Origin of the sequence: Mesorhizobium sp. M0293 (genome assembly GCF_040321735.1) — a bacterium.
Lineage (GTDB): Bacteria > Pseudomonadota > Alphaproteobacteria > Rhizobiales > Rhizobiaceae > Mesorhizobium.
In genome coordinates this window covers 54,494-106,381 of sequence record NZ_JAMYSA010000008.1, presented here as the reverse complement: position 1 = coordinate 106,381, position 51,888 = coordinate 54,494, and the positions used below count along the sequence as shown (strand labels likewise).

General features: G+C 62.9%; 48 protein-coding genes (1 of these 48 running past the window's edge). 30 read left to right on the top strand and 18 right to left on the bottom strand.

The features are described 5' to 3' along the window. The 5 genes from NKJ06_RS05695 to NKJ06_RS05675 form a co-directional block, all read left to right on the top strand. Nucleotides 1-821, top strand: an 821-nt coding sequence (locus tag NKJ06_RS05695) for a LysR substrate-binding domain-containing protein (protein ID WP_352809334.1), incomplete at its 5' end; no start/stop codon positions are given. Nucleotides 822-911: 90 nt separating this feature from the next. After that, entirely contained in the window at nucleotides 912-2,006 is a 1,095-nt protein-coding gene (locus NKJ06_RS05690; protein WP_352626805.1) for an ABC transporter ATP-binding protein, read from the top strand. Nucleotides 2,007-2,075: 69 nt separating this feature from the next. Continuing rightward, nucleotides 2,076-3,206 carry an ABC transporter substrate-binding protein gene (locus NKJ06_RS05685; protein ID WP_352626807.1) on the top strand — a complete coding sequence of 377 codons (1,131 nt, stop codon included), beginning with the start codon at nucleotides 2,076-2,078 and terminating at the stop codon, nucleotides 3,204-3,206. Nucleotides 3,207-3,231: 25 nt separating this feature from the next. Continuing rightward, nucleotides 3,232-4,065, top strand: a complete 834-nt coding sequence (locus tag NKJ06_RS05680) for an ABC transporter permease (RefSeq protein WP_352626809.1) — start codon at nucleotides 3,232-3,234, stop codon at nucleotides 4,063-4,065. Beyond that, on the top strand, nucleotides 4,065-4,871 hold the full coding sequence (locus NKJ06_RS05675) for an ABC transporter permease (protein WP_352626811.1): 807 nt from the start codon (nucleotides 4,065-4,067) through the stop codon (nucleotides 4,869-4,871). Before NKJ06_RS05680 ends, NKJ06_RS05675 begins: the two co-directional genes overlap by 1 nt. A 90-nt stretch (nucleotides 4,872-4,961) precedes the next feature. Here NKJ06_RS05675 and NKJ06_RS05670 read toward each other — a convergent pair whose 3' ends face one another. Next, nucleotides 4,962-6,029, bottom strand: coding sequence for a glycosyltransferase family 2 protein (locus NKJ06_RS05670; protein WP_352626813.1), 1,068 nt, complete (start codon nucleotides 6,027-6,029; stop codon nucleotides 4,962-4,964). Nucleotides 6,030-6,612: 583 nt separating this feature from the next. On the opposite strand from NKJ06_RS05670, the gene NKJ06_RS05665 reads away from it, so the two are divergent. The 14 genes from NKJ06_RS05665 to NKJ06_RS05600 all read left to right on the top strand — a co-directional run bounded on the left by NKJ06_RS05665 (nucleotide 6,613) and on the right by NKJ06_RS05600 (nucleotide 22,272). Further along, on the top strand, nucleotides 6,613-7,020 hold the full coding sequence (locus tag NKJ06_RS05665; RefSeq protein WP_352626814.1) for a DUF3168 domain-containing protein: 408 nt from the start codon (nucleotides 6,613-6,615) through the stop codon (nucleotides 7,018-7,020). A gap of 173 nt (nucleotides 7,021-7,193) precedes the next feature. Then, a complete protein-coding gene (locus tag NKJ06_RS05660) occupies nucleotides 7,194-7,493 on the top strand; it encodes a hypothetical protein (RefSeq protein WP_352626816.1) in 300 nt (99 codons plus the stop codon). A 91-nt stretch (nucleotides 7,494-7,584) separates the two neighbouring features. Then, nucleotides 7,585-8,250 carry a response regulator transcription factor gene (locus NKJ06_RS05655; protein ID WP_023812809.1) on the top strand — a complete coding sequence of 222 codons (666 nt, stop codon included), beginning with the start codon at nucleotides 7,585-7,587 and terminating at the stop codon, nucleotides 8,248-8,250. Then, complete coding sequence (locus NKJ06_RS05650) at nucleotides 8,234-9,667, top strand: ATP-binding protein (RefSeq protein ID WP_352626819.1); 1,434 nt, start codon at nucleotides 8,234-8,236, stop codon at nucleotides 9,665-9,667. The genes NKJ06_RS05655 and NKJ06_RS05650 overlap by 17 nt, the downstream gene beginning before the upstream one ends. Before the next feature lie 186 nt (nucleotides 9,668-9,853). Continuing rightward, entirely contained in the window at nucleotides 9,854-10,291 is a 438-nt protein-coding gene (locus tag NKJ06_RS05645) for an RT0821/Lpp0805 family surface protein (RefSeq protein WP_352626821.1), read from the top strand. A gap of 96 nt (nucleotides 10,292-10,387) precedes the next feature. Further along, nucleotides 10,388-11,521 (top strand): c-type cytochrome biogenesis protein CcmI, encoded by a 1,134-nt coding sequence (gene ccmI / locus NKJ06_RS05640; protein ID WP_352626823.1) that lies wholly within the window; start codon nucleotides 10,388-10,390, stop codon nucleotides 11,519-11,521. Nucleotides 11,522-11,529: 8 nt separating this feature from the next. Then, nucleotides 11,530-11,973 (top strand): cytochrome c maturation protein CcmE, encoded by a 444-nt coding sequence (gene ccmE / locus NKJ06_RS05635; RefSeq protein WP_352626825.1) that lies wholly within the window; start codon nucleotides 11,530-11,532, stop codon nucleotides 11,971-11,973. Nucleotides 11,974-12,011: 38 nt separating this feature from the next. After that, the gene (locus NKJ06_RS05630; RefSeq protein ID WP_352626827.1) at nucleotides 12,012-14,003 is read left to right on the top strand and encodes a heme lyase CcmF/NrfE family subunit; all 1,992 of its coding nucleotides are present in this window, start codon (nucleotides 12,012-12,014) and stop codon (nucleotides 14,001-14,003) included. Next, a complete protein-coding gene (locus tag NKJ06_RS05625; RefSeq protein ID WP_352626829.1) occupies nucleotides 14,000-14,467 on the top strand; it encodes a cytochrome c-type biogenesis protein in 468 nt (155 codons plus the stop codon). Before NKJ06_RS05630 ends, NKJ06_RS05625 begins: the two co-directional genes overlap by 4 nt. Before the next feature lie 128 nt (nucleotides 14,468-14,595). Further along, on the top strand, nucleotides 14,596-16,146 hold the full coding sequence (locus NKJ06_RS05620; protein ID WP_352626831.1) for a Do family serine endopeptidase: 1,551 nt from the start codon (nucleotides 14,596-14,598) through the stop codon (nucleotides 16,144-16,146). Nucleotides 16,147-16,491: 345 nt separating this feature from the next. Continuing rightward, nucleotides 16,492-17,166, top strand: a complete 675-nt coding sequence (locus NKJ06_RS05615) for a response regulator transcription factor (protein ID WP_352626833.1) — start codon at nucleotides 16,492-16,494, stop codon at nucleotides 17,164-17,166. 7 nt (nucleotides 17,167-17,173) lie between these two features. Beyond that, on the top strand, nucleotides 17,174-18,649 hold the full coding sequence (locus NKJ06_RS05610; RefSeq protein ID WP_352626834.1) for a sensor histidine kinase: 1,476 nt from the start codon (nucleotides 17,174-17,176) through the stop codon (nucleotides 18,647-18,649). Further along, complete coding sequence (locus NKJ06_RS05605; RefSeq protein ID WP_352626836.1) at nucleotides 18,649-21,639, top strand: bifunctional [glutamine synthetase] adenylyltransferase/[glutamine synthetase]-adenylyl-L-tyrosine phosphorylase; 2,991 nt, start codon at nucleotides 18,649-18,651, stop codon at nucleotides 21,637-21,639. The genes NKJ06_RS05610 and NKJ06_RS05605 overlap by 1 nt, the downstream gene beginning before the upstream one ends. A 153-nt stretch (nucleotides 21,640-21,792) precedes the next feature. Beyond that, nucleotides 21,793-22,272 carry an EF-hand domain-containing protein gene (locus NKJ06_RS05600; RefSeq protein WP_352626837.1) on the top strand — a complete coding sequence of 160 codons (480 nt, stop codon included), beginning with the start codon at nucleotides 21,793-21,795 and terminating at the stop codon, nucleotides 22,270-22,272. A gap of 38 nt (nucleotides 22,273-22,310) precedes the next feature. Here NKJ06_RS05600 and NKJ06_RS05595 read toward each other — a convergent pair whose 3' ends face one another. Next, a complete protein-coding gene (locus tag NKJ06_RS05595) occupies nucleotides 22,311-24,632 on the bottom strand; it encodes a PAS domain-containing sensor histidine kinase (protein WP_352626839.1) in 2,322 nt (773 codons plus the stop codon). A 222-nt stretch (nucleotides 24,633-24,854) separates the two neighbouring features. Between NKJ06_RS05595 and NKJ06_RS05590 the strand changes: the two genes are divergently transcribed. Continuing rightward, complete coding sequence (locus tag NKJ06_RS05590) at nucleotides 24,855-25,151, top strand: type II toxin-antitoxin system RelE/ParE family toxin (RefSeq protein WP_352626840.1); 297 nt, start codon at nucleotides 24,855-24,857, stop codon at nucleotides 25,149-25,151. A gap of 1 nt (nucleotide 25,152) precedes the next feature. Continuing rightward, nucleotides 25,153-25,458 carry an addiction module antidote protein gene (locus NKJ06_RS05585; RefSeq protein WP_352626842.1) on the top strand — a complete coding sequence of 102 codons (306 nt, stop codon included), beginning with the start codon at nucleotides 25,153-25,155 and terminating at the stop codon, nucleotides 25,456-25,458. 24 nt (nucleotides 25,459-25,482) lie between these two features. Here the strand turns inward: NKJ06_RS05585 and pepN are convergent, their stop codons facing one another. Continuing rightward, nucleotides 25,483-28,128 (bottom strand): aminopeptidase N, encoded by a 2,646-nt coding sequence (pepN, locus tag NKJ06_RS05580; protein WP_352626843.1) that lies wholly within the window; start codon nucleotides 28,126-28,128, stop codon nucleotides 25,483-25,485. A gap of 156 nt (nucleotides 28,129-28,284) precedes the next feature. Between pepN and NKJ06_RS05575 the strand changes: the two genes are divergently transcribed. Together NKJ06_RS05575 and NKJ06_RS05570 are read left to right on the top strand one after the other, a co-directional pair. After that, nucleotides 28,285-30,591, top strand: coding sequence for a xanthine dehydrogenase family protein molybdopterin-binding subunit (locus NKJ06_RS05575; protein WP_352626845.1), 2,307 nt, complete (start codon nucleotides 28,285-28,287; stop codon nucleotides 30,589-30,591). A gap of 71 nt (nucleotides 30,592-30,662) precedes the next feature. Further along, nucleotides 30,663-31,565 (top strand): DMT family transporter, encoded by a 903-nt coding sequence (locus NKJ06_RS05570; protein ID WP_352627307.1) that lies wholly within the window; start codon nucleotides 30,663-30,665, stop codon nucleotides 31,563-31,565. On the opposite strand, the gene NKJ06_RS05565 is transcribed toward NKJ06_RS05570, so the two are convergent. The 3 genes from NKJ06_RS05565 to NKJ06_RS05555 all read right to left on the bottom strand — a co-directional run bounded on the left by NKJ06_RS05565 (nucleotide 31,566) and on the right by NKJ06_RS05555 (nucleotide 34,073). Beyond that, entirely contained in the window at nucleotides 31,566-32,378 is an 813-nt protein-coding gene (locus tag NKJ06_RS05565) for a helix-turn-helix domain-containing protein (RefSeq protein WP_352626847.1), read from the bottom strand. A 134-nt stretch (nucleotides 32,379-32,512) separates the two neighbouring features. After that, complete coding sequence (locus NKJ06_RS05560; RefSeq protein WP_352626848.1) at nucleotides 32,513-33,379, bottom strand: uracil-DNA glycosylase; 867 nt, start codon at nucleotides 33,377-33,379, stop codon at nucleotides 32,513-32,515. A gap of 49 nt (nucleotides 33,380-33,428) precedes the next feature. Further along, entirely contained in the window at nucleotides 33,429-34,073 is a 645-nt protein-coding gene (locus tag NKJ06_RS05555) for a hypothetical protein (protein WP_352626850.1), read from the bottom strand. Between the two features lie 219 nt (nucleotides 34,074-34,292). Between NKJ06_RS05555 and NKJ06_RS05550 the strand changes: the two genes are divergently transcribed. Together NKJ06_RS05550 and NKJ06_RS05545 are read left to right on the top strand one after the other, a co-directional pair. Further along, nucleotides 34,293-35,972, top strand: a complete 1,680-nt coding sequence (locus tag NKJ06_RS05550) for an electron transfer flavoprotein-ubiquinone oxidoreductase (protein ID WP_352626852.1) — start codon at nucleotides 34,293-34,295, stop codon at nucleotides 35,970-35,972. 140 nt (nucleotides 35,973-36,112) lie between these two features. Continuing rightward, the gene (locus NKJ06_RS05545) at nucleotides 36,113-36,712 is read left to right on the top strand and encodes a DUF922 domain-containing Zn-dependent protease (RefSeq protein WP_352626854.1); all 600 of its coding nucleotides are present in this window, start codon (nucleotides 36,113-36,115) and stop codon (nucleotides 36,710-36,712) included. Between the two features lie 4 nt (nucleotides 36,713-36,716). Here the strand turns inward: NKJ06_RS05545 and NKJ06_RS05540 are convergent, their stop codons facing one another. The 5 genes from NKJ06_RS05540 to NKJ06_RS05520 form a co-directional block, all read right to left on the bottom strand. Continuing rightward, the gene (locus tag NKJ06_RS05540) at nucleotides 36,717-37,727 is read right to left on the bottom strand and encodes an endonuclease/exonuclease/phosphatase family protein (protein WP_352626857.1); all 1,011 of its coding nucleotides are present in this window, start codon (nucleotides 37,725-37,727) and stop codon (nucleotides 36,717-36,719) included. A gap of 100 nt (nucleotides 37,728-37,827) precedes the next feature. Beyond that, on the bottom strand, nucleotides 37,828-39,291 hold the full coding sequence (locus NKJ06_RS05535; protein WP_502899385.1) for an AMP nucleosidase: 1,464 nt from the start codon (nucleotides 39,289-39,291) through the stop codon (nucleotides 37,828-37,830). Nucleotides 39,292-39,450: 159 nt separating this feature from the next. Continuing rightward, nucleotides 39,451-39,645 (bottom strand): hypothetical protein, encoded by a 195-nt coding sequence (locus NKJ06_RS05530; protein WP_352626860.1) that lies wholly within the window; start codon nucleotides 39,643-39,645, stop codon nucleotides 39,451-39,453. A gap of 39 nt (nucleotides 39,646-39,684) precedes the next feature. Then, complete coding sequence (locus NKJ06_RS05525) at nucleotides 39,685-39,843, bottom strand: hypothetical protein (RefSeq protein ID WP_023812838.1); 159 nt, start codon at nucleotides 39,841-39,843, stop codon at nucleotides 39,685-39,687. Nucleotides 39,844-40,059: 216 nt separating this feature from the next. Continuing rightward, entirely contained in the window at nucleotides 40,060-40,401 is a 342-nt protein-coding gene (locus NKJ06_RS05520; RefSeq protein WP_352626862.1) for a DUF2147 domain-containing protein, read from the bottom strand. 449 nt (nucleotides 40,402-40,850) lie between these two features. On the opposite strand from NKJ06_RS05520, the gene NKJ06_RS05515 reads away from it, so the two are divergent. Together NKJ06_RS05515 and NKJ06_RS05510 are read left to right on the top strand one after the other, a co-directional pair. Next, nucleotides 40,851-41,117 carry an SEL1-like repeat protein gene (locus NKJ06_RS05515; protein ID WP_123167916.1) on the top strand — a complete coding sequence of 89 codons (267 nt, stop codon included), beginning with the start codon at nucleotides 40,851-40,853 and terminating at the stop codon, nucleotides 41,115-41,117. A 385-nt stretch (nucleotides 41,118-41,502) separates the two neighbouring features. Then, nucleotides 41,503-42,624: an ABC transporter substrate-binding protein gene (locus tag NKJ06_RS05510; RefSeq protein ID WP_352626863.1), complete on the top strand. Its 1,122-nt coding sequence runs from the start codon at nucleotides 41,503-41,505 to the stop codon at nucleotides 42,622-42,624. A gap of 88 nt (nucleotides 42,625-42,712) precedes the next feature. On the opposite strand, the gene NKJ06_RS05505 is transcribed toward NKJ06_RS05510, so the two are convergent. The 3 genes from NKJ06_RS05505 to NKJ06_RS05495 all read right to left on the bottom strand — a co-directional run bounded on the left by NKJ06_RS05505 (nucleotide 42,713) and on the right by NKJ06_RS05495 (nucleotide 47,016). Then, a complete protein-coding gene (locus tag NKJ06_RS05505) occupies nucleotides 42,713-44,695 on the bottom strand; it encodes an acetyl/propionyl/methylcrotonyl-CoA carboxylase subunit alpha (RefSeq protein WP_352626865.1) in 1,983 nt (660 codons plus the stop codon). A 181-nt stretch (nucleotides 44,696-44,876) separates the two neighbouring features. Then, nucleotides 44,877-45,407, bottom strand: a complete 531-nt coding sequence (locus NKJ06_RS05500; RefSeq protein ID WP_352626867.1) for an O-acetyl-ADP-ribose deacetylase — start codon at nucleotides 45,405-45,407, stop codon at nucleotides 44,877-44,879. A gap of 1 nt (nucleotide 45,408) precedes the next feature. After that, nucleotides 45,409-47,016 (bottom strand): carboxyl transferase domain-containing protein, encoded by a 1,608-nt coding sequence (locus NKJ06_RS05495; protein ID WP_352626869.1) that lies wholly within the window; start codon nucleotides 47,014-47,016, stop codon nucleotides 45,409-45,411. Between the two features lie 119 nt (nucleotides 47,017-47,135). Between NKJ06_RS05495 and NKJ06_RS05490 the strand changes: the two genes are divergently transcribed. Together NKJ06_RS05490 and NKJ06_RS05485 are read left to right on the top strand one after the other, a co-directional pair. Next, nucleotides 47,136-47,390 (top strand): type II toxin-antitoxin system HicA family toxin, encoded by a 255-nt coding sequence (locus NKJ06_RS05490; RefSeq protein ID WP_352626870.1) that lies wholly within the window; start codon nucleotides 47,136-47,138, stop codon nucleotides 47,388-47,390. Next, on the top strand, nucleotides 47,387-47,755 hold the full coding sequence (locus tag NKJ06_RS05485; protein ID WP_352626872.1) for a type II toxin-antitoxin system HicB family antitoxin: 369 nt from the start codon (nucleotides 47,387-47,389) through the stop codon (nucleotides 47,753-47,755). Before NKJ06_RS05490 ends, NKJ06_RS05485 begins: the two co-directional genes overlap by 4 nt. Here the strand turns inward: NKJ06_RS05485 and NKJ06_RS05480 are convergent. The 3 genes from NKJ06_RS05480 to NKJ06_RS05470 all read right to left on the bottom strand — a co-directional run bounded on the left by NKJ06_RS05480 (nucleotide 47,752) and on the right by NKJ06_RS05470 (nucleotide 49,989). Then, complete coding sequence (locus tag NKJ06_RS05480) at nucleotides 47,752-48,915, bottom strand: isovaleryl-CoA dehydrogenase (protein WP_352626875.1); 1,164 nt, start codon at nucleotides 48,913-48,915, stop codon at nucleotides 47,752-47,754. The two genes, NKJ06_RS05485 and NKJ06_RS05480, sit on opposite strands and share 4 nt — an antisense overlap. A 65-nt stretch (nucleotides 48,916-48,980) precedes the next feature. After that, entirely contained in the window at nucleotides 48,981-49,631 is a 651-nt protein-coding gene (locus tag NKJ06_RS05475) for a TetR/AcrR family transcriptional regulator (RefSeq protein ID WP_352626877.1), read from the bottom strand. A 73-nt stretch (nucleotides 49,632-49,704) separates the two neighbouring features. Continuing rightward, nucleotides 49,705-49,989 carry an acylphosphatase gene (locus NKJ06_RS05470; protein WP_352626879.1) on the bottom strand — a complete coding sequence of 95 codons (285 nt, stop codon included), beginning with the start codon at nucleotides 49,987-49,989 and terminating at the stop codon, nucleotides 49,705-49,707. A gap of 166 nt (nucleotides 49,990-50,155) precedes the next feature. On the opposite strand from NKJ06_RS05470, the gene NKJ06_RS05465 reads away from it, so the two are divergent. Beyond that, complete coding sequence (locus NKJ06_RS05465; RefSeq protein ID WP_352626881.1) at nucleotides 50,156-51,148, top strand: bifunctional helix-turn-helix transcriptional regulator/GNAT family N-acetyltransferase; 993 nt, start codon at nucleotides 50,156-50,158, stop codon at nucleotides 51,146-51,148. Nucleotides 51,149-51,185: 37 nt separating this feature from the next. Here the strand turns inward: NKJ06_RS05465 and NKJ06_RS05460 are convergent, their stop codons facing one another. Further along, nucleotides 51,186-51,888: the 3' portion of a pyridoxal phosphate-dependent aminotransferase gene (locus NKJ06_RS05460; protein ID WP_352626883.1), read on the bottom strand. It continues 410 nt past the right edge of the window; only the last 703 of its 1,113 coding nucleotides appear in the window; its start codon lies off the right edge, out of view; it ends in the stop codon at nucleotides 51,186-51,188.

Genomic DNA, 51,888 nt, shown 5'->3' with positions numbered 1-51,888 from the left:
GCCACCAGCTTCGGCTGCTGGAGCGCGATCTCGGCTTCGATCTGCTAGAACGAATCGGCAAGGGCGGGGCGCTTCCGCGTCTTGGCCAGCGCTACGCCAGCGACGTGCGCAAGGCGCTGACCGTGCTGGGTGACGCGGTGACGCGCCATGCCGGCACCGGCGTTGGCGGCTCGTTCAGTGTCAGCTGCACGCCGGGCTTCGCTTCGTTGTTCCTGTGCACCCATATCGGCGAATTCCGCCAGATGTACCCCGATGTCGCGCTGCGCATTCTGACGCCGCGACGGCTAGACGATGTCAGCAATGCCGAGGCCGATGCTTTCATAGCGTTTGGCGTCGGCAATTGGCCGAACCGGGCGGTCGAGCTTCTGTGCGAGATCTCCTTCACGCCGCTGTGCAGCCCGACGCTGCTCAACAAGGTTGGTGGATTTTCGAAGCCAGCCGACGTTTTGCGCGCCAATCTCCTACATCTCGGCGATACCGAGGACTGGGCGCGCTGGCTGGCCCTGTCCAAGGTGGAAAACCCGGACACAGAGGGCGGCATCTTCTTTTCCGACATGAATCTCGTCTTCTCGGCCGCGATCGCCGGCCAGGGCATGGCCATGGGCGACGAACTGACCAGCGGCAAGGCATTGGCCGAAGGCAGGCTCGTGCGTCCGTTCGACATCGCGATCAAATCGCCGCGCTCCTACTTCTTGGTCTCCGAACATGCCAAGGCGACGCATCCGGTGCTTGACGCATTTGCAGGATGGCTGCGATCGAAACTCGCGGAGAGCAATGCCAAGGGCATGGCCGACCACGGGCGTCATCGATTGGACAGATGAATGGAATTTGCCGGTCCGGCGAAAACTATTCGGTTGCGGTGAGGCCGCGCGCTGCCCTACGATTTCGACAAGCGTTAGGGAAAGGGCAGTATGCAGCAACCCGGCCGTGCCGCAGAGATCAAGGCAATCGGGATCGGCAAGAGCTTCGGCTCGTTCCGTGCGCTGGACAATCTGTCGCTCGATATCGGCCGTGGCGAGTTCCTGACCCTGCTCGGGCCGTCCGGTTCGGGTAAGACGACCTTCCTGATGATCCTCGCCGGCTTCGTGCAGCCGACCGAGGGCAAGCTGTTCAGCGACGGCGTCGACATCACCGACCGGCCGGCCGAGCAACGCGCCGCCGGCATGGTTTTCCAGGGCTACGCGCTGTTCCCGCATATGAGTGTCGAAGCCAACATCGCCTTCCCACTCAAGGTGCGCAAGAAAGCGGCGGCCGACATCAAGCGCCGTGTCGGCGAGATGATCGAACGCGTCGGCCTCAAGGGCCACGAGAAAAAACTGCCGGCGCAGCTTTCCGGCGGTCAGCAGCAGCGCGTGGCGCTGGCGCGCGCGCTGGTGTTCGAACCGGGCGTGCTGCTGCTCGATGAGCCTTTCTCGGCGCTCGACAAGGGCCTGCGCGGCCAGATGCAGGCCGAGATGAAGCGGCTGCACCAGGAGACCGGCACCACCTTCGTCTTCGTCACCCACGACCAGAGCGAGGCCTTGGCGCTGTCGTCGCGCGTCGCCATCTTCAATCACGGCAAACTGCTGCAGGTCGGCGCGCCCGACGAGGTCTACGACCGGCCGGACAACCGCTTCGTCGCCGAGTTCCTCGGCGAGATCAACATGCTGCCGCTGAAGGGCGTGCGCCCGTCCGGCAATGGCTCGACTGGCCTGTGCGAAGACCGCGCGGTCAGCATGCGCTGCAAGGCCGAGGCGGTGCGCGGCGATGCAATCCTGGCGATCCGGCCCGAATACATGTCGATATCAGGCGAGGCGGCAGCCGGCGAGAACGGCATTGCCGCGACAGCGACCAACTCCACCTATCTCGGCGCGGCAACACGGCTTGACCTGACGACGCGGCAAGGCGCCAAGGTCACGGTCTCGGTGCCCAACGAGGTGGCCGCCGCCGCCCTCAGCAAGGGCAATTCCGTCTGGCTCACCTGGCCGGCGGAAAAGGGTTTCCTCCTTCCGCATGGAGGACAATGACGAACGGTGTGGCGAGATATGCCCACCACCGCTTTCCGGTACTATCAACGACAAAAAAGGGGAACTGACATGACAAGCAATTCAAAGACTGGCGACACCAAGAAACAAGCCATCGAAAGCCTGTCCGCCAAGGCAGGCCGCGGCGAAATCTCGCGCCGGCAGTTCACGCAGCTGGCGGGACTCGTACTGGCCGGCACGCCGATGCTGCTGCGCTCGACCGGTGCTTTCGCGCAGGCCAAGGAACTGGTGCTGGTCAACTGGGGTGGTGACGCCATCACCGCTTATGACGCCGCCTACGGCCAGGCTTTCACCAAGGACACCGGCATCACCGTCAAGATGGACGGCTCGGGCCCGACAGAAGGCGCCATCGCCGCGCAGTTCAAGAGCGGCGCGCCGACCTGGGACCTCGTCGACGTCGACCCGTTCTCGGCCATTACGCTCGGCGCGCAGGGCGCTCTCGAGCCGATCGACTATGCGATCGTCGACAAGAAGAAGATGCGCGAGGGCTTTGGCTGGGAATACGCCGCCTCGACCTATTTCTTCTCCTATGTCATCGCCTATGATTCCGAAAAATACGGCAAGGACGCGCCGACCGGCATGGCCGATTTCTTCGACGTGAAGAAATTCCCCGGCAAGCGCTCGCTCTACAAATGGGGCGTGTCGAGCTGGGAGGCCGCCCTGCTGGCCGACGGCATCGCGCCGGCGTCGCTCTATCCGCTCGATCTCAAGCGCGCGCATGACAAGATCGCCGCCTTCAAGGAAAACGTCGTGGCCTATTGGGGCGGCGGCGCCGAAAGCCAGAGCGTGCTGCTCAATGGCGAGGCCTCGATGGCGATCGTCTGGTCGACGCGTGCCTCGCTGATCGAGCAGGACTCGGGCGGCAAGATCAAGTTCATCTGGGACCAGGGTCTGATCTCGCCCGGTGCGCTCGCCGTGCTCAAGGGCAATCCCGGCGGCAAGGATGCGGCGATGAAGTTCATCGCCAGCGCCCAGGACCCGGAAAAGCAGCTGGTCATGTTCGACAAGCTCGGCCAGGGTCCTGCAAACCCGGCTGCCGACGCGCTGATCCCGGCCGACAAGAAGCGCATCAACCCGGTCGATCCCGAGAACATGAAGAAGCAGATCGCGCTCGACATGGATTGGTACGCCAAGAACTATGGACCGGCGCTCGACGAATACACCAAGATCATCTCGGCCTGACCAGGGCCGGGGTAATCGGGTCGAAATGAGATCCTACCTCTCCGACAGGATGGGCGCGGCGCTGTTGATGGCGCCGCTGCTCCTGTTTCTTGTCCTGGCCTATGCCTGGCCGTTCCTCGGCGTCGTCAAATGGAGCTTTACGCTGCCGACGCCCGGGCTCGGCCAGTATAATGCACTGCTCACCGACGATCTGGTGCAGTCAGTGTTCATCCGCACGCTGCGCATCGCGGCGATCGTCACCGTGGTTTCGGTGGCCGCTGCCTACGCCATCACCGTCGTCTGGGTACGCGGAACCCCGGCACAGCGGCTGATCGCCGAGTTCTGCATTCTCGTACCCTTCTGGATTTCCGTGCTGACCCGCGCCTTCGGCTGGGTGGCGCTGCTTTCCAATCGCGGCCTGATCAACACCTGGCTGCAAGCGATCGGCTTCATCTCCGAACCGCTGGCGCTGGTGCGCAACGAATTCGGCGTCATCGTCGGCATGACGCATTTCCTCATTCCTTTCGCCGTTTTCCCGCTGGCATCGGCCATGCGCAGCCTCGACGACCGCGTGCTGCTGGCAGCGCGCGGGCTCGGCTCCAGCCGCATGCGCACCTTCTGGACGGTGTTCGTGCCGATGACGCGCTCCGGCATCATCGGAGCGGCGATGATCGTGTTCGTCTTCTCGCTCGGCTTCTTCGTCACGCCGGCGATCCTTGGCGGCGGCCGCAGCGTCATGATTGCCGAGCTGATCTATCTCAGGATCTTCCAGAGCCCGGACTGGGGCCTGGGTGCGGCCATCAGCGTGGTCCTGGTGCTGTTCGTCGGCGCGCTGATGGCGCTTTTGTTCCGTTATGTCAGACCGAAGCAGTTGATCTGATGCCGACCTATCGCCCCGGTCCCGTCTCCCTGATCATCGCCGCCTTCGTGGCTTTATTCTTGCTGATGCCGTTGCTCGCCGTCATCCCGGTGTCGCTGACGCCGAGCCGCATGCTGGCGATGCCGTCGGGCGAACTGTCGCTGCGCCACTACCGGGCGCTGGTCGAGGATCCGCGCTGGCTCCAATCGATCCTGCTCAGCATCCGCATCGGTATCGTCAGCAGCGCCTTTTCCACCGTGCTGGCACTGTGCTTCAGCCTCGGCGTGTGGATGTTCCAGCCGCGCTTCACCGCGGCGCTTGTCGGCTTCGTGCTGCTGCCCATGGTGGTGCCGCCGGTGGTCTCGGCGATCACGCTCTACTTCCTGCTCACCTCGATCTCGGGTTTCAGCTCGTTCTTCGGCTACGACACCTGGCTTGGTGTCGCCATGGCGCATTCGGTGATGACGGTGCCGTTCGCCACAGTGCTGATGCTGGTCTCGCTCAGCCAGCTAGACCGGCGCATCGACCTTGCCGCGCGCGGCCTCGGCGCCTCGGTTTGGGAACGCGCCACCCGCATCATCATGCCCAACATCAAATTCGGTATCGTCACCGCGGCACTTCTGTCCTTCGTGCTGTCCTGGGAGGAGATCGGCGTCACGCTGTTCATCACCTCGGTCAACGCCATCACCCTGCCCAGGCTGATGTGGATGGGCCTGCGTGACAACATCGATCCTGCGATTGCTGCACTCTCGGTGATCCTGATCATCATCACCGTGCTGGTGCTGGCGGTGCGAAGCTTCGTGAACCGGACGAACGCGGCGCAGTGAGAAGGCAAAGCGTGGCGTAGGCTCGCTTGAGACCTTCGGGCAAAGCGCTCCTCCCATCCTGCCTGACATCTCGCCCACAAGGGCTTCCGGCTACCCCATCGCGCGGCGGATTGTCCTGGACAGGCGGGCAAGGAATTTTGGTCGGGACGATGCGTCGAGCTTCCATGACAGCACCGCCATGGCCATTTGCCGCGGTAGCATGCCGACCGACAGGAACCAGGCGGCAAGCACGGCGCGGCGGCGCAAGGACGCCGTCATTTCGAGGCTGGCGACGGCGCCCGCCGCCGCAAGCGCCAGCCGGGAATCCTCGGCCACGGGATGCCGGTGCCTGTCCGCGCAGAGCGACGCCAGCCGTTCTTCCAGGTGGACCGGATCATGGCGAACGACGTCTGCCGGCACGACCGTCAGGCCGGCCTGCGATGCCTGGTCCGACAGCGCCGCCATGCGGTGGAAATCGTGCTCTACCCGCCAGCGTGCCCTCTCGGCGAGCTTTTCACCGAAAACCGAATGATTGGCGCCGTGGATCCGGTAGGCGCCGACACATTCATCGATGGACTGGACGTGGCCATAGAGCGGCGCCAGCGTCGCAAGATAGCCGTCGGCGCCCTGGCGGAAATCCGGTTCCGGAATCGGCATGATCGATTCCAGGGTCGTCCGGTCAAAGGCCAGCCCGCTGGTCACGGTCGTCTGGTAGCGCCCCTTGCGCAGCAGTTTCGGCATGACATCACCGCTGTCGAAGGGCAGTTCCGGCGGCGGAAAGACGTCCTTGATGCGTTGCCGGTCATCGACAATGTGCAGTCTGGATTGCACCTGGGCGGTTGCCGCGTCCCAGGTGTCGACGATCCTGGAGACGGCTTCCGGATAAAGATAATCGTCGGCGTCGAGGAAGAGGACGATTCTGCCCGAGCTTGCAGCAAAGCCGGTGTTGAAGGCGGCCGCATGCCCACCATTTTTTCGTCGCGGACAAGCGAGGATCCTGTCGCCGTAGGATTTCATGATGGTCGTGGAATTGTCCTGCGATGCATCGTCGACGACGATGACTTCGACGTCGTCGTGGTCCTGCTCCAGGGCGCTGTCGATGCTACGTTCAAGGAAACGTGCGTAATTGTAGTTCGGAATAATGATGGAAACCGGGGTTTTGTGGTGGGTAGACTGCATCGCATTCGACCTCGCATCTTGCTTTGGTTTCGGCAAACCCCGCTCGTGGGCTGCCTCCCAAGGAAAAGCCCCGCCTTTTTGTCTGGAGACTGGTCACGTCTCTCTTTCGCGACTTCATGCAAAGCCGCCATCGCCTTCGAGGATCGCAGTGGCTGACTGGGGTAAAGGGGTGTCGCCGGCCAGCTAAAGCTCCGGCGCTCCGGGCCATCGACCAGGCTCGACGGAATGGCGTCACGTTCCGTCACAGTGGGACCGCAGCGGACACCTTGAAGGCACGTCCGATACTGGCCTTCAAATGCGGCTGGAACAAGCCCGCTATCCGAAAACTGATGTCCAGAGGCGTGGGCAGATGATGTCAGGCAAAACAAACCTCACCGAGACGCGGCCAATCTTGCCTAGATCCCAACGCCGCGCCGCGCGCCCTGACGACGTTGTTGGCAAAGTCGTATCAGCATTCATCAGTCCGATGACGAATCGCCATCGCCTCTGCGCGGCGAATGACTATATCTGACAAAGTATGCAGAACACGGACAGGCTTCCGAGAGGTAATGGTAGGAAGCACAACGGTTAGGGGAAAAGGACGATGACCGCGCCCGGCGATTTGCAGCAGGCACTGTTTCTGAGGCTGAAAAGCGATGCCTCGCTGTCGAAATTGTTGGGCGGTGCCGGATTGCTCGAACGGGCAACCGACAATGCCGCTTTTCCATACGTGACCTGCGGCCAGACTTCCGCCTTTGACGGGGACACGGGCGCCGAGAACAACGATGATCAGTTGATCACGCTGCACGTCTGGTCGAAAGCCCAGGGGGAAGCCGAAACGTTTGCCATCATGGACGCCATCAAGGCGCGGCTCGCCGATGCGGTGCTGGTGATCGGCCCCCACGGCCAGACACGACTATCGCTCGAATTCACCGAGGCCCGCCATGACGAGGACCTCCTCGTGCATCACGGGCTGCTGCGTTTTCGCGCGCTGACGCAGGAAAATGCCTGACGCGCTTTCAATCTGGTCGAAACGGAGTCTAGATTGGGCTTTCGCGGGATTTGCCGGGTGGGCCGGTAAAATCCCAGGTTGACTGTCTCGCATTGCAGGGGTGTGGCGAGGATGTTTTCAGCGGCGTTCACTGTTCATTTCACGTTCAGCACCGATGCGTTACAACGCCGACCATGAAAACGCTTCGCTCCCACTTCCGAACCGCGACACTGGCGCTCTGTGCAGCCGGGCTGTTTGCGTCGCAGGCGACAGCGATGCCGGCCATCGCGCCCGATCAGGCCAGCCCGATCGTACTGGCCGCGTCCGATTGCTATGCGATCGGCCAGCAGGTGGCCGAACAGAATGGCGGAACGCTGGCCAAGGCCTCGCAATCGACACGCGGCGGCCAGCCGGTCTGCGTCATCGTCGTGCTCGTTCCGGGCAAGGATGGACAACGTCCGCGCCGTTCCGAAATCGTCGTTCCACTGAACTGACCCACTCTTCCATTTTACAGACCTCCGTTTCCCAGGCCGCCGGAATCGGCCTATATCTGACCCTAGTCCTTCAACAGGTATCGAACTCCGCATGCGCGTACTCGTCGTCGAAGATGACAAGGATCTCAATCGGCAGATATCGGATGCGCTGGTCGACGCCGGCTACGTCGTCGACCGCGCCTTCGACGGCGAGGAAGGCCATTTCCTCGGCGACACCGAGCCCTATGACGCCGTCGTGCTCGACATCGGCCTGCCGCAGATGGACGGTATCAGTGTGGTCGAGCGCTGGCGGCGGGGCGGCCGCAAGATGCCGGTGCTGATCCTGACCGCGCGCGACCGCTGGAGCGACAAGGTCTCCGGCATCGATGCCGGCGCCGACGACTATGTCACCAAGCCGTTCCATATCGAGGAGGTGCTGGCGAGGCTACGGGCTCTGATCCGGCGCGCTGCCGGCCACGCCTCGTCCGAACTGACCTGCGGACCGCTGCGCCTCGACACCAAGGCGTCGAAAGCCGATGTCGACGGCGTGCCTTTGAAACTGACATCGCACGAATTCCGCCTGCTTGCCTATCTGATGCACCATATGGGCGAGGTCGTCTCGCGCACCGAACTGGTCGAGCATCTCTACGACCAGGATTTCGACCGCGATTCCAACACTATCGAGGTGTTTGTCGGGCGGCTGCGCAAGAAGATGGGCATCGACATGATCGAAACCGTACGTGGCATGGGCTACCGCATGCGTGAGCCGGAGGCGTAACTCGGAACCGCTCAAACCAACCGCAAGGACGCCGCTTTCGCTGCGTTTGTGGCCGCGTTCGCTGACGTTCCGTGTCATCGCCTTTTCCACGGTCTGGGCGATCGTGACGCTCGTTGTCATCTTCACTCTGATCACCACGCTCTACCGCCAGGCCAGCGAGCGCGGCTTCGACAGCCTGCTTTCGGCGCATCTGTTCAACCTGATCGGCTCCATCGGTATTTCCGACAACGGTACGCTGACCGGCGCGCCCGACCTCGGCGATCTCCGGTTCTCGGAGCCGAATTCGGGCTGGTACTGGTCGGTCGAGCCCGCCTCGGAAGGCGTGCACGGCGATCTTCATTCTTCATCGATGTTGAAAAACATCCCGTCGCCGAGCGTTGCCGATGTCCCGTTCAACGCCAGCTTCCAGCGCAGCTATCCGACCGAAGGCATCGATGGCGAGCAGCTCGAAGTGTTCGAGAGCGAATTCGTTCTCGATTCCAAGAACCGCGCCGCGCGTTTCCGCGTCATGGGCAACCAGAGCGAACTCGAACAGGAAATCGCTACTTTTCAGCGCCGGTTGTTGACCTATCTCAGCCTATTCGGCGTCGGCATGATCGCCATCAACGCGATCGCCATCCTGCTCGGCCTGCAGCCGCTGCGCCGGGTCAGGAATGCGCTTGCCATGGTGCGCGAGGGTACCGCGCAAAGGCTCGACGGCCAGTTCCCTGCCGAGATCGAACCGCTTGCCAACGAAACCAATGCGTTGATCGAAAACAACAGGCGCATCGTCGAGCGGTCGCGAACCCAGGTCGGCAATCTCGCCCATTCGCTGAAGACGCCGCTCGCGGTGCTGCTCAACGAGGGCCGGGCGCTTGGCGGCGCCAAGGGACAGCTGATCGCCGAGCAGGCCGCTTCCATGCAGAAGCAGGTCGAGCACTATCTGCAGCGCGCCCGTGTCGCGGCGCAACGCGACAGCGTCGTCTACCGCACACCGGTGACGCCGCTGGTGCAGCGCATGGTGCGGGTTTTGCAGAAGCTCAATCCGCAGACAAACCTGTCGCTGTCGGTGCCGGCGACCGAAATCGTCTTTGCCGGTGAGCGCGAGGATCTTGAGGAATTGCTCGGCAATCTGCTCGAAAACGCGATGAAATGGGCTAGGAGCGCGGTTCTGGTCTCGGTCGTGCCTTTGACCGGCAAGGACGATCCGGCCGGCCTGTTTGAGATCGGCATAGAGGATGATGGCCCAGGCATTCCCGAGGACAAGGCGCGCGAGGTGCTGAAGCGCGGACGGCGTCTGGACGAGACGAAGCCGGGAACAGGTCTGGGGCTGGCCATTGTCGCCGACCTCGTCAACGAGTATGGAGGCGTCCTGGCGCTCGAACGGTCCGGCATGGGCGGATTGAAGGCGGTGGTGCGATTGCGGAGCCTTCAGTGATGTTCACCAGGGCCAATCGACATAGAGGGACGGAAGATGTTATTGGCGGCATGTCGATTGGTCCCGCAGCGACCAGCGGCCAAATTTCCGACAAATATCAATACTATGGGCACGCCGACTTCTCCGATGACGCGGCCCCCGGGCTCATCCGTAACAGGCTCCAACTCAAGAAAACCGGTTGTTGGCATGAAGATTCGCGTCGCGCTTGTTTCCGCATTGGTGGCCGTTTCCGGCTGCACCACCTTGAGTGGCAAGGGGCCAACCATAGCAGTGACACCGGCCTCGACGCCTCCTTCCAGCGGCAAGGTGACCACGACGATCATTTCGGCGATGGGCGGCGGCCTCATCGGTGGGTCGATCGGCGCCGGCCTCAGCGAGGCTGAAAAGCGCAGTGCGCTCGAGGCTGAATACAAGGCGCTTGAATATACCGCCAGTGGCCAGAAGGTGGCATGGAAGGGCGCCCAGGCTTCGCGCTATGGCGAGGTGGTTCCGGCACAGCCCTATCGCGTCGGTTCGCAGGACTGCCGCCAGTACACGCAGACGGTGTTCACCGGCGGGGCCGGGGTCACGGCACGTGGAACCGCTTGCCGCAACACCGACGGCAGCTGGACGCCGCTGACCTGACCGTCTGCCGGCGGTCGGCGCCTGGCGCCGATTCCGTCAAAGCGTCGCAGGATGCATCTGTTGGCAGGGCAGGGCTCTGCCTTTATTGGAAGAACCATGCTGTTCTGGGTCATAGCCGCAATTCTCACGCTGGGTGCGAGCCTGGCGGTGCTGCTGCCGCTGACCGCCAGCTCGAAGGGCGCGTCGTCGAGCGGCGATCACGATCTCGAAGTCTATCGCGACCAGTTGTCCGAGCTCGACCGCGACGCAGCGCGTGGCTTGATCCAGCCGGCGGAAGCGACTGAGGCCCGCGCCGAGATCGCCCGCCGCATCCTTCGCATCGATAGTTCGGCCGGCACGGCATCCGTTGGCCGAGCGGCGGTCGCGGCAAGGCTGGTGGCAACCGCGGCCGTGCTGGTGGTGCCGCTGGTCAGCTGGGGCCTTTACAGTCAGCTCGGCTCACCCGATTTGCCGTCCCAACCGCTCAGCGAGCGGTTGGCCAAGAATCCGGCCGACAGTTCGGTCGACGAACTGGTGGCGCGGGCTGAAGCCCATCTTGCCGCCAATCCTTCCGATGGCAGGGGCTGGGATGTACTCGCGCCCGTCTATCTGCGCATGCAGCGCTTTTCCGACGCGGCGGCGGCCTATCGCAACGCCATCCGCCTTGACGGCGATAGCGCCGTTCGCCAGGCTGGTCTTGGCGAGGCGATCGCCGGTGCGGCGGGCGGCATTGTCTCGGCCGATGCCCAGGATGCCTTCGAGGCGGCGTTGAAACTCGACCCGGCCAATGCGAAGGCCAGCTTCTACCTGGCCATGGCACTGGCCCAGGAGGGCCGCGCCAAGGAGGCAGCCACGGCCTGGCAGGCAATGCTGGGCAAGCTGCCGCCGGATTCGCCGTGGCGCGGTGCGGTCGAGCAGGCATTGGCCAAGTCCGGCAGCCCCGAAGTTGCCTCAGGCGGGACCACGAATGGTCCCGATTCCGGCGATATCGATGCCGCATCCTCGATGTCGCCGCAGGATCGGGAAGCCATGATCAACACGATGGTCGCTGGTCTCGACGACAAACTGCGACAAAATCCGCGTGATCCGGAAGGATGGATGCGGCTCGTTCGTTCCTATGTCGTGCTGGGAAAGGCCGATCAGGCGCGCGAGGCGCTGGGTCGCGCCATTGCCGTCTTTGGAGCCGACAGTGACGAGGCGAAAAAAATCACCGCCTTTGCCGCCTCGCTTGGCCTGACGGCGACGGAGTAGAGTAAGACATGACGCGCAAGCAGAAACGATTATCGGTGATCGCGGGCGGACTGGCTTTCCTCGGTGCCGCCACCGGGCTGACCTTCTATGCGCTTGGCCAGAAGGTGTCCTATTTCTACATGCCGGCCGACCTGACCACCGCCAGCGTTCAGCCTGGCCAGCGCATCAGGCTAGGCGGACTGGTCGAAAAAGGCACGATCCAACGCGGGCAAGGCGCAAAGGTCGGCTTTTCGGTCACCGACACGCACAAATCGGTCAAGGTCATCTATACCGGCATTCTGCCCGACCTTTTCCGCGAAGAGCAGGGCGTGATCACCGAGGGCGCTTTCGGCCCGGACGGGGTCTTCGTTGCCGACAGCGTGCTCGCCAAGCATGATGAGCGCTATATGCCCAAGGAAGTGGCCGATGGCCTGAAGGCCAAGGGCGTCTGGCAGGAGAGCAAGAGTGAGTAACTCTGGCGGAAGAGCAGGAGTAAACTACGAGCGCAACCATGGTTGAAACCGGTCATTTTGCCTTGGTTCTGGCGTTTGCGCTGTCGCTGGTACAGACGATCGTGCCGCTGTTTGGTGCGCGCCTGAACAACCAGCGCCTGATGGCTGTCGGTGGTCCCGTCGCCGTAACCGGCTTTGCCCTGACGGCGCTGTCTTTCGCAGCACTTGCGAGTGCCTATGCCAGTTCCGATTTCTCGGTGGCGAGTGTTTGGGAAAACTCGCATTCGCTGCAGCCGCTGATCTACAAGATCACCGGAACCTGGGGCAATCACGAAGGCTCGATGCTGCTCTGGGTGCTGATCCTGACCTTCTTCGGTGCCCTCGTCGCCGCTTTCGGCTCCAACCTGCCGGCAACGCTGCGCGCCAATGTGCTTGCCGTGCAAGGCGCTATCGGCGCCGCCTTCTTCCTGTTCATCCTGGCGACATCCAATCCGTTCGTCCGGCTCAATCCGGCGCCGATCGAAGGCCGCGATCTCAACCCGATCCTGCAGGACCTCGGCCTCGCCATTCATCCGCCGTTTCTCTATCTCGGCTATGTCGGCTTCTCGATCTGTTTTTCCTTCTCGGTCGCCGCCCTCATCGAGGGACGCATCGACGCGTCCTGGGCTCGCTGGGTGCGGCCGTGGACGCTGGTCGCCTGGATGTTCCTGACCGGCGGCATCGCCATGGGATCATACTGGGCCTATTACGAACTCGGCTGGGGCGGGTTCTGGTTCTGGGATCCGGTCGAAAACGCCTCCTTCATGCCGTGGCTGGCGGGCACCGCACTGCTCCATTCGGCCATCGTCATGGAAAAGCGCTCGGCGCTGAAGATCTGGACGCTGCTGCTCGCCATCCTGACCTTTTCGCTGTCGCTGCTCGGCACCTTCCTCGTGCGTTCGGGCGTGTTGACCTCGGTCCACGCCTTCGCCACCGATCCGACACGCGGCGTCTTCATCCTGTGCATCCTGACGCTGTTCATCGGTGGCTCGCTGGCGCTGTTTGCGCTGCGCGCCTCCCGGCTGACGGCCGGCGGCCTGTTCCATCCGATTTCGCGCGAAGGGGCGCTTGTCCTCAACAATCTGTTCCTGACCACGGCGACCGCGACCGTGCTCGTCGGCACGCTCTATCCGCTCGCTGTCGAGGCCTTTTCAGCGGACAAGATCTCGGTCGGCGCGCCGTTCTTCAATCTCACCTTCGGACCGTTGATGGTGCCGCTGTTGCTGGTGGTTCCGTTCGGGCCGCTGCTGGCCTGGAAGCGCGGCGATGTCTTCGCCGTCGCGCAGCGCCTGATGGTGGCGTTTGCCGCAGCCCTTCTGGCAACGCTTGTCACAGCTTTGTTCATCGACGGTGCCTCGGTGTTTGCAGCCCTGGGCGTTGGCCTTGCCGTCTGGCTGATCCTTGGCGCGCTCACCGATCTTGCCGTCAAATCCGGCTTTGGCAATGTTGCCGCGGGGATCATGGTCAGGCGCTTGCTCGGCTTGCCGCGCTCGGTCTTCGGCACCGCCTTCGCTCATCTTGGTCTTGGCCTGACCACGCTCGGCATCGTCGGCACGCTTTGCTTCGGGACCGAAAAGATCCTATCGATGCATGCCGGCGAGACCGTCGAACTCTCCGGCCATAAGGTGCGTTTCGTCGGGCTTTATCCAGCCCAGGGGCCGAACTACAGCGAGGATCGCGGCCGCTTCGAACTGATCGGCGTCAGCGGCAGTCCTGTCGGCGAAATCAGCTCCGCCAAGCGGTTTTATCCGGTGCGGCAGATGACGACGACGGAATCCGGCATCAGGACGATCGGCCTCTCCCAGCTCTATATCTCGCTCGGCGACGAGGGCAATGACGGTTCCGTCGTGGTGCGTCTGTGGTGGAAGCCGCTGGTGACGTTGATCTGGGGCGGCGGCCTGGTGATGATGGCGGGCGCGGCGATGTCGCTGATGGACAGGCGCCTGCGCGTCGGTGCGCCGTCGCGGCGGCGCAAGCAGGCGAGCGCGGTGCCGTCCGCGGGCCTGCCATGAGTGCACGGCTTTCGCTGACCTCCATTGTCCTGTTGCTGGCGCTGTTTTTTGCCGGCGCGGCAATGGCGGTGAAGCCTGACGAGATGCTGCCCAATCCGGCGCTCGAGGCACGAGCGCGGGCGCTGTCGGAGGGTCTGCGCTGCATGGTCTGCCAGAACCAGTCGATCGACGAATCCGACGCCGACCTTGCCCGTGACCTGCGCATCCTCGTGCGCCAGCGCCTCGTCGCCGGCGATACCGACCAGCAGGTGATGGATTACGTCGTCTCCCGCTATGGCGAGTTCGTGCTGCTGAAGCCGCGTTTCGATCTGCGCAATGCGTTGCTGTGGGGCACGCCTGTCCTGCTGTTGCTGGTAGGAGGCGTCTTCATTGTGCTGATCACGCGATCGCGCCGCACGCTGGCGACAAAATCCCTGTCCGCCGAAGAGCAGGCATCGTTGGACGCCATATTGCGCCGCGACTGACGCTGCGGTCGCTGCCAAACATTACCAAAGTTTCATGTGTCGGAAATGGCGCTGTAATGTGCGCCTGTCTAATTCTCTCTTCCCGAGGATGCCGATCACGCAGCGTCCATTTGAAAGAGGATACGAGAATGAATATTGCCCCCAATTCATATTCCGTCACCCGTAAGCGTCTGCTGGCTGCCGTCGCTTCTATCGCCGTGGTCGGTGCGATTGGCGTCGGCGCGCTGACCAGCGGAACCAGCCCTGTTCTGGCCGACGCCGTGCGCGTCGAGGCGCCGCAGGTGCCAGGCTTCGCCGATGTCGTCGAGCGCGTTTCTCCCGCCGTCGTCAGCGTCAAGGTCAAAGCAAAGATCAGCCCGGCGGCCGATGACGGCTCTGACCAGTCCGACGATCCGGATGGCATGAACAACATGCCCGACAACCCGCAGCTGCGCCGCTTCTTCAAGGAATTCCGCGGCTTTGGCGATCAGGATGGCCAAGGCGGCAACAGGCGCTTCAGCCACCGTGATCACAACAACGACCAGCCGCGGCCGGTTGCGCAGGGGTCCGGCTTCTTCATCTCCGATGACGGCTATCTCGTCACCAACAACCACGTCGTTTCGGAAGGCTCGGCCTTCACCGTGGTGATGAATGACGGCAAGGAACTCGACGCCAAGCTGATCGGCACCGATCCGCGCACCGATCTTGCCGTGCTCAAGGTCGACGGTGTCGGCAAGTTCACCTATGTCGACTTCGCCGACGATTCCAAGGTTCGTGTCGGCGACTGGGTGGTGGCCGTCGGCAATCCGTTCGGCCTCGGCGGCACAGTCACCGCCGGCATCGTCTCGGCCCGCGGCCGCGACATCGGCGCCGGCCCCTATGACGACTTCATCCAGATCGACGCCTCGGTCAACCGCGGCAATTCGGGTGGCCCGACCTTCAACCTCAACGGTCAGGTCGTCGGCATCAACACCGCGATCTTCTCGCCGTCCGGCGGCAGCGTCGGCATCGCCTTCGACATTCCCGCCTCGACCGCCAAGCAGGTCGTTCAGGACCTTATGAAGAGCGGTTCCGTACAGCGTGGTTGGCTCGGTGTCGAAATCCAACCGGTCACTCCCGACATCGCCGAATCGCTCGGCCTGAAGTCCAACAACGGCGCGCTGGTTTCCAGCGCCCAGGACAACGGTCCCGGCAAGAAGGCCGGGATCACGGCCGGTGACGTAATCACCCAGGTCGACGGCAAGGACGTTGCTTCGCCGAAGGAACTGGCGCGTCTGATCGGTGCCTTTTCGCCGGGCAAATCGGTCGACGTCACGGTGTGGCGCGACGGCAAGAGCCAGGCAGTCAAGGTCGATCTCGGCACGCTGCCCACCAGCGACAAGCAGGCATCTGCCGACCAGCCGCAGCCGCCTGCTCCGGCCAGGCCCGACACTCTGGCCGATCTCGGCCTGACCGTCACCAAGTCCGAAAACGGCAAGGGACTGGTGGTCACCGACGTCGATCCCGACAGCGATGCCGCAGATCGCGGCATCCAGCCGGGCGACGTCATCACATCAGTCAATTCGACCGAAGTGAACGGCACCGACGACGTCACCAAGGCGATGACCGACGCGGTCAAATCCGGCCGCAAGGCAGTGCTGATGCAGATTACCCGCGACGACACCAATCGTTTCGTCGCGCTGCCCGTCGCCAAGGGCTGAAGCTGCTCGACTTTTCCAGTGCGGCCGTTTCAAACACCCCCGAGCCGCCGCACGGGAAAGCATGGAGGAGCGTGCGTTAGTCAGTCATCGTGCTCTCCCCCGGCGGCAGCGGGCCTCCCATCGCCCGCTGCCGCACTATCCCTGGATTTCGTCGGAAAGCTCCGGCATTTCGTCAGAAAGCCTGGAGTGTCGTCTGAAAGCTTTCAGCGGTCTTCGCGCAACGACATCGGAGACAAGGACTTTATCGCGCACGGCTTCGGATCTTGATCGCGATGCGCTTTGGCAAAGGCCACAATGCAGATGTCTGCCACTCAACGTTCCGGCGAAATCGCGTATAACAGTCCTATGAAGATTCTCGTCATAGAAGACGATCGCGAGGCCGCGGATTACTTGCAGAAAGCCTTTACCGAGGCCGGTCACACCGCGCATGTCGCCGGTGATGGCGAAACCGGCTTCGCGCTCGCCGACGCCGGCGACTACGACGTGATGGTCATCGACAGGATGATGCCGCGCCGCGACGGCCTATCGGTTATTGCCGGTCTCAGGTCCAGGGGCAACACGACGCCGGTGCTGATCCTGTCGGCGCTCGGCGAGGTTGATGACCGGGTCACCGGCCTGCGCGCCGGCGGCGACGATTACCTGACCAAGCCCTATGCTTTTTCCGAGCTTCTGGCCCGCGTCGAGGTGCTGAACCGCCGCGCCAGCGCCAAGGAAGCCGAAACCGTCTACCGCGTCGGCGATCTCGAACTCGACAGGCTGTCGCATTCGGTCCGCCGCGCGGCGCGCGAGATCACATTGCAGCCGCGTGAATTCCGCTTGCTCGAATATTTGATGCGGCATGCCGGGCAGGTGGTGACGCGCACCATGCTGCTCGAAAATGTCTGGGACTACCATTTCGATCCGCAGACCAATGTCATCGACGTCCATGTCTCGCGGCTGCGCGGCAAGATCGAGAAGGGCTTCGACAAGCCCATCCTGCATACGGTTCGCGGCGCCGGCTATATGCTGAAGAGCAGCTAGCGGCAGCATGGCTCTTTCCGTGCCAGCCATCATGAAGACGACGGCAGCGCGGCTTTCGGCGCTCTACCTCTTGCTCTTCGCGCTCTGCGCGGTGGCGCTCGTCTTCTACATGACCTCCCTTTCGGCGCGCATGCTGACGGCGCAGACCCAGGACACCATCAATGACGAGGTGCTCGGTCTGGCTCGCGCCTATCAACGTGGCGGCCTGCCGGTGTTGGTCCGTGTGGTCGAGGCGCGCTCGCGCCAGCCCGGCGCAAACCTCTATCTGATCGCCGACGCCAACGGCCAGATTCTGACCGGCAATGTGCAGAGCCTTGAACCGGGCGTTCTCGAAACCGAAGGTTGGACCAGCAGTCCGTTCTCCTACCAGCGCTTTGGCGAAGGAGAGCTCGAACGTCTGCGCAATCTGCCCGCCGAGCAGGGTACCAACCAAACCGAGCAGAACGACGCGCAGGCGCAGGGCGAAACGGGCCACAACGCCATTGCGCTGGTGCTGCGGCTGCCGAACCAGATGATCATGCTGGTTGGTCGCGACCTTGGCGAGCCGGAGCGATTTCGCGCCGTCATTCGCCGCGCGCTGATGCTGGCGCTCGGCATGATGGGGCTTGGCGGGCTGCTGATCTGGTTCTTCGTCGGCCGCGCGGCGCTGAAGCGCATCGACAGTGTGTCGGAGGCCAGCCGCCGCATCATGGGTGGCGACCTGTCCGGCCGGCTCCCGGTGACCGGGACCGGCGACGAGTTCGACCGGCTTTCCGAAAACCTCAATGTGATGCTGGCCAGGATCGCCACGCTCAACGAAGGCTTGAAGCAGGTTTCCGACAACATCGCGCATGATCTGAAGACGCCGCTGACGCGGCTGCGCAACCGGGCAGAAGCGGCGCTTTCGGGCAAGCACAAGACTGCCGACTACCGCCAGGCGCTGGAAGGCACCATTGCCGAATCCGACCAGCTGATAAAAACCTTCAATGCCATCCTGATGATCTCTAGGCTGGAGGCAGGCTACTCCTCGGAAAACACCAACCGAGTCGATCTGGCGGAAGCCGTGCGCGATGTCGTCGAACTCTATGAGCCGGTGGCGGAGGAGGCAGGCGTGTCGCTGGAGGCCGACGTGCGGGAGGCGACCTTCGTCAACGGCAACCGCGAACTGATCGGCCAGGCGTTGTCGAACATCGTCGACAACGCCATCAAATATTCGACCGACGCCGCCGCTCAGCCGGCCGTGCGTGTAGCCCTTGAGCGAACCGGCACGGATGTTCGGCTGTCGGTCGTCGACAATGGCCACGGCATCCCCGACGACAGCGACCGCGCCCGCGCGACGGAACGTTTCGTGCGGCTGGAAAAGAGCCGTTCGCAGCCGGGTTCCGGCCTCGGCCTCAGCCTCGCCAAGGCCGTCATGACATTCCACAATGGCCGGCTTGATCTCTTGCCTGGCAATCCCGGACTATCCGTGATCATGAGTTTCCCGGCACGGGAGGATCACTGATGAGCACGGCTGCGAGGGCGACGGATTGGCTGTTGAAGCCGGCGACCAGCCTGGCTCCGCTGGACGAGGACCGTTCGCGGCAGGAACTGGCCGAGATCGCTTCCGCCGCCCGCGAAGAAGGGCTGACGCGGCTGGCCAAGTTCTTGGCCGGCAAAGGGGAGGGCCAGGATTTCCTCGCAGCTGTCTTCGATCTGTCGCCCTTCCTGCGCGACACGGCGCGTCGCCGGCCGCAGATCCTCGACGGGCTATTCGAGCAGGCGGTCGAGGATCGGCTGAAGGCGATCGGTGCTGCCATCGACCAGGCGCATTTGGCCGAGTCGGTCTCGGAATCCGGCCTGATGATGGAACTGCGTCAATGGAAGGCCGAGGCGCATTTCTTGATCGCGCTGGCCGATCTTGCCGGTGAAGCCGAAACGGCGCTGACGGTGCAGCGGCTGAGCGACCTTGCCGATGCTTGCACCCGTGCGGCCGTCGACTTCCTGCTGCGCGACGCGCATGGCCAGGGCAAGCTCAAACTGCCGGATCTCGACAGCCCATCGAAGAAATCGGGCTGGATCCTGCTCGGCATGGGCAAGCTTGGTGCGCACGAGCTGAATTTCTCCTCCGACATCGATCTCGTGGTTTTCTTCGATCCGGAAGCGCCAGCCGTGATCGATCCGCTCGACGCCACCGAATTGTTTTCCCGCCTGACGCGCCGCCTGGTGCGTATCCTGCAGGATCGCACCGAGCACGGATATGTTTTCCGCACCGACCTGAGGCTGCGCCCCGATCCGGGTTCAACCCCGCTGGCGATCCCAGTCGAGGCCGCGCTACGCTACTACGAGGCGCGTGGCCAGAACTGGGAGCGCGCCGCCATGATCAAGGCACGCCCGGTGGCCGGCGACCTGGCCGCTGGTGCGGCCTTCCTCAAGGAGCTGCAGCCCTATATCTGGCGCAAATACATGGACTATGCAGCGATCGCCGACGTCCATTCGATCAAGCGCCAGATCCACGCCCACAAGGGCCATGGCGAGATCGCCGTGAAGGGCCACAACGTCAAGCTCGGGCGCGGCGGCATCCGCGAGATCGAGTTCTTCGTTCAGACCCAGCAGCTCATCGCCGGAGGACGCTTCCCGGAATTGCGTGGCCGTGAGACCGTGCCGATGCTCGGCCAGCTTGCGGCACGCGGCTGGATCACCGCCGATGCGCGCGACGCGCTGGCTCGTCAATACTGGTTCCTGCGCCGCGTCGAACATGCCGTGCAGATGGTTGCCGACGAGCAGACCCACACGCTGCCGGAAGACGATGAGGGGCTGGAGCGCATCGCGCGCATGCTAAGCTTTGCCGATGCTTCTGCCTTTGCCATGGCGTTCCGCACCTCGCTGCAACAGGTCGAACGCCACTACGCAGCACTTTTCGAAACCGCGCCGGAGCTTTCGACCGGCATCGGCAATCTGGTCTTCACCGGCGATGTCGACGATCCCGATACGTTACAGACCTTGCATGGCCTCGGCTTTCACAGGCCGAGCGACATCTGCCGCGTCATTCGCGGCTGGCATTTCGGCCGCTATCGCGTCACCCAGTCGGCGGAGGCCCGCGAGCGGCTGACGGAACTGACGCCGGCGCTGCTGCGCTCCTTCGGCCAGACGCGCCGGGCGGACGAAGCCCTGATGCGCTTCGACGAGTTTCTCGCCGGCCTGCCCGCCGGCATCCAACTGTTTTCCTTGCTGCAGTCCAATCCGGCCCTGCTGAAGCTTCTGGCGACGATCATGGGTGCGGCACCCCGGCTGGCGGCGATCATCACACGCCGCCCGCATGTCTTCGACGGCTTGCTGGACCCGGCCTTGCTGACCGAATTGCCGGACCGCGCCTATCTGTCGGCGCGGCTTTCAGCCTTTGTCGACGGCGATCGGCTCTATGAGGACGTGCTCGACCGACTGCGCATTTTTGCCTCCGAGCAGAAATTCCTGATCGGCGTGCGGCTGCTGGCCGGCTCGATCGATCCGGCGCGGGCCGGCCGCGCCTTTTCCGATCTGGCGGATCTCACCATCGAGGCGGCGTTGCAGGCGGTGACGGCCGAATTCGCGGCCCGTCACGGCACGATTGCCGGCGGCGTGGTTTCGCTGCTCGGCATGGGCAAGCTCGGCAGCCGCGAGCTGACCGCCGGATCGGATGTCGACCTGATCCTGCTCTACGATCACGCGCCGGATGCGGAAGAGTCCGATGGCGACAAGCCGCTGGCGCCTTCGCATTACTACACCCGCATGACGCAGCGGCTGATCGCGGCCGTGTCCGCGCCGACGGCGGAGGGGGTGCTCTACGAACTCGACCTGCGCTTGCGGCCATCCGGCAACAAGGGGCCGGTGGCCACCCATATCGATGCCTTCAAGAAATACCAGCGCCAGGAAGCCTGGACGTGGGAGCACATGGCGCTGTCGCGGGCGCGCGCCATAGCCGGCGACGCCAACCTGTGCAGCGAGGTCGAGGCGGAAGTGGCGGCGGTGCTCGGCCAGCCGCGCGACGCGGCAAAGGTGATGGCCGAGGCCTCGGACATGCGCGCCATGATCGAAAAGGAAAAGCCGTCGCGCGATCTCTGGGATATCAAGCTGATCCCCGGCGGCCTGATCGATCTCGAATTCATCGCTCAGGTGGCTGTCATCACCGGGCAGGTCGAGGCCGGGCCGCGTGCCCTGGCCGTGCCACGTGCCCCGGCCGTGCCAATTGCTCGTGCCACCGGTACGGCCGAGATCCTGTCGCGCCTGGCGCCGGGCTTTGCCGATGCAGGGATAAGGCAGGACCTTTGCGATGCTTATGCGCTTTATCTGGCACTGACCCAGATGACGCGGCTGTGCCTCACCGGAGCCTTTGAGCGCGACGACGTTCCGCCGGGGCTTTCGGATCTGCTTCTGGCGGTGACCGACCTGCCGGATTTCGGTGTGCTGGAAGCGCACCTCAAAGAGACGTCGCAAAAGGTCAGGAAAGACTTCGACCTTCTGCTTCGTACGGGATGACCGCGACGAGCGGCTATCTCGGCTAGAGCATCGGACCCAAAAGTGGAAACCGGTTTTCGGAAAATCCGATGTTCAAACAAAGAGACAGAGCGGCAACAGGATCGAAGATCCGCCGCTCTGGCATCGGGGGTGACGATGCAACAGGAGAAGACCATGAGAAAGTCAACCAAACTTGCCCTTGCCTTCGTAGCCTTGGCCGGCGCCGTCGGCACCACGGCCTATGCCGAAAACAATGCCAGCGCAAAAATACGTGAGGGCACGATGGTGCGCCTCAACAAGGCGATGAAGGATTCGAACGGCACCATCACCTTCGACCAGTTCTCCGACGCCATGAACGCACGGCTGAAGAAGCTCGTCGCCGACAATGGCGGCAAGCTGACTGTCGCCCAGCTTGCCGACGCGCTGGAGAAGGCGCGCTTCGAGCAGATGGCCAGACGCATTATCGCCCGCTACGACACCAAGGGCGACGGCACGCTGACGTCAGACGACATCACCAGTCGGGAGAAGAAAGTCTTTGCCATGCTCGACAGGAACAATGACGGCAAGGTCGAGAAGAGCGAACTGCCCAAAGGCGGCCGCTTTGATCGCCACCGTCAATGGGGCGGCGACGGCAACGACGGCAGTATGCAGTGAGGCTGCAGGCTCCGGCGGCGTCAGCCGGAGCCTGTTTGCTAGGCAGCGACCTTGATGGCTGGCGCGGCTTTCTTCACCGGAATGCGCACCGACACGATCGTGCCGACGCCTTCGGTCGAACGGATTTTCAGCGCGCCGCCCTGGAGCTCGGCCAGCGAGCGTGAGATGGCAAGGCCAAGGCCGGATCCGGCATGGCTCTTGGAGAACTGGTTTTGCACCTGTTCGAAAGGCCGGCCGAGCTTGCCGAGCGCGTCTTTCGGTATGCCGCAGCCATTGTCCTCGATCGTCAGCACCAGCGCGGCGGACGTGTTGCGGGCTCTGACCGATATGCGGCCACCCTGGCCGGTGAATTTCACCGCATTGGACAAAAGGTTGATGACGATCTGCTTGATCGCACGGCGATCGGCGACCAGCGTCAACGCGTCGGCGATGCGTGTTTCCACGGTGATCGCCTTTTGCGCCGCCTGCAGCGAGACGACGCGAACGGTCTCGCTGATCAGCGGGCCGAGGTCGATCTCTTCCCGGTCCAGCGAGAACTGGCCGGCCTCGATCTTCGACATGTCGAGAATGTCGTTGATGACCCCCAGCAGATATTTGCCGCTGCTGTTGATGTCGGTGGCGTACTCCTCGTAGCGCTCCGACCCGAGCGGACCGAACAGGCCCTGTTCCATCAGTTCGGAGAAGCCGATGATGGCGTTCAGCGGCGTGCGCAACTCATGCGACATGTTGGCCAGAAATTCGGATTTGGCCCGGTTCGCCGCTTCGGCGCGCTCGGTTTCCTTCATGTATTTGCGGTTGAGGTCGACCAGTTCGCGCGAGCGCTCCTCTTCGGCCCGGCGGGCGAGACTGAGATCATGGATCGTCGCCATAAGCCGGCGTTCGCTGTCGACCAGCTTCTCCTGGTGCAGCTTGATCTGGGTAATGTCGGATCCAACCGAAACGATGCCACCGTCCCGGGTCGTCAGTTCGTTGACCTGCAGCCAGCGGCCATCGGCCAGCTGCCGCTCGAAGGTGGCGCCACCTTGCAGTCCGCTGGTGTTGGCAAGCCGCCGCTCGGAAGCAAAGGCTTGCATGCGTTCTTCAAGAGCCGCGCGTGTGACGCCCGGCATCACGTCGCGGTCCGAAAGCCCATTGTCCTGCTGGTACTTGGAATTGCACATGATCAGGCGCTGCGCCGAGTCCCACAGCACGAAGGATTCGTTGATGTTCTCGATCGCGGTCCTGAGGCGAAGGTCGGCCGCCTCGGAACGCAGCGCCAGATGACGCTGTTCGGTGACGTCGACGGCGATGCCGATCAGCTGGATCTCCGGCGCTTCCGGATCGATGACCTGCGCCCGTGCGCGCATCCAGACCCATTGGCCGTCGGCATGCCGCATCCGGAACACCTGGTCGATGTGGTCGATCTCGCGTGCGACGATTCTGTTGGCAAGCTCGAACAGGTCGCCGTCCTCGGGATGGATGATCTGATCGACCTCGCCGAAGGACAGCATCGTGTCGCAGGGCTTGTAGCCGAGCATATCGTACATCGAGCGCGACCAGTACATCTTGCCGCGCACCATGTCCCAGTCCCACAGGCCGCAGCGGCCGCGAACCAGTGCCATGTCGATGCGCTGATGCGCTTCGAGGTAGATGCGGTCAGCCGCCTGTGCGCGCGCTGCCTGGCCGAAATAGGCGTAGAGGATGATAATCAGTACGCCGGCCGTCAGCACGAACAGGGTGACGTTCATCGAAACCGTCTTGCGCCAGGCATCGAAAACCGCGTCCTGCGGCACCAGCGCCGCCGATGCGCCCTTTCCACCATTCGCCAGGCTGACCGCCGCATACCAGTCCCGTCCGTCGATGTTGACTTCCATGACGCCGGCACGATCGCCGAACATGAACAAGGGCTGGCCGCCCTCGACGAGGCCGTCGAGCGAATGGCCCTGCCATGGCATCGAGCGCGGTGTCACCGCGACTATTCTGAAAGCACTGTCGGTGATGACGAGCACATGGCTGCGGCCCATCGCGCCCTGACGGCTGGTGGTCTCCAGCAGATCCTGGATGGCGCCGGGCACCGTGTCCGAAGTGGTGGCGAGCGAACTGGCCAGCTGGCCGGCCGCCAGCGTTAGGATTGCCTTGGCATTGCGTTCGACATCGTCGCGCTCGTTCATCAGCGACAGCACGCGCAGCGCCGCGATGACGATCAGGAAAGTAATGATGAGGACGGGTATCGATCGGCGCAACAGCGGCTCGGCGGCCAGCAGCCGCCGGTAGGCCGGTTCGGCGATGAGCCGCGTATTCCCGGCAAGGCCGTCGCTTCGCGTCTCGCGATGCGCAAAAGCCGTCCCTCCGGGCGCGCCCCACGCGTCCGCCTTCGCCATAAATGGCACTCCCCGAATTTGCCTATGCTGCTTGGTGATCCGGCAAACGCCGCACATCCGAATCGTCAGTAAAGAATCAAAGGTGATTCGCCTTGTCCAGTGGTCCGGCGAAAAAAGATTAAAAATCGACTAAAATAATGCCGAAACGGCCCAATGCCTTCTGGCGCGCGACCGTCTCTCTGGGTTGCTTGACAAGTTGTAGTTTATAAACTACATTTCCCTATGATCGATCTGAAGCAGACCGAAACGTTCCGAAAGTGGTGGACGCGGCTAAGGGATGAGCGCGCCCGAGGTGCGATCTTTGCTCGGCTTGACCGTCTTGCCTATGGGCACCCGGGAGATGTCGAGCCCGTGGGGGAAGGGATAAGCGAGTTGTGCATCCACTACGGCCCCGGCTACCGCGTCTATTTTCAGAAGCGGGGGAGCACGATCATCGTCCTCCTGTGCGGCGGCGATAAAGGCACCCAGAAGAAGGACATCGCGACGGCGAAACGTCTGGCAAAAGAATGGAGTGAATGACATGGCTGAAAAACTGACAACCTTTGATCCGGCCGAAGGCTTGACCTCCGACGAGGCGATTGCGGCATTCATGGCGGAAGCATTTGCTTCCGAAGATTCCGGCTATATCGCGCATGCGCTGGGGGTCGTAGCCCGCGCCAAAGGCATGGCCCAGATAGCGAGCCAGACGGGACTTTCGCGTGAACAGCTTTATCGCTCGTTCAGTGAGAACGGCAATCCAACCCTGAAAACGACGATTGCCGTGATGAAGGCGCTTGGGATCGAGTTGACCGCAAAGCCCCAATCCCATCAGCCGGGACTGGTTTAACGGGTGCTTGAAGAGATTGCGCATTCACGCCAGTGTGCGCTCGACGATATCCCTCAGATCAGCCGACAGGTTTTCGGCGTTGGCGATAGAAAGCAGCGCTTCCCGGGCCTTGGCCTGCCGCAGAGGTTCCAGCGAACGCCACGATCTGAGCGCCGTCGCCAACCTTGCCGCCACTTGCGGGTTGCGCTTTTCGACCTCGAGCACCGTTTGCGAAAAGAACCGGTAGCCTTCGCCGTCAGCACGATGGAAGCCGGTCTGGTTGGCGCTGGAGAAGGTGCCGATCAACGAGCGCACCCGGTTTGGGTTGCCCACCGAGAAGGCCGGATGACTGGTCAGGGCCCGCACAGTGTCGACGGTCTGCGGTCCTGGAACGCTGGCCTGGATCTGGAACCATTTGTCCATGACCAGCGGGTCGGAGCCATAAATCGTCTCGAAAGCCGCCAGCGCCTCGATCGCCTCGGGCGAACCGTGGTGACGATGCGCGAGCACGGCAAGCGCTGCCGCGCGGTCGGTCATGTTGGTCGCGGACTGGAAATGCCCGGCGGCGAGTGCTGCTCCACCCGGCTGCAGCGATAGATAATCGAGCAGGGTGTTGCGCAAGGCGCGTCGTCCGGCGCTTGCCGCGTCGGGGCTGAACGCCGCCTTGTCGGCGAGGCTGAGGTAGAGGACCGAAAAAGCGTCCCGGTTGGCGGTACCGATTGCCAGCGCCAGCGTCTGGCGAGCCGCATAGATGGCATCGGGGTCGATATTCCTGCCGATGTCGCGGGCAATGTCGGCTTCGCCCGGCAATGCCAGCGCCAGTGCACGATAGGCAGGCTCCAGCGTCTCGTCGCCGGCGATGCTGCCGGCGAGCTCGGTCAGCCGCGATGCAAAGGCCGGCTGCTTGCCGCCGAGGATCTCGCGGAAGGCAGCAATCAGGGCATCGGTCAGCAATGTGTTGAAGGCCTGCCAGCGCGAGAAGGCGTCGCTGTCATGGCGGGCGAGGAAGAACTGGTCGTCGGCTTTCTGCTCGACCGAAAGCGTCACCGGCGCCGAAAAGCCGCGGTTGAGCGACACGGCCGGGCGCTCGGCGACGCCTGAAAACCGCACCATGTGGCGGCGCTTGCGGACATGGATGACGCCGTCCTCGACGCTGGCGCCCTCGACGCCGCTATATTCCACGGCCTTGCCGCCGGCGCCGATCAGGCCGAAGGCGAGCGGGATGTGCATCAGCCGCTTGCGGCTTTCGGAGGGTGTCGGCGGCACCGACTGCTCGATTTCGAGCGTGAATTCTTGCGCGGCCGGATTGTGGGTCGAACTGATTGTCAAATTGGGGGTGCCCGCCTGATGATACCAGAGCGCGAACTGCGACAGGTCGCGGCCGGACGCATCCTCGAACACCTTGATGAAATCCTCGATCGTCGCCGCGTCACCGTCGTGCCGCTCGAAATAGAGGTCCATGCCTGCGCGAAAGACGTCGGGCCCGAGAATCGTGCGGATCATGCGCACCACTTCGGAGCCCTTCTCGTAGACCGTCGCCGTGTAGAAATTGTTGATCTCGCGGTAGCGGTGCGGCCGTACCGGATGCGCCAGCGGGCCCTGGTCCTCGGGAAACTGGTGGGCGCGCAAGGTGCGCACTTCGGCGATCCGCTTGACCGCTCGCGAGCGCTGGTCGGCGGAGAATTCGTGGTCGCGGAAGACCGTCAGGCCTTCCTTCAGGCAGAGCTGGAACCAGTCGCGGCAAGTGATTCTGTTGCCTGTCCAATTGTGGAAATACTCGTGCGCAATGATTGCCTCGATATTGGCGAAATCAGCGTCCGTCGCGGTCTCGTGATCGGCCAGCACATATTTGTCGTTGAAGATGTTAAGGCCCTTGTTCTCCATCGCGCCCATGTTGAAGTCGGACACGGCGACGATGTTGAAGACGTCGAGATCGTATTCCCGGCCGAACGCTTCCTCGTCCCATTTCATCGACCGCTTCAGGGCGTTCATCGCGTAGCCGGCCAGCTTCTCCTTGCCGGGCTCGACATAGATGCCGAGCTCGACCGTGCGGCCGGACAGGGTGACGAAACTGTCGGCGAGCTGGCCGAGATGGCCAGCCACCAGCGCGAACAGGTAGGACGGCTTGGGGAAGGGGTCGTGCCATCTGGCATAGTGCCAGCCGTCGCCCAGATCGCCTCTGTCGAGCGGGTTGCCGTTGGACAGAAGCAGCGGCGCCTCGTCACGCAGCGCTTCGATCCGCACCGTGTAGACGGACAGGATGTCGGGCCGATCGAGGAAATAGGTGATGCGGCGAAAGCCTTCGGCCTCGCACTGCGTGCAGTAGACATTGCTCGAGCGGTAGAGGCCCATCAGGGCTTCGTTGCCCGCCGGCGCCAGCTCGGTCTCGATCAACAACTGGAAGCGATTTGCGGCCGGCGGCTTGAGGATGGTCAGCTGGTCTGGGCTCGCCAGCAGATCCGCCGGTTTCACCTTCTTGCCGTCGATCTCGATGCGCTTGAGCGTCAGGCCGTCACCGTCGAGCACCAATGGTGCCGACGCGGATACGCCGTCACGTCGCTCGACGGTAAGGAAGGCGGTGACGCGCGTTGCGTCTGGCGAAAGGCGGAAGGTGAGGTTGGTTTGCGGAATGAGGTAGTCGTTGGGGCGATAGTCTTCGAGCTTGAAGACCTGGCCGGTGTCCGTGCGCATTCCGTGGGTTTTCCTGTCGATTGCGTTGGTGGCGGATTGTGTCCGCTGGTCCAAGAAATTTGAAGTCCGCGCTCTTTACACGAAACGGCCCCTCGACAAAACTAAGGCAATGCCTATTTCAGGCGTTCCTTCTCCCGGCATCATCACGAGGCATCCATGACCGTCGTCACACCGAAATTCGGCATGGGCGCATCCGTGCTGCGGCGCGAGGATGCTGCCTTCATCCAGGGGCAGGGCCGCTATACCGACGACATCCAGCCGGCTGGCGTGCTGCACGGCTATGTCCTGCGCTCGCCGGTCGCCAAGGCCAGCTTCACCATCGGTTCGACCGAGGCGGCGAAGGCGGCACCAGGCGTCCAGCTGGTGCTGACCGGCAAGGACCTTGCCCATCTCGGCGATCTCAAATCCGGCGTCATGCAGGAACAGCCGGACGGCACCAAGGCGCCGACGCGCGACATCCCCATCCTGTGCCGCGACCGGGTCCACTATGTCGGCGATGCCGTTGCCTTCGTCGTCGCCGACAGCCGTGCCTTGGCGCAGGATGCCGCTGAACTGATCGACGTCGACTATGACAGCGAAGATGCGGCCTCTGGTACGGCAACGGCACTTGCCGAAGGCACGCCGCTGGTCTGGCCGGAACTCGGTTCCAACCGCGCCTTCAGCTACCACATGGGCGACAAGAAGAAGACCAACGCGGCTTTCGCCAAAGCCGCCCATGTCACCCGCATCGACTTCGTCAACAACCGGCTGGTGTGCAACTACATGGAACCGCGGTCCGCGATCGGCGAGTGGAACGTAGAGGAGAACCGCTTCGTGCTGACCACGGGGTCGCAGGGCGTGCATTCCATGCAGTACATCCTGGCCGGCCTGTTCAAGATCAAGAAGGCTCAGCTGCGCGTCATCACGCCCGATGTCGGCGGCGGTTTCGGGCCGAAAAGTTTCGTCTACCGCGAGTATCCGCTGGTGCTGGAGGCGGCAAAGCGGCTTGGCCGCCCGGTCAAATGGGCGGGCGATCGCACCGAACACTTCCTCACCGATGCGCAAGGGCGCGACAATTTCGTGACGGCCGAGATGGCGCTGGACAAGGACGGCCGCTTCCTTGGCATGAAGGTGGATCTGCTCGCCAACATCGGCGCCTATATCTCGCAATACGGTCCCTTTATCCCCTATATCGGCGTCACCATGTCGACCGGCGTCTATGACATCCAGGCGCTCGACGTCTCAGTCACCGGCCTCTACACCAACACCTGCCCGGTCGATGCCTATCGCGGCGCCGGCCGGCCGGAAGCAGCGTTCCTGCTGGAAAAGCTTGTCGATGCCTGTGCCCATGATCTCAGCCTGCCTGTCGAGGAGATCCGGCGCCGCAACTTCATCCGGCCTGAGCAGTTTCCCTACCGCACCCAAACCGGCCGCCTCTACGACACCGGTGAATTCGAAGGCCATATGGAGCGTGCCATCGAACGCTCCGAATGGAAAGCGTTCCCGGCGCGGCTGGCGCAGTCGAAAGCCGGCGGCAAGATCCGAGGCCTCGGCATGGCGACCTATATCGAGGCTTGCGCTTTTCCCGGGTCGGAACCGGCCTTTGTCGAACTCAATGGCGACGGCACGGTGACGCTGAAGATCGGCACCCAGACCAACGGGCAGGGGCACGCCACCGCCTATGCGCAGTTCCTGTCGGAAAAGCTCAACCTCGACATCGACAAGATCCATGTCCGCCAGGGCGATACGGACGAGCTGAAGGCCGGCGGCGGCACCGGAGGTTCGCGCTCCATTCCGCTGGGGGGTGTATCAGCTTCCCGCGCGGGCGAGGATCTGGCCCACAAGATCAAGCGCATCGCTGCCGATGAGCTGGAAGCCTCGGCCGGCGACATCGAGCTGTCTGATGGCGCTGCCCGCATCGTCGGCACCGATCGCTCGATCGATTTTTCCACCATCGCCAAGGCCGCCAAGACGCCGGATGATCTCAAAGGGTTCGGCGAGTTCGTGCAGGACGAGTGCACCTACCCGAACGGCACCCATATCTGCGAGGTCGAGATCGACCCCGACACCGGCGCCACCGAGATCGTCCGCTACACCATCGTCGACGATTTTGGCGTCACCGTGAACCCGATCCTGCTTGCCGGCCAGGTGCACGGCGGCGTCGTGCAAGGCATCGGCCAGGCACTGATCGAAGACACGATCTATAGCGAGGACGGACAGCTTTTGACGGCGAGCTACATGGACTACGCCATGCCGCGCGCCGACAATTTCCCGTTCTTCCATTTCGAGACCCGCAACGTGCCTTCGACAACAAATGCGCTCGGCATCAAGGGGGCAGGCGAGGCCGGCACCATCGGCTCGACCCCGGCCGCACTCAACGCGGTCACCGACGCGCTCTGGCGCGCGTATGGCGTCAGGCACATCGACATGCCGGCGACGCCTGCGCGCATCTGGGCAACGATCCGGGAAGCTATGGGAGCGTGACAGCCAGCCCCGGCAACCCATCATCCACAGCCAGCGATCATGCTGGCGGGCACAATACGCTCACCGGCATCATGCTCAAAATCGTGTCGGTGGCGGTCTTCGTTGGCATGCAGACCTGCATCAAAGCCGCGGGCACCGTGCCGGCGGGTCAAATCGTCTTCTTCCGTTCGTTCTTCGCCATCTTCCCGATCATCGCCTTTCTGGCTTTCAGGCGAGAACTTGGCACTGCGTTCACCACCAAGCGTCCATTCAATCACATCGCCCGCGGCCTTGTCGGCGTCTGCGCCATGGGGCTTGGCTTTTTCGCGTTGACCCGGCTGCCGCTGCCGGAGGCGATCACCCTGAACTACGCACAGCCGCTGCTTGTGGTGGTGTTCAGCTCGATCTTTCTCGGTGAAGCCATCCGTGTCTATCGCTGGAGCGCGGTTGCGGTCGGTCTGGTCGGTGTGCTGATCATTTCGTGGCCGGAATTGACGCTGCTCAGTTCCGACCAGGCGCTCGACGACCAGGAGGTGCTTGGCGTCATTGCCGCCCTCGTCGCCGCGGCGATTTCGGCCGTCGCCATGCTTCTGGTGCGCAACCTCGTGCAAAGCGAACGCACCGCCACCATCGTGCTGTGGTTTTCGGTGACGGCGAGCGTCATGTCGCTATTATCGCTGCCGTTCGGCTGGCTGGCACTGACGCCGCTCCAGGCGGCTCTTCTGGTTGCCGCCGGCTTCTGCGGCGGCCTCGGCCAGATCCTTTTGACGGCGGCATATCGCCATGCCGAGGCCTCGGTGGTGGCGCCGTTCGAATACACCTCGATGATCCTCGGCGTCGTCGTCGGTTATCTTGTCTTCGGCGACGTCGCCACGCTGAACATGCTCGTCGGCGGCCTGATCGTCGTCGCCGCCGGAATATTCATCATCTGGCGCGAACGCCAGCTTGGCCTGGAGCGCACCCGCACCCGCAAGGCATCTTTGCCTGAAGGGTGATTACGACAGCTCGGCCCGCTCCTTCGCCAATCGCACGAGCACCGTCCTCGTCTGCTCATCGGCCGGGAAAAACGATTCGATCGCCAGTTCCGACAACGTCACATCGAGCGGCGTGCCGAACACGGTGATGGTGCTGATGAACGATAGCACTTGATCGCCATGCGCCAGCCTGAGCGGGTGCACGATGGCATTCGGCTCGACCGGCGCTGGCCGGCTGCCTTTCAAGCCGGACGGGTAGCTGCGCAGCTCGCGCTCCAGGTCGACCAGCACCGGGTCGCCGCTGGCATCATTCTGGTGTTTGAGGCGCTCGAGCAGATGCGTCCGCCATTCCTGGAGATTGACGATGCGTGGTGCGATGCCGCCGGGATGCAGGCTGAGACGAAGCACGTTGACCGGCGGCGCCAGCAGCGAAGCCTCGCCGACATCGGCAAGGAAGGGAGCGATGGCGGCGTTGGCCGAAACCAGGTTCCAATGGCGGTCGACAGCCAGTGCCGGGAACGGTTCATGCCCCTTGAGCACGATCTCGACCGCCGCCATCGCCGGCGCCAGTGTCGCGTCGCCAAGCGAGCGCTCGCCGAAGCTGGGGGCAAAGCCCGCGGCGAGCAGCAGCTGGTTGCGCTGCCGGAGCGGGATCGACAGCTGCTCAGCCAGATGAAGCACCATGTCGCGCGAGGGCGCGGCCCGGCCACTCTCGACGAAGCTCAGATGTCGCTGCGATATCTCGGCCTCGATGGCGAGATCGAGTTGGCTCATACGGCGGCGCGTGCGCCATTCGCGGATAAGGCTGCCGGCGGAGATTTGGGCTGTTGTCATGGGGGATGACTAGGCCGACGCTGGGCGTATTTCAATTACCTCTGAGGTCATAGTTCTTGCCTGGGCTCGCCTATCAACATTGGCGAAAGCCAAGGTGACGGCCGATCTCCCCCACGAGGGGGGAGATTGGCCAATCACCCAAGCCCACGCAATTTCGCCTTCACCTCGAGGAAATCCCGCCACGCCAGTTTCTTGTGCGACGGGGTTCGCAGCAGATACGCGGGATGCAGCGTCGGCATGGCGGGAATGGAGATGCCGGATGCCGTCGTGTGGACGCGCCAATTGCCGCGCAGCCGCAGGATGCCTTCCGAGGTGTTGAGCAAGGTCTTTGCCGACGGGCCGCCAAGGTTGATCAGCACCTTCGGATTGACCAGTTCGATCTGCCGCTCGATGAATGGCCGGCAGATCTCGGTTTCGTGCGGCGTCGGCGTGCGATTGCCCGGCGGCCGCCACGGAATGACGTTGGCGATGTAAACCGAGGTCCGGTCGAGCCCAATCGCCGCCAGCATGCGGTCGAGCAGCCGGCCCGAGCGGCCGACGAAGGGCAGTCCCTCTATGTCCTCGTCGCGGCCCGGCGCCTCGCCGACCAGCATCACGGCGGCTTCCGGGTTGCCGTCGGCGAACACAAGGTTCTTGGCCGTGGCTTTGAGATTGCAGCCGTCGAACGCCGCCATGTGCTGGCGAAGCTCGTCCAGGGTCATTGCCGTCGTTGCCAGCTGGCGGGCCAGTGCCGCTTGCGCTTCGTCGGGAACCGTGGCCGACGGTGCGCGCGCAACGGGCGCATTCGGTCTGTCGCCCGCTTCGAGGCGATTCGTCGAACGCTGCGGTGCGGCGGTGTCGCCCGAAGGCGCCGCGGTCGGCGCGCGCTCCAATGATTTTGGCGCAACCTCGGCGAACCGGTTCACCGGCTGGTCTTCAAGCGCCTCGTCAACGCCCACGCTGGCATAAAAGGCCAGCAGGTCGGCGATGTCAGGTCTGTTGTTGGGGGAAGCGGCAGTCATGCCGGCACATTCGTCCGCGTGGCGGCAATTTGCAAGGCTAGCCGCTTCTCTACCCCGTTGGTATGCGCGGATCCTGCACCAGATAGAAGGTCCATCTGGGCGTGTAGTCGGTCATCAGGAATTCGAACCTGGCTGTTTTCAACGGGTCGACCTTGCCGTTCCTGAACAGCAATCGGTCATAGGGTTCGAAATCGCGATCGAAATCGGCGAAATTGCTCGACCAGATATTGTCAGGCGTCTTGTTGCGCTGGTCGAACGAAAGCCCGTCGCCGAACACGCTCGGCCGGTTCAGGATTTCCTGCAGCTCGAACTGGAATTCGATCCAGGCCTGGCCACTGTTGTTGAGCACGTCGATGCGCATATACATGATGCCGTTGGCGAATTCGCCGGCCGGACCGTAAGCCTGGATCGGCTTTGTCGTGCGGATGGTCAGCGTCACTGGCGTTGACGAATTCAGCTCTTCGGTGATGACCAGCGGATCGTCCTTCGTTCCGATGCCTGAAGCGCCGGTTATGTGGAAGCCGCCAAGCTCGTCGGAGAAGGAGTAGGCCCCGGCCGCCCAGACCTTCACTTCGTCCGCGAAAGCGTGACCCGGTGCCAGCACCAGAAGGGCCAAAAGGAGCGCCCGGCAGACCCGGCCGGGCGTGAAAAGAAAGCGCGTGGATGAAAAGCCGGCTGGCCCAGGAATGCGCATGGCGTGAAGTATGGCCGATAAGCAAGCCGTCGAACAATTAAAAACGTCAGCGCCGAGGGCCATGCCGGACGAAAACAGCCGCCCAGCCTCGCAATGCGCGACTTTTTGGCCAAAACGGCATTGTCACGTATGCGCCGGTTTCCTGTCGCCGATTGATGCGCTATGCAGCGCAGGAGCCAGCTAGATACCCGAATGGGATAAGCCAGTGCGGAGGGGTTGATGAGCGACATCGAACGCGAAAGCATGGAATTCGACGTGGTTATCGTCGGCGCCGGCCCGGCCGGCCTCGCCGCCGCCATCCGCCTCAAGCAGGTCAATCCCGAGTTGTCGGTCGTCGTCCTGGAAAAGGGCGGCGAGGTCGGCGCCCATATCCTCTCCGGCGCCGTCGTCGATCCGATCGGTATCGACCGGCTCTTGCCGGGCTGGCGCGACGAGGACGGTCATCCTTTCAAGACGCCGGTCACGGCGGACCATTTCCTCGTCCTTGGCCCTGCCGGCTCGTTCCGTCTGCCCAACATCCTGATGCCGCCGCTGATGAACAATCACGGCAATTACATCGTCTCGCTTGGCAATGTCTGCCGCTGGCTGGCTGGTAAGGCCGAGGCGCTCGGCGTCGAGATCTATCCCGGCTTTGCCGCCGCCGGCCTCATCTACAATGAAGAAGGTGCCGTCACCGGTGTCGTCACCGGCGACATGGGAGTCGAGAAGGACGGCACGCATGGCCCAGGCTTTGCGCCCGGCATGGCGCTGATGGGCAAATATGTGCTGATCGGCGAGGGCGCGCGCGGCTCGCTCGCCAAGCAGCTGATCGCCAAATACAAGCTTTCCGACGGCCGCGAGCCCGGCAAATACGGCATCGGCCTCAAGGAACTCTGGCAGGTCAAGCCGGAGAACCACAGGCCTGGCCTGGTCCAGCATTCCTTCGGCTGGCCGCTTGACATGAAGACCGGCGGCGGCTCCTTCCTCTACCATCTGGAGGACAATCAAGTGGCGGTCGGTTTCGTCCTCCACCTCAATTACAAGAACCCTTGGCTGTCGCCGTTCGACGAATTCCAGCGCTTCAAGACCCATCCGGCAATCAGCGGCACCTTCGAGGGCGCCAAGCGCCTGGGCTATGGCGCGCGCGCCATCACCGAAGGCGGCTGGCAGTCGGTGCCGAAACTCTCCTTCCCCGGTGGCGCGCTGATGGGCTGCGCAGCTGGCTTCGTCAACGTGCCGCGCATCAAGGGCTCGCACAATGCCGTGCTGTCCGGCATGCTGGCGGCCGAGCATGTCGCCGAAGCGATCGGTGCTGGGCGCGCCAATGACGAGCTTTCCTCCTACGAGGCGGCCTGGCGGGCGACCGACATCGGCAAGGACCTGAAGAGGGTGCGCAACGTCAAGCCGCTATGGTCGCGCTTCGGCACCATCGTCGGTGTCGGCCTCGGCGGCCTCGATATGTGGCTGAACACGCTGTTCGGTATCTCGCCCTTCGGCACTCTGAAGCATGGCAAGGCCGACTATGCAACGCTCGAGCCTGCAGCCCAGCACAAGAAGATCGCCTATCCGAAGCCCGATGGCGTTTTGACCTTCGACCGGCTGTCCTCGGTGTTCCTGTCCAACACCAATCATGAGGAAAACGAACCAGTCCATCTGCTTGTCGGCGACATGGAGCTGCAGAAACGGTCCGAACACGATGTCTTTGCGGGACCCTCGACACGCTATTGTCCTGCCGGTGTCTACGAGTGGGTCGACAAGGACGGCAACGCGGCCGCCGATCCCGCGGCCAAGGACGTGCGCTTCGTCATCAACGCGCAGAACTGCGTCCACTGCAAGACATGCGATATCAAGGACCCGAACCAGAACATCAACTGGGTGCCGCCACAAGGCGGCGAAGGCCCGGTCTACCAAGGTATGTAAGCCACGCGTTGGCCGGACCGTCTCGGCCGCCGCAAGCAAAATGTCGGCGAAGGCCCGGTCCACCGGGGCATGTGAAATATTAGAACTGTTGAAACTGCCACGCGCTTATGGTTCCATTGCCTGACGAAGGGAGATGGCCAATGCGCGTGGCGGTTCTGGCATGCCTTATGGCGATCGGCGCGGTGTGCGGTTCCGCTCCGGCGGCGTCGGCCGGCACCAAGGTGCTGGTCAAGACGCGGACCTATGACATCACCGGGACCACGGGGCTGGCGCTGATGAAGGCGATGGACCGCAAGGGGCCGAAGCACGGCTTCATGACGCACGCTATCGCGCAGACCGGCTATACCGTGGATTGGGACCTTGACGCCGGCCAGGACAATGGCTTCTGCCGTCTGCGGCGCGCCAACGGCACGCTCAATCTCTTTTACACGTTTCCGCATGTCGCCTCGGCCACCGCGCCGGCGCTCCAGAAGCGTTGGACACGGTTCTTCGCCGGCGTCCGCGCCCACGAAGAAACCCATGGCCGTCTCGCCAGGGAGATGATGCGCGCCACTGAAAGATCGATCTCCGGCCTCAGGATTGCCGACGACCGGTCCTGCTACAAGACACGCCACGAGGCGCAGCGGCGTATCAGAGCCACCTATGCCGCATATGAGGCGAAGCAGATCGCTTTCGACGCCCGCGAGCATCGCGACGGTGGCCATGTCGAACATCTCGTCACCGCTTTGATCAAGCCTTGATCTTTTAGCCTGGCGTCTTGCCGGTCTGGACTATCGCAGCCGTCGCGGTTTCATGCTCATCGACCGGCTTCTGTTGTGCCAGCCTGAGCGAGAATTCCACCATGACCGGCAGGTGGTCCGAGCCGGTGTCCTCCAGCCGTGTCGCGGAATGAATGGTCACGCCGCCCTTGCTGAAAACCTGGTCGATCGGCAGGCCGGCGAAGCGCCGCAGAACATCCGGCAGCTTGATGTGGATCCAGGTTGGCCCGGCGGACGGCATGACGGTCAGCCCGCCGAGCAAGGCGACGCGCCGTACGGCGGCACTCCACGGCACGGCGTTGCAGTCGCCCGCCATGATGGCCGTCTCGCCAAGCGCGGAGAGCTGCTCGGTGAGTTCACCGATTTGCCAGTACTGCTCGCGTGGCCAAGGCCAGCTGAGATGGATCGCGGCGACATCGATATCGATGCCGCCGAAGTCGACGGTCGCTGTCGCCATGGCGCCGCGCCGTTCGCAATGCGCCTCGGTGCCGGCGGCAAAGGGCCGCCGCGAGAGCAGCGCGACACCGAATATGCCGTTGGGATAAGGGCAGAGGATCCGGTAGGGATACGCGCTGCTGATATAGCCAAGCTCGGTCGTCCACATCGCTGACACCTCGTCGAGGGTGATCACGTCGGGATTGGTCCGGCCGATCAGCGACAGCACCTTCTTCGGCGTTGGATTGTCGTAGCGCAGGTTCATCTGCAGCAGCTTGTAGATCGCCCGATCTTCGTTCTTGGCTTCATAGGCAGCCTGAACCGGCCATGGACTGGGCAAAGCGTTCAAGGTCGTGGCAAAGGCCGCCACGGCAAAAAGCAGTGCCACGGCCGCTTGCAGGCGAAATGTCGTGGCCAGCAGCGGCAGCGCGCAAAGCGCCATCAGCACGGCAAAGTGGACGCGAAAATGCGAGAAGGAATCGAAGGCCGGATGCAGCGTTCCGAAAAATCCGGCCACCAGCGTGATCGAACAGGCGAGCATTGCCAGGAATGCAACCGACATCAGCAATGTCCCGAAGCTCGCTCTCTCCATGCCGCCTGCTTATCGGCAGAAATGCGGCCCAATCAAGATGACGAAATGCTCGGGCAGCGCACAGATCGTCCTACTGGAACGCCGTCTCCGAAAAACTTCTGAGCTTGCGCGAATGCAGCCGCTCCATCGGCATTTCCGCAAGCTTCTCCATAGCCCTGATGCCGATGGTCAGATGCTGCGCCACCTGGCGCTTGTAGAATTCGGTCGCCATGCCGGGCAGCTTCAGTTCGCCATGCAGTGGTTTGTCCGAAACGCACAGCAGGGTGCCGTAAGGAACGCGGAAGCGGAAGCCATTGGCGGCGATGGTCGCCGATTCCATGTCGAGCGCGATCGCACGCGACTGCGACAGCCTCTGTACCGGGCCGCGCTGGTCGCGCAGTTCCCAGTTGCGATTGTCGATGGTGGCGACGGTGCCGGTGCGCATGATGCGCTTCAAGTCATAGCCGGACAGGCCGGTGACCTCGGCGACGGCTTCCTGCAACGCCACCTGGATCTCGGCCAGCGGCGGGATCGGCACCCAGACCGGAAGATCGTCGTCGAGGACGTGATCCTCCCGCACATAGGCATGCGCCAGCACATAGTCGCCCAGCGCCTGGGTATTGCGCAGTCCGGCGCAGTGGCCAAGCATCACCCAGGCATGCGGTCTCAGCACGGCAATGTGGTCGGTAATCGTTTTGGCGTTGGAGGGCCCGACGCCGATATTGACCATGGTGATGCCGCCATGGTTCGGCTTTTTCAGGTGATAGGCCGGCATTTGCGGCAGGCGCGGCGGTGCGACGCCTTCGCTGGGTGCGCTTTGCCCGACCCAGGTGATGACATTGCCTGGCTCGACGAACTCGGTGTATCCGTCGCCGCCATTGGCCATCAGGTCGCGGGCGCGGGCAACGAATTCGTCGATGTAAAACTGGTAATTGGTGAACAGCACGAAGTTCTGGAAATGCTGCGGCGTGGTCGCCGTATAGTGCGACAGGCGATGCAGCGAATAGTCGATGCGCTGCGCCGTGAAGGGCGCCAACGGTCTCGGCTCGCCGAAGGCCACTTCAAAAGTGCCGTTGGCGATCTGGTCGTCGGTGCCGTCGAGATCCGGCACGTCGAACAGGTCGCGGATCGGCCGCTTGATGCGCTCGGCCGCCGCGCCGTCGACATGGGTGCCTTCGAGAAAGGCGAAATGCAGCGGGATCGGCGTGGTCGATTCCGACACCGTGACCGCAACCCCATGATTGCGCATGATCAGGCGCAATTGCTCGACAAGGTAGCTTTCAAACAGGCTCGGCTGGGTGATGGTGGTCGAAAAATGCCCGGGCGTCGGCATATGGCCATAGGCCTGGCGCGAGTCGATCTGGGTGAACGAGTTGGTGGTGACGCCGATCTCCGGGTAGAAGGCCCGGTAGCGCTTGCCATTGTCGCCGCCCGCCGCCGCCAGCTCCGCAAAGGAGTCGCGCAGGAACTTGGTGTTGCGGTCGTAAAGCGCCTGCAGTGCCGCGACGGCCTTTTCGGCGCTATCAAAGCTTTGCCGGCCAAAAGGCTCCGGCATGACGACAGATTCGATGGCTTGAGGGTAGATTCGCTTTTCCATGGCTTAATATAGAGACTTGGATCGGCACTTGGGAGGGGTGTCGCGACCGAAGGCGGCCAAAGCGTCTTTTTTCTTTCCGTTGCATGTCGCGGAATAACGACATGCACGAGACATCCCTTATCCGCGCTGCAGGCTGACAAGGAGCACGAAGCCGACGCCGGACTTCTTCAGAGCCGGTGCGTCGATCGTCGAGCCGGCATCGGCGCGCATCATCGGCACGGCCAGAACCGGAGCGGCCAGAACCGCCAGGATAAGCGCCGCCCGCGGCAGAAGCCGAAGGGTCTTGAGAGCGTTGGCGGCGATGCGGTTCATGGGTTTCAGCTTTTCTTTTCGAGGTCTTGGTTTCTTTGTTCAGTTGCGAAGATGGGTGGGGCAGGCGAGGCGGCAGGTTCTTGAACTGGCTTCGTCCCAGGCACGGGCCGGACGGCCCGCTTCGGCGACGAGGATGGCGAAGAACATTCCAAACAGGCTCACCAGCAGGCAGACGATGGTGAAGCGGCGAGCAAGCATTGGGTCGGGTCTCCTTCAACACGCCGGAGAATGCCCTGATGCAACTGAACCGGCTCTGATGCCAGCGTTCATCTGCGGTTCAAGATGATTGACGGGATTTTGGCGGCGCCGGCGTCGGTTTCGACAGGGCGCCGGCGAGACCAGGGCATTGCGCCGCGACAAAACGACGACGGGGCCCGTCGGGGCCCCGTCTTCATGTCACAAGGATAGGGTCGATCAGAGCTTGTGCCAGGTCTGGCTCTTGCAGATCAGTCCGCCAAGCACGCAGCCGCTCATCTTGAGCGAGCTGCCCGAAAGGGTCGCCTTGCCCGAATAGGTCTTGTCGTTTGCCGGATCGGTGATGTTGCCGGCATATTTGTTGTCGCCGGCCGCCTTGAGCGAGCCGATGGTCTTGCCGGCATATTTGCCGGTCTTGAGCGTGATGGAAAACGAGCCGCCGCCAGCGATGGCCGCGGTGTCGCCGGCCTGCGTCTTCCAATTGCCTTCGATCGGATCGGCCCAGGCTGCACCCGCCATGATCAATGTGGCCGCAAGGGCCAGGCTCACTTTTCGAAACATGTCTTCCTCCCTTTGGATGTCCGGCCGGATGCTCCGCCTCGCCGGCCTGCCGCTTACGCAAACGTAAGCTAATCCACCTCCCAGCAAAACAAAAGCGGTGCCGCAGCGGAAGACTTTCGGATTTTGAAGGCGCCTGAATGCGTCCCGTCGGCGAGGAAATGAAACGATCGGCGCATCGCCTTTGGTTTCCGTGGTTAGCGGAGTCTTGATTTCTCAGTTTGAAATTTTCGTCAAATTTGACGCAAGCGGGCTGAATTGCTGACTTCGTATCCTTAACAAATTTCCGCGTTTACCTCTTGTTTTAGCTTTGTTTTCCTCAAATTAAGCACGCCATTTAACGACGGATTCAAGCCTGCACGGCATTCTCGAAAGCATCGGAAGAGCAGCCAGCAAGGACGAACGAAGGCAGCTCTCGGGAGCCTGACAGGGGCCGGAAACAGGGGATTGAAATGGCACGTTTTGAAATGCTTGAAGCAGGTTTCGGCGCCATGGGGGCAACTGCCCAGGCCGACATCCTTTTCGAACTGGGCATGATGTATGCGACCGGCCGCGATTGCGAAACCGATGTCGTTGCCGCCCACAAATGGTTCAACATCGCCGCGATCAAGGGCTCGGCCCGCGCCGCGGAACTGCGCTCCGAACTGTCGGCGGCAATGTCGAAAGTCGAGATTGCCAAGGCGCTTCGCGAAGCCCGCGAATGGATGACCATCCACTAAGATCTGCCTACAGACCTATCGAAGACAGGGAAGCTCCGGGATCAAGACCGCACAGACGGCCAGACCCGGCGGAATAGAAGGCCGCGCAAGACGGTCACGATGTTAAGAAAGAGAACGCGGCAGGCCGCAGGGCCTAGTCGTGCGCGACACAGGGAAGGTGAGCGGGATTTTTAGGCGCGGGGGCGCCTGGAGATTGCTCGACGGGCAAAAAGCCACGACCGGCCGGAACAAGGCTGGCGTGGCTTTTTGCGTGGATGACGTCTTGCAGGCCCAATCGAGCGGCGCCAATGCGCCTAGACAGGCCCAAGGAAGGGTGAAATTGTCCGGCCTCTCTGGAAGAAGCGCGGCCGGGGCGGCCGCGCGTGAGTGGAGGAGTTCTACCATCATGAAAAAATTGAGTATTTTGAGCGCGGCCATATTCGGCCTGATGATGAGCACGCCGGTCGCATTCGCGGACGAGCTCACCTTTGCGGTGGTCGGCCCGATGACCGGACAGCTCGCCACCATCGGTGATCAGTTCAAGCAGGGCGCACAGGCCGCTGCCGACGCGATCAACGCCGCGGGCGGCGTCAATGGATCGATGATCAAGCTGAGCATCCAGGACGACCAGTGCGATCCCAAGCAGGCTGTGTCGGTCGCCAACCGCATCGTCGCCGATGGCGTCAAGTTCATCGACGGCCATGCCTGCTCGGGTTCGAGCATTCCGGCCTCAGCCGTCTATGCCGAAGCCGGCGCTCTGATGATGAGCCCGGCGTCTTCCAACCCGGTGCTGACCGACGCGGCGGCCAAGGCCGGCTGGCCGACGATCATGCGGCTTTATACGCGTGACGATGCGCAGGGCGCCTTCATCGGCCCATGGATCGCCAAGAAGTTTGCCGGCAAGAACGTCGTCGTCCTGCACGACAAGAGCGCCTACGGACAAGGCGTGGCTGACGCCGTCAGGGCAACGATGAATGCCGGGGGCCTCAAGGAGGTCTATTATGACGGCATCAACGCCGGCGAGAAGGACTATTCGGCTCTCGTCACCAAGCTCAAGGACTTGAAGGCCGACGTCGTCTATTTCGGCGGCTATCATCCTGAGGCTGGTCTGATCCTGCGTCAGTCGGCGGAACAGAACCTGAAGTTCCAGCTGATCATGCCGGACTCCATCGCCTCGCCCGAATTCTGGCAGGTTGCCGGCCCGGCAGGCGAGGGCACCATGTTCGTCTTCCCGTCGGATCCGCAGGCAAAGCCGGAAGCCAAGGCAGCCGTCGAGAAGATCAAGGCGGGCGGCTTCGTGCCGGAGGGCTTCACGCTGTTCTCCTATGCCGTGATCCAGGCCTTCGCCGAGGGCGTCAAGCGCGCCGGCAGCGACGATCCGGCGAAGGTTGCCGAAGCGTTGAAGAACGGTACGCCGATCAGCACTGTTGTCGGCGACGTCACCTTCGACGAGAAGGGCGATCTCAAGAATGCCAGCTACGACATCAACCAGTGGCATGACGGCAAATACGCGCCGATCGCGCAGTAATCGCTGCCCTGGCGACTGAATAGCATAGGGAAATGGCCGGGTTCGTCCCGGCCATTTTCTCGTTTGCCCCGTCGACAGCTTGCGTCTGTCAGCTCGCTACTGCGCTCGGGGCGTTGTGCTCCTCGACGAACCGCACCAGCACCGTCCCGTCGGTGACCTGCGCGCCCTCCGTGGCGATCTCGGCGATCACGCCATCATGCGGCGCGGCGATGGTGTGCTCCATCTTCATCGCCTCGAGGATCAGCAGTGGTTGGCCCTTGATCACTGCATCGCCTCCTGTCACGCGCACCAGCTTGACCAGCCCCGGCATCGGCGCGCGCAAGCTGCCTACACCTGCGGCTGCCTCATCGGCGCGCGCCAGCGGGTCCGGCACGGCGAAGGTGTAGCCAACAGCGCCTTCGAACACGGTGATGTGGCCTGGCCAGCGGGCGAGACGCGGTGAAGCGCGAAAGTCATGCGAATTTGTGCCGTCATAGGGCGCATCGAGCGCCACCTGGAACCGTCCATCCGGCCGCAGCGAAACCTTTGCCACTATATCGTCCTCGCCGAACTTCAGCCATGTGCGCCGCGCCACGTTGTGGAAATGCGCATAGCCGGCAAGGGACGACCAGGGATCGTCGGATGGCGGCGATACCCCGGCGCCCGAGGCCGCAACAGCGGCGGCGGCAACGGTTTCGCCTGTCGGCGGCGGGACGATCGTCAATGTTTCCTGGTGCCTGCCGATCAGGCTGGTGTCGACGTCGCCCGAGCAAAAATCCCGATCGGTGGCCAGAGCGGCGAGAAAGGCGGTGTTGACGGTGGAGCCGGCGATCTCGGTTCGCGACAGCGCTGCGCCGAGTGCTTGCAGTGCCGCCTGCCTGTCCTCGGCGTGGACGACCAGCTTGGCGATCATCGGGTCGTAGTAGGGCGAGATCGCGTCGCCGGCCCGCACGCCGGTCTCGATACGTATCGCGGCGCCTTCGGGCGCTGCATCCGGAAATTTCAGATGATGCAGCGTGCCCGTTGCCGGCAGGAACCCCTTTGCCGCATCCTCGGCATAGATGCGCGCCTCGAAGGCATGGCCGGCAAGCGTGATCTCGTTCTGTGTCTTCGGCAGCTTTTCGCCGCTGGCGACCCGCAGCTGCCACTCGACCAGGTCGGTGCCAGTGACCATTTCGGTGACCGGGTGCTCGACCTGCAGGCGGGTGTTCATTTCCATGAACCAGAAGCGGTCGGCCTTCAGGCCTTGCGAGGCGTCGACGATGAACTCGATGGTGCCGGCGCCGGAATAATTGATCGCCTTGGCGGCCTTTACCGCCGCCTCCGTCATCGCCTTGCGCAAAGCAGGTGTCATGCCGGGGGCGGGCGCCTCCTCGATCACCTTCTGGTGCCGCCGCTGCGCCGAGCAGTCGCGCTCATAAAGGTGCACCGTGTTGCCGAAATTATCGCCGAACACCTGCACCTCGATGTGGCGCGGCTTGTCGACATATTTCTCGACCAGCACGCGGTCGTCGCCGAAAGCGGCTTTCGCCTCGCGCCGCGCGCTGGACAGCGCTTCGGAAAACTCATCGGGATGCTCGACGCGGCGCATGCCCTTGCCGCCGCCGCCGGCGCGCGCCTTGATCAGCACTGGATAGCCGATCTCGCGTGCCTTGGACGCAAGCAGCACGATCTCCTGCGCCTCGCCATGGTAGCCCGGCACCACCGGCACGCCGGCCTTTTCCATCAGCCGCTTGGCGGCGTCCTTCAGCCCCATGGCACGGATCGAGGCCGCCGACGGGCCGATGAAGGTAAGCCCCGCCGTCGCCACCTGGTCAACGAAACCGGGGTTTTCCGACAAGAAGCCGTAGCCGGGATGAATGGCTTCAGCACCCGTCGCCAGCGCCGCGGCGATGATCTTGTCGCCGCGCAGATAGCTTTCGCCGACGGGCGAGGCGCCGATATGCACTGCTTCGTCGGCCATCTCGACATGCAGGGATTTCGCGTCGGCATCCGAATAGACGGCGACAGTGCGCACGCCCATCTTGCGTGCCGTGCGGATAACGCGGCAAGCGATCTCGCCCCGATTGGCGATCAGGATCTTGGCGAACATGGAGCCTCCCGGGACAGAGTTTGCTTGAAGCGACGCAGGCGCTCCGTCGCGCCCCCCTCTGTCCTGCCGGACATCTCCCCCACGAGGGGGGAGATTGGCAGCTTCAACCTCGCCGCCTTGCCGTTGACGTAGGCGGAGATTCCAGTCTGCCTATGCTGATGAATTGGTTGGTCCATACAGTTCAGCCTTCTCGAAGAGCAGCAACGGCATGCCGGTATAGTTCAGCCGTTTGCTCGTCGAAGCAGCAGAAAATGACGATTTCCGGCCTGCTTGCCTCGTCGAGGAACGCGTTGACAGTGCTGACGGCGATCCGCGTCGCCTCGTCTTTCGGGTAGCGGTAGACACCCGTCGAGATCGCCGGGAAGGCCACTGTGCGGCAGTCATTGGCGGCGGCGAGTTCGAGCGATCTGATATAGCAGGAGGCCAGCAACTCGGCTTCGCCCTTGCCGCCGCCCTGCCAGACGGGGCCGACTGTGTGGATGATGTGTCGAGCCGGCAGTTTGTAACCCCTGGTGATCTTCGCCTCGCCGACCTTACATCCGTTCAGCATCCGGCATTCGAACTCAAGCTCGCGGCCTGCGGCGCGGTGGATGGCGCCATCGACCCCGCCACCGCCGAGAAGTGATGTGTTGGCGGCATTGACGATGGCGTCGACATCCAGTTTCGTGATGTCGCCGGTGTGGATGCGGATCCTGTCCAGCGCCTTGCTCATCTCACATCCTGAACACGCCGAAGCGCGTCTCCTCGATTTCGGCGTTGAGCGCGGCGGACAGGCTGAGCGCCAGCACGTCGCGCGTCTTCGCCGGGTCGATGATGCCGTCGTCCCAGATGCGTGCCGACGAGTAGAGCGGATGGCCCTCATGCTCGTATTTCATCAGGATCGGCTTCTTGAATTTCGCCTCTTCCTCGGCGCTCCATTCCCCGCCCTTGCGCTCGATGCCTTCGCGCTTGACCATGGCGAGCACCGTCGCCGCCTGTTCGCCGCCCATCACCGAGATGCGCGCATTAGGCCACATCCACAGGAAGCGCGGTGAATAGGCGCGGCCGCACATGCCGTAATTGCCGGCGCCGAACGAACCGCCGATGATGACAGTCACCTTCGGCACGCGGGCGGTGGCGACGGCCATTACCAACTTGGCGCCGTCCTTGGCGATGCCGCCCGCTTCGTATTTCCTGCCGACCATGAAGCCGGTGATGTTCTGCAGGAAGATCAGCGGGATCTTGCGCTGGCAACAAAGTTCGATGAAGTGCGCGCCCTTCAAGGCGCTTTCGGAAAACAGCACGCCGTTGTTGGCGATGATGCCGACCGGCATGCCATGGAGGTGGGCAAAGCCGGTGATCAGCGTGGTGCCGTAGTTCTGCTTGAACTCATCGAATTCGGAGCCGTCGACAATGCGCGCGATCACCTCGCGCACATCATAGGGCTGGCGCAGGTCGGTCGGCACGATGCCGTAGAGTTCATCCGCCGGATGAAGCGGCGGAATCGACTTCTGTAAGTTCAGGCTTACAGTCTTGTTCCGATTCAGGTTTTTGACGATGCGCCGGCAGATGGCGAGCGCATGGTCGTCGTCCAGCGCATAGTGGTCGGCGACGCCGGAAAGACGCGTGTGTACGTCCGCTCCACCAAGATCCTCGGCACTGACATCCTCGCCGGTGGCCGCCTTCACCAGCGGCGGGCCGCCGAGGAAGATGGTCGCCTGGTTGCGCACCATGATCGTCTCGTCCGACATCGCCGGCACATAGGCGCCGCCCGCCGTGCAGGAACCCATGACGCAGGCGATCTGCGGGATGCCCACCGCCGACATGTTGGCCTGGTTATAGAAGATGCGGCCGAAATGCTCGCGATCGGGAAACACCTCGTCCTGGTTGGGCAGATTGGCGCCGCCGCTGTCGACCAGGTAGATGCAAGGCAGATTGTTCTGCAGCGCGATCTCCTGCGCGCGCAAATGCTTCTTCACCGTCAGCGGATAGTAGGTGCCGCCCTTCACCGTGGCGTCGTTGACGACGACCATCACCTCCGTGCCCTCGACGCGGCCGATGCCGGCGATCATGCCGGCTGAAGAAATCTCCTCGCCATACATCGACCATGCGGCGAACTGGCCGATCTCGAGGAACGGCGAGCCGGTGTCGAGCAGCTGGGCAAGGCGCTCGCGCGGCAACAGCTTGCCGCGCGAAACGTGGCGCTCACGCGCTTCGTCCGAGCCGCCACGCTCGACGGTAGCGGCTTTTTCCGCGATATCGGCGACCAGCGCCCGCATGCGCTCGGCATTGGCGCGGAAGGTCTCGGAGGAGGAGGAGATTTGTGAAGTGAGGGTCGTCATTGACAAATCCGAAGTGATATCATATTTTGCTATCAAGAATAGATCTTGTCGCGCATGACGTGCGACCGCCAACGGCGATCACGGCTTTCCCCGCCTGATCATTTTCCATGGAGGTCATCATGCGCGGAAAGCACAAGCAGACACTGAACGTCATTTTTGCGAATCCGATAAACGGCTCGATTAAATGGCGGGACGTCGAAGCGCTGTTGATGGCGCTTGGCGCACAAGTGTCGGAAGGGCGTGGATCGCGAGTGCGCTTCACATTGAACGGGATAACGCTTCGCGTGCATCGACCGCATCCATCGCCTGATACGAAAGCATATGTGATCCGAGAGATCAGGACTTTCCTTTTAGAGTCGGGTGCCGAACTATGAAGCCTTACAAGGGATATCTGGGAACGATCGAGTTCGATGAAAGCGATGTTGTGTTTCATGGTCGTATCATGGGCATTCGCGACATCTTCACATATGAAGCCGCTTCGGCGGAAGAGTTGCTGAAGGCTTTCCATGAATGCGTGGATGACTATCTTGATTTCTGCGCCGAACAGAACAAAGAGCCGGAAAAGCCTTTTTCGGGCAAACTCGCTCTGCGCACCACGCCGGAAGTCCATCGCCTTGTCAGCCGGGCAGCAGCCAGTGACGGCAAATCGATCAATCAATGGGTATCGGACACGCTCGCCGAGGTCGCCCGCAAGCGCGTCGACGAAGGCTCGACGAAAGTCACGACCCGCGCGCATTAGACCCCCTCCGTCATGATCTCGCGCCCGATCAGCCATCGGCGAATTTCGCTGGTGCCGGCGCCGATCTCATACAGTTTGGCGTCGCGTAATAGGCGGCCGGTCGGATAGTCGTTGATGTAGCCATTGCCGCCAAGCAGTTGGATAGCGTCCAGCGCCATCAGCGTGGCTTTCTCGGCGGCAAACAGCACGCAGCCGGCGGCATCCTTGCGCGTCGTCTGGCCGCGATCGCAAGCGGCGGCGACGGCGTAGACGTAAGCGCGCGCGGCGTTCATCGTCGTGTACATGTCGGCCAGCTTGCCCTGCACCAGCTGGAACTCGCCGATCGCCTGGCCGAACTGCTTGCGCTCATGCACGTAGGGGATCGCCACGTCGAGACACGCCGCCATCAGGCCGATCGGCCCGCCGGCGAGCACGGTGCGCTCATAGTCGAGGCCAGACATCAGCACCTCGACACCGCGGCCTTCCTCGTGCAGCACGTTGTCGAACGGCACTTCGACATCCTCGAACACCAGTTCGCCTGTGTTGGAGCCGCGCATGCCGAGCTTGTCGAGCTTTTGCGCCACGGAAAATCCGGCCATCGCCTTCTCGACGATGAAAGCCGTGATGCCGTGCGATTTCCGTTCCGGATCGGTCTTGGCATAGACGACCAGCGTCTCGGCGTCCGGCCCGTTGGTGATCCACATCTTGGTGCCGTTGAGCACGTAGCGGTCATTGCGTTTTTCGGCGCGCAGCTTAAGCGACACGACATCCGAGCCGGCGCCGGATTCCGACATCGCCAGCGCGCCGACGCGCTCGCCCGAACACAGCGGCGGCAAGAATTTTTCCTTCTGCGCCGTCGTCGCCCAGCGGTTGATCTGATTGACGCAGAGATTGGAATGGGCGCCGTAGGAGAGGCCGACCGAGGCCGAAGCGCGCGAGATTTCCTCGACGGCGATCACATGCGCGAGATAACCCATGCCGCTGCCGCCGAAATCGGGGTCGGCGGTGATACCAAGCAGCCCGAGCGCGCCGAGTTCGCCCCACAGATGCGCCGGGAATTCGTTCGAGCGATCGATGTCGGCGGCGATCGGCGCGATGCGATCCTGGGCGAAGCGCCGCACCATGTCGCGCAGCGCCTCGATCTCCTCGTCATGCCCGAAGCTGAGCGTGTTCGTGTACATGTTTTCCTCCCTGCCGCATGACCCCAAAAATCGACTTCGATTTCCGGAAGGGATCATGCGCGAAATTAAAGTGCTGCAGCGTCCTTTGCGCGTCCAAAGGCGCGCGCGGCGCTGTAGGCGTCGATCTTCGCGCCGACGAGCCGCATGGTCATCGACAGATATGTCGCCGTCACTTCAGCGATCGACAGCCGTTCGCCCGGCCGAAACCAGACGATGACGCCGGTCATCATCTGGATCAGCGCCATGGCCGTCAGCCCGGTGTCGTCGATGCTGAAGGCGCCCGCCTCGGCGCCGTCGCGCAGAATGGTGCGTAGCTCCTTTTCATAGGCTGTCCGCATGCGCAGGATCTGCGTCAGCCGTTCGGGCGACAGGCTGCGCAATTCCATGTTCGACACATGCGTGGCGTGCCGACGCTCGATATGAAAGGCGATGTGGTTCTCGACAAAGGCTGACAGCCGTTGCGCGGGATCCGCACTGATAGGGCGGGCTGCTTCCCACGCGCCTGTGAGACCTTCCATGTGTTCGCGCATCAGCGTGAACAGAAGCTCTTCCTTGGTTGGAAAATAGCGGTAGAGCGCGGCAGCCTGCACGCCGACTTCGGCGGCAAGCTGGCGCATCGACATCGCCTCGTAGCCGAAACGCGCAATCAGATTGACGGCCGCCTCGCGGATGGCTGCCTCGGTCTTTTCACCATCGGATCCAGTCGTGCGTGCCATTGTCGGCCTCGTTTACGAGGCAATAATAAAACGAACGTTCAATTAATTCAAGGGCGCTGAATCAAATCCGCCATTATGCAACAATCCTAAACTCGACAAATGTGTCTCCGGGTGCCAACTCCTCGACGTCGACCCTGGAAACCGAAGCACCGGACGGCCCTTTCCAAAGTCGCTCGATCATTGTCGAGACCGCTTCATCAAGACCTGCGATCTGGGTCGTTACAGACGCGTCCGCTTCATTGCGGACCCAGCCCGCAAGACCGAGGCTTGTGGCCTCGTCTCGAACCCAGAGTCTGAAGCCTACGCCTTGCACATTGCCGTAAATGCGCGCCCGCACATTCCTGCGATGACCAGCCATGAATCTCTCCAAGCCTGTCTCCTTGGAATCTGGGGCATGGCGCAGGGAAAGCAACCTGAGAATTGCGGGCACGACGCGAAAGCTGGGCTCCTGGCCTTTTGAAATTTAATTGACTCAGTCCACTAATCTTGGAAAATGGAGCTGCCTTATTAGGAGCTGGAACCAGATGTTGGATGAACGAAAGGCATTGGTGGCCGATATCAGGCGCTTCAATCGCTTCTACACGCGCACCGTTGGCCTTCTCGACGAGACGCTGACACAAAGCGCATTCACTCTGACCGAGGCGCGCGTGCTTTTCGAACTCGGCCGCCTTGATCGTCCGGCGGCTTCTGAAACTGCTGGGGAACGCGGTTTTCTTGCCAAGGCTTTTCATTTGGAGATCGGCCCCACTGCTTCCGACATCGCCAGGCAATTGCGTGTCGATGCCGCTTATCTGACACGAATTCTGCGCAAGTTCGCCGGCGAGGGTCTGACCGAGACCCGGACCGATCCGGCCGACAAACGCCGGCGGATTCTGTCGCTCACGGCAAGAGGCGAGGCAGCCCTTTCAGGGCTACAGGCGGCGGCGGATCGCGATACGGCACGGCTCATCGAGAATTTGCCCGACGACAGATTGCATGAGCTCGGCAGCGCTTTGCGCAAAGCGGGGGAATTGCTGGGCGATCCTGCCCGCGAGAACAGCGAGGTGACGCTGCGGTCACACCGCGTCGGCGACGTCGGCTGGGTCGTGCAGCGGCAGGCCCAGCTCTACGCCGAGGAATATGGCTGGAATATCGAATTCGAAGCCCTGGTTGCTGAGATCGGCGCCGATTTCATCCGCAATTTCAAGCCCGGCCGCGATTTCTGCTGGATCGCCGAACGCGCAGGCCAGCCGCTTGGTGCGGTGTTTCTGGTTCATGTGGACGATGGGGTCACGAAGCTGCGCTTGCTGCATGTCGAAGCGTCGGCCCGAGGCGCGGGTATCGGCAAACGCCTTGTCGCCGAATGTATTCGCCAGGCCCGCGCTTGCGGCTATGTCAGGCTGGTGCTCTGGACCAACGACATTCTCGTCGCGGCGCGCACGATCTACGAGCGCGCCGGCTTCAAGCTGGTTTCCGAGGAGCGCCACCACAGTTTCGGCAAGGAATTGACCGGCCAGACCTGGGAACTGGATTTGTAAGCGCGCCTTGTGATCCCGGTTCGCCTACTGGCGGATACTAGTTTCCGCGGGCCGCGGCGAGCGCGCCCGGCAGTTCCTCGGCGAAGATGTCGAGCTCATGATCGAGGCCGACGCTGACGCGGATGCAGCGGTCGAGTACCGGCACCATCGGCTTGCGGATGAACACGTCGCGCGACAGCAGGCCCTGCAGGACTTTCAGCGCGAAAGCGCCATCGCCACCACAATCGATGGTGACGAAGTTTGTGGCCGACGCCAGTGGCTTCAGCCCGTTCGCCTCGGCTATCCCTGCGATGCGGCGGCGGCCGGCCGCGACCCGCGACACCACGCTCCTGAGATAGTCCTGATCGGCAAGCGCCTCGACGCCGGCGACCTGCGCCATGCGGCTGACGCCGTAATGGTTGCGGATCTTCTCGAAGTCGCGGATCACCTGAGCCTCGGCGATCGCATAGCCGCAGCGTATGCCGGCGAGCCCATACGCCTTCGAAAAGGTGCGCATTCGGATGACGTTTGGCCGCGAGATATCGATCGGCGGAAGCGCCGAGGCCGGTCCGAGTTCGCCATAGGCCTCGTCGAGCACCAGCATGGTGGTTTCCGGCAGCGCCTCGATGAAGCGGATGAGCTCGTTCGCCTCCCACCAGCTGCCCATCGGATTATCCGGGTTGGACAGATAGACCAGTGGCGCCTTGTCCCTCTGCACCGCCGCCAGCAGGCCGTCCAGGCTTTCCCTGTCGTTGTCATAG

Coding starts and splice junctions, on each gene's coding strand:
- NKJ06_RS05545 (WP_352626854.1), top strand. CDS start 36,113: ATGCGCGTGGCGGTTCTGGCATGCCTTATGGCGATCGGCGCGGTGTGC.
- NKJ06_RS05685 (WP_352626807.1), top strand. CDS start 2,076: ATGACAAGCAATTCAAAGACTGGCGACACCAAGAAACAAGCCATCGAA.
- NKJ06_RS05620 (WP_352626831.1), top strand. CDS start 14,596: ATGAATATTGCCCCCAATTCATATTCCGTCACCCGTAAGCGTCTGCTG.
- NKJ06_RS05465 (WP_352626881.1), top strand. CDS start 50,156: ATGTTGGATGAACGAAAGGCATTGGTGGCCGATATCAGGCGCTTCAAT.
- NKJ06_RS05475 (WP_352626877.1), bottom strand. CDS start 49,631: ATGGCACGCACGACTGGATCCGATGGTGAAAAGACCGAGGCAGCCATC.
- ccmE (WP_352626825.1), top strand. CDS start 11,530: ATGACGCGCAAGCAGAAACGATTATCGGTGATCGCGGGCGGACTGGCT.
- NKJ06_RS05535 (WP_502899385.1), bottom strand. CDS start 39,291: ATGCCGGAGCCTTTTGGCCGGCAAAGCTTTGATAGCGCCGAAAAGGCC.
- NKJ06_RS05610 (WP_352626834.1), top strand. CDS start 17,174: ATGGCTCTTTCCGTGCCAGCCATCATGAAGACGACGGCAGCGCGGCTT.
- NKJ06_RS05525 (WP_023812838.1), bottom strand. CDS start 39,843: ATGCTTGCTCGCCGCTTCACCATCGTCTGCCTGCTGGTGAGCCTGTTT.
- NKJ06_RS05530 (WP_352626860.1), bottom strand. CDS start 39,645: ATGAACCGCATCGCCGCCAACGCTCTCAAGACCCTTCGGCTTCTGCCG.
- NKJ06_RS05675 (WP_352626811.1), top strand. CDS start 4,065: ATGCCGACCTATCGCCCCGGTCCCGTCTCCCTGATCATCGCCGCCTTC.
- NKJ06_RS05550 (WP_352626852.1), top strand. CDS start 34,293: ATGAGCGACATCGAACGCGAAAGCATGGAATTCGACGTGGTTATCGTC.
- NKJ06_RS05485 (WP_352626872.1), top strand. CDS start 47,387: ATGAAGCCTTACAAGGGATATCTGGGAACGATCGAGTTCGATGAAAGC.
- ccmI (WP_352626823.1), top strand. CDS start 10,388: ATGCTGTTCTGGGTCATAGCCGCAATTCTCACGCTGGGTGCGAGCCTG.
- NKJ06_RS05625 (WP_352626829.1), top strand. CDS start 14,000: ATGAGTGCACGGCTTTCGCTGACCTCCATTGTCCTGTTGCTGGCGCTG.
- NKJ06_RS05670 (WP_352626813.1), bottom strand. CDS start 6,029: ATGCAGTCTACCCACCACAAAACCCCGGTTTCCATCATTATTCCGAAC.
- NKJ06_RS05510 (WP_352626863.1), top strand. CDS start 41,503: ATGAAAAAATTGAGTATTTTGAGCGCGGCCATATTCGGCCTGATGATG.
- NKJ06_RS05585 (WP_352626842.1), top strand. CDS start 25,153: ATGGCTGAAAAACTGACAACCTTTGATCCGGCCGAAGGCTTGACCTCC.
- NKJ06_RS05505 (WP_352626865.1), bottom strand. CDS start 44,695: ATGTTCGCCAAGATCCTGATCGCCAATCGGGGCGAGATCGCTTGCCGC.
- NKJ06_RS05680 (WP_352626809.1), top strand. CDS start 3,232: ATGAGATCCTACCTCTCCGACAGGATGGGCGCGGCGCTGTTGATGGCG.
- NKJ06_RS05655 (WP_023812809.1), top strand. CDS start 7,585: ATGCGCGTACTCGTCGTCGAAGATGACAAGGATCTCAATCGGCAGATA.
- NKJ06_RS05605 (WP_352626836.1), top strand. CDS start 18,649: ATGAGCACGGCTGCGAGGGCGACGGATTGGCTGTTGAAGCCGGCGACC.
- NKJ06_RS05570 (WP_352627307.1), top strand. CDS start 30,663: ATGCTCAAAATCGTGTCGGTGGCGGTCTTCGTTGGCATGCAGACCTGC.
- NKJ06_RS05665 (WP_352626814.1), top strand. CDS start 6,613: ATGACCGCGCCCGGCGATTTGCAGCAGGCACTGTTTCTGAGGCTGAAA.
- NKJ06_RS05615 (WP_352626833.1), top strand. CDS start 16,492: ATGAAGATTCTCGTCATAGAAGACGATCGCGAGGCCGCGGATTACTTG.
- NKJ06_RS05555 (WP_352626850.1), bottom strand. CDS start 34,073: ATGCGCATTCCTGGGCCAGCCGGCTTTTCATCCACGCGCTTTCTTTTC.
- NKJ06_RS05560 (WP_352626848.1), bottom strand. CDS start 33,379: ATGACTGCCGCTTCCCCCAACAACAGACCTGACATCGCCGACCTGCTG.
- pepN (WP_352626843.1), bottom strand. CDS start 28,128: ATGCGCACGGACACCGGCCAGGTCTTCAAGCTCGAAGACTATCGCCCC.
- NKJ06_RS05515 (WP_123167916.1), top strand. CDS start 40,851: ATGGCACGTTTTGAAATGCTTGAAGCAGGTTTCGGCGCCATGGGGGCA.
- NKJ06_RS05565 (WP_352626847.1), bottom strand. CDS start 32,378: ATGACAACAGCCCAAATCTCCGCCGGCAGCCTTATCCGCGAATGGCGC.
- NKJ06_RS05590 (WP_352626840.1), top strand. CDS start 24,855: ATGATCGATCTGAAGCAGACCGAAACGTTCCGAAAGTGGTGGACGCGG.
- NKJ06_RS05500 (WP_352626867.1), bottom strand. CDS start 45,407: ATGAGCAAGGCGCTGGACAGGATCCGCATCCACACCGGCGACATCACG.
- NKJ06_RS05690 (WP_352626805.1), top strand. CDS start 912: ATGCAGCAACCCGGCCGTGCCGCAGAGATCAAGGCAATCGGGATCGGC.
- NKJ06_RS05595 (WP_352626839.1), bottom strand. CDS start 24,632: ATGGCGAAGGCGGACGCGTGGGGCGCGCCCGGAGGGACGGCTTTTGCG.
- NKJ06_RS05470 (WP_352626879.1), bottom strand. CDS start 49,989: ATGGCTGGTCATCGCAGGAATGTGCGGGCGCGCATTTACGGCAATGTG.
- NKJ06_RS05575 (WP_352626845.1), top strand. CDS start 28,285: ATGACCGTCGTCACACCGAAATTCGGCATGGGCGCATCCGTGCTGCGG.
- NKJ06_RS05645 (WP_352626821.1), top strand. CDS start 9,854: ATGAAGATTCGCGTCGCGCTTGTTTCCGCATTGGTGGCCGTTTCCGGC.
- NKJ06_RS05630 (WP_352626827.1), top strand. CDS start 12,012: ATGGTTGAAACCGGTCATTTTGCCTTGGTTCTGGCGTTTGCGCTGTCG.
- NKJ06_RS05490 (WP_352626870.1), top strand. CDS start 47,136: ATGCGCGGAAAGCACAAGCAGACACTGAACGTCATTTTTGCGAATCCG.
- NKJ06_RS05540 (WP_352626857.1), bottom strand. CDS start 37,727: ATGTCGGTTGCATTCCTGGCAATGCTCGCCTGTTCGATCACGCTGGTG.
- NKJ06_RS05495 (WP_352626869.1), bottom strand. CDS start 47,016: ATGACGACCCTCACTTCACAAATCTCCTCCTCCTCCGAGACCTTCCGC.
- NKJ06_RS05600 (WP_352626837.1), top strand. CDS start 21,793: ATGAGAAAGTCAACCAAACTTGCCCTTGCCTTCGTAGCCTTGGCCGGC.
- NKJ06_RS05660 (WP_352626816.1), top strand. CDS start 7,194: ATGAAAACGCTTCGCTCCCACTTCCGAACCGCGACACTGGCGCTCTGT.
- NKJ06_RS05480 (WP_352626875.1), bottom strand. CDS start 48,915: ATGTACACGAACACGCTCAGCTTCGGGCATGACGAGGAGATCGAGGCG.
- NKJ06_RS05520 (WP_352626862.1), bottom strand. CDS start 40,401: ATGTTTCGAAAAGTGAGCCTGGCCCTTGCGGCCACATTGATCATGGCG.